Raw genomic sequence first — 51,047 nt, 5'->3', positions numbered from 1 at the left:
TGTGGGAGAGTAGGACGCCGCCGAACAATCATTGTGGGAAAGCCCCGTGCCGCTGGCACGGGGCTTTTCTGCGTTTCAGCCCGGGGAGACCAGGTGGGTGTCGTAGGCGAGGATCACTGCTTGGACTCGGTCCCTGGTGCCCGTCTTGGCGAGAATGCGGGAGACATGTGTCTTTACCGTTGATTCCGCGAGGTGAAGCCGTTCGGAGATTTCGGAATTGGTCCAGCCCTGGCCGATGACGGTGAGGATCTCCAGTTCCCGGCCGGTAAGACCGGCGATGCGCGGATCCTGGGTGGCCGGTTCGCCCGGGGCGGCCGGCAAGTGCTGTACGTACGCGTCGAGGAGACGGCGGGTGAGGCTCGGGGCGACCACCGCGTCGCCGAGGGCCACGGCCCGGATGCCGGACAGCAGCTCCTCCGGCAACGCGTCCTTGATCAGGAAGCCGCTGGCGCCGGCGCGGAGACCGTCGTACGCGTACCGGTCCAGGTCGAACGTCGTGACGATCAGGACGCGGGTCGGGGAGCCGGCCCTGACGATGCGGCGGGTCGCCTCGATGCCGTCCAGGAGCGGCATGCGGATGTCCATCAGGGCCACGTCCGGCTGGTGCCGGGCGATGAGCTGGAGCGCTTCGTGGCCGTTGGCGGCCTCGCCGACGACCGTCATGTCGTCCTGGCTCTCCAGCAGCATGCGGAAGCCGAAGCGTTGCATCGGCTGGTCGTCCGCGATGAGCACGGTCGTCACGAGGGGGAGTCCTCCAGGGGGAGCCGGAGCCGGACCTGCCAGCCGCCTTCGGCGGAGGGGCCGGCTTCGAGTGTGCCGTCGTACAGGGAAGCGCGTGCGCGCATCCCCGTGATGCCCTGCCCTGTGCCGGCGGATGTCCACCGGCCCTGGGGCGGGGTGCCATTGTCCGTGACGAGGGTCTCCAGTGCACCAGGCCGGTAGGTCAACGTGACCTCGGCCGCGAGTGACGGTGAAGTGCCCGCGTGCTTCAGCGAGTTCGTCAGGGATTCCTGCACCACCCGGTAGACCGTCAGTTGGCGTCCGGGGGTGAGCGGACGGGGCGGCGGTGTTCCCCGTACGAGCAGCTGAACCGGCAGGCCGGCCCGGCGTACCCCCTCCAGAAGCCGGTCGACGTCGTCGAGAGTCGGTTGCGGGGTGCGGTCGGCGTCTTCCGGCTGGTCCCGCAGCACCCCCAGGAGGCGGCGGAGCTCGGCGAGGGCCTGGCGACTGGTGGTGCCGATGGCCTCCAGGGCCTGGGCCGCGCGCTCGGGGCTGCGGGCCGCCGCGTACGAACCGCCGTCGGCCAGGCCCGTGATGACGGAGAGGTTGTGGCCGATGATGTCGTGCATTTCCCGGGCGATCCGGGTCCGTTCGGCGGCGGCGGCCAGACGGGCCTGCTGGTCGCGTTCGCGTTCCAGCCGGTCCGCCCGGTCGAGAAGGGCCTCGGTGTACTCCTTGCGTGTACGCACCAGGATCCCCGCCAGGGCGGCGATGGCGAACATCCACACGTGCGGGAGCAAAAGTCGGCTCCAGACCTCCGGAAACCGGACCGAGGCGATCACCAGGGGTGCCGCGACCAGCGCTCCCGACCAGGCGAGGGTGCGCAGCGGGAGGCGTACCGCGATGTTGAAGACCACGATCTCCTGGAGCAGGGAGGCCTGGATGACCGCCCCTGTCCACACGTTGGCCAGGGAGAACGGGGCCATGAAGGCGAGCACGGCCAGGGGATGGGAGCGGCGCCAGAGCAGTGGGGCGGAGAACGCCGCGCTCATGGTGAACACCAGCGCCTCCGGCACGTGCCGGTCGACGGCGACCGTGCGCCAGCCGCCGGTGGAGACGTCGAGGACGGCGAACAGCACCCAGAACGTGGTGAGGAGGCCGTTCCAGACCGACGGCCGGCGACGGTCGAAGGCGCGGATGCGCTGGAACAGGCGCTGTATGTGCCCGGTCAGCGGGGACGGCGCGGACAGCGGGGCCGGTTCCCGGCCTTCGGCGGTGTCCGCCATCAGTGGCTCCCCTGTACCCGGCCGCGTCGTACGGCTCATGCGGCCCGGCGCCGCAGGAGTACGGCGGCCGAGACCAGTGTGGCCGAGGCCCACAGGACCAGGGCGAGCAGGGCCGGGCCCGGGGACGCGGCGTCCGGGAGCGGGGTGGCGGAGCCGAGGACTCCGGCTGCCTGGGTGGGGAAGTAGCGGACGGCGGTCTCCACCGCGTCGTACGGGAGCGTGGTGAGCACCTCGGGGAGGATCATCACACCGCCGATGAAAGCGCCGATCGCTCCGGGCACCGAGCGCAGGAGTGCGCCGAGGCCCAGGGCGATGAGGCCGAGGAAGGTGGTTCCGGCTGCGTTCCCCGCTACGGCACGCAGTACACCCGGGTCGGTGAGAGAAGCGGCCTGGTCCGTGTCGTGGAGGAAGAGCTGGGCGATGACGAAGGTGACCAGCGAGGTCGCGAACATGACGGTGAATACGGTGACCGTGAAGACCGCGGCCTTGGCCCACAGCACCGGGAGCCGGCGCGGGACGGCGGTCAGCGAGGCGCGGATCATCCCCGTGGAGTATTCGCCCGCCGTGACGAGAATGCCGAGGACGACCGTGCAGAGCGAGGCGAGGAGCGAGCCGTAGAGGACGAGGATGACGGTGTCCATGTCCGAGTCGCCGCCGTCGGAGGTGTAGGTCGTGCCCATGAGGATGCCCACGCCGAGGACGAAGACGACGGCCAGGCCCAGGGTGGTCCAGCTGGAGCGCAGGGTGTGCAGCTTGTGCCATTCGGAGCGCAGCACCCGGGCAGGTGTGACGCGGTAGGAGTGGGGAAGGGCCGTGGTGGTCATGCGAGGGCTCCGGTCGGTGCGGCGGTGGTCGTCCGGTAGTCGACGGACTCCTGGGTGAGGTCCATGAACGCCTGTTCCAGGGATGCGGTGTGCGGGGTGAGTTCGTAGAGGGGGATGGCGTGGGCGGCGGCGGTGCGGCCGATGTGTTCGGCGTCCGTGCCGCGTACGACCAGGTGGTCGGAGCCCGGCGTGGTGGTGATTTCGACGCCGGGTCCGCGCAGCAGGTCGCGCAGGGCGGCGGCCTGGGGGGTGAGGACGGTGACGGAGCCGCCGCCGGCCGTGGCGGTGAACTCGGTGACGGTGGTGTCGGCGAGGAGGCGGCCGCGGCCGATCACGACCAGGTGGTCGGCGGTGAGGGCCATCTCGCTCATCAGGTGCGAGGAGACCAGGACCGTGCGGCCCTGCGCGGCGAGATCGCGGAGCAGGGTGCGGATCCAGAGGACGCCCTCCGGGTCCAGGCCGTTGACGGGTTCGTCCAGGATGACGACGGCCGGGTCGCCGAGGAGGGCGGCGGCGATGCCCAGGCGCTGGCCCATGCCGAGGGAGAAGCCCTTGACGCGTTTCCCGGCTACGGCGGTGAGACCGGCGAGGTCCAGGACGTGTTCGACGCGGGTGCGCGGGATGCCGTGGGTGTGGGCGAGCGCCATCAGGTGGTGGAAGGCGGTGCGGCCGGGGTGGACGGAGCGCGCTTCCAGCAGGGCGCCGACCTCGGTGAGGGGGGCGTTGTGGGAGGTGTACGCGCGGCCGCCGATCGTGGCGCGGCCCCGGGTGGGCGCGTCCAGGCCGAGCAGCATGCGCATGGTGGTGGACTTGCCGGCGCCGTTGGGGCCGAGGAATCCGGTGACCGTGCCCGGGCGGACGGTGAAGTCGAGGTCTTGGACGACGGTGTTGTCCCCGTACCGTTTGGTGAGTGCGTGTGCCCTGATCATGCGGTCGACGTTACGGAGCCGGCACGGGCCGGTCGTCGGACCGGGGGCGGGACGTTCGGGGGCGCGTAGTACCGGGGTACGACTCCGGGCGGCCGGGTCGAATGCGTTTGCGTGGTCGCGGGGGCGCAGGTCAGGATCGGTGCATGGACTACGCGATACGGCCTGTGCGCGCCGACGAGTGGCGGTCGGTGAAGGAGCTGCGGCTGGCCGCCTTGCAGGACCCGGCCGCTCCGGTCGCGTTCCTGGAGACGTACGAGCAGGGGCTGAAGCGGTCCGACGAGGCGTGGCGGGAACGGACGGCCGATGCCTCCGAGGACGGTGCGGGCGAGGTGCGGCAGTTCGTCGCGGAGGGCCCGGACGGTGCCTGGGCGGGCTCGGTGACGGTGCTCGTGGAGGGGCCGGATGCCGAGGCGCGGTTCGGTGAGGCGGCGTCGGTGAACCAGGGGCACCTGGTCGGTGTGTTCGTACGGCCGGAGGCGCGGGGTGCGGGGGTGGCGGACGCGCTGTTCCGGGCGGCCGTGGACTGGGCCTGGTCGTTGGGGGCGCCGCGGCTGGAGCGCGTACGGCTGTATGTGCACGAGAACAATCCGCGCGCCGCGGCGTTCTACCGACGGTTCGGTTTCGTGCCGACCGGGGAGACGGTGCGGATGCCGGGCGACCCGACGGCGCGTGAGCTGGAGTACTCGATGCCGCGGCCCTGAGCGCTGCCTCTCACAGGGTGCTGGGTGTCCGGAGCTGTTGCGTCCAGTGTGAGCGGGCCTGTTCCGGGGAACGGAGCAGGGCGATGGTGGCCAGGCCCTGGGTCTGGCCGGATCGCAGCAGTTCCGGCAGCCGGGGCAGGGGGGCGACGGCCGCGATGTCGTCGAGGACCAGCGTCATTGGTGGGTCGAGCCGGCCGTCGGATGACCGTGCGGCCATGCGGCGGCCGTGCTCGACCACGTCTGAGGCGAGCGCGGTGAGCAGGGGCATCGTCCCTGGACCGGATCGTGGTGTCTCGATGGCTTCACCCACCACATAGAGGCTGCCCCCTTCGTTCGCAAAGGAATCCAGTGCGAGCGCATCTGCTCGATTTGGTGTGCAGGTGTCCCGGACGTGGACGGAGGAGAGGGCACCGAAGGCGCGCACCGTCAGTTCCTGGGCGGCCTCCCGGCGTTCGGGGTAGCCGGTGAGTGCGGACTCCAGCAGTCCGGCGAGACCGGGGGCCGCTTTGGGGTGGGTGCGCAGGAGGCGGACCGGTTCGTGGGCGTTGCCGCCGATGGCCCAGCGGTGGACCTGGCGGAAGGGGCGGCCGTCGATGGCGGCGGCGTGCAGCCAGCAGCGCAGGAGGGTTTCGGCGATGTCGGCCGTCGCCGCGTCGATGCGGGCCTGGGGGCGGACGGGGGCGAGCAGCGCGCCGGCGCGGGCCGCGGCCCGGTCGGCCTGTTCGCAGCCGGTGGTGGGTGTCCAGTGCAGCCGGGCCGGGGTGTCGCAGAGGTGGCCGGGGTCGTAGACGAGGACGGGGCCGAGCTTGGCTCGGGCGTCCTTGGTCTCGGCCCAGAGAGTGGGGTCGGCGGTCACGACGAGAACGGGGCCGTCGGCCTCACGGACGGCCTGGACGGCGGTGGCCCGGCGGGTGGGGGCGGGGCCGTAGAGGAGGAGGGGGGTGCGTGGGGAGGGGACGGTCGCGGGGAGCGGGCCGGTGGGGGCCGGCTCCGTGAGTGGCGCTTCCGTGAGTGGCGTTTCGGTCGGTGCGGGGTGGGCTCTTCCGCCGGTGAGTGCTTGGGGGGCGGCTTCGGTGGGAAGGGCCGCCGTCCGCGGTGCCGTTTCGGTGAGGTGTTCGGCGGGAACGGGGGTGGCCGACGCGGGCACGGAGGGCGTCTCGCGGAGGGCGCCGGGGGTGGGATCCGGGGTCGGTCCGGGGGCGGGGAGCGCCGCCTCGTGCGCGTACGTCTGCCGGTTGGTCCGTCGGCCGGTGCGGCCCTTGCCGTGTGCCAGTCGGCGGCGGGCGCGCTCCTCGCGGTGCGCCTGTTCGAGGAGGGCCAGTCGCTCCGTGCGTTCCGCGCGGCGGTGGGCCAGCACGGCGCGCCAGCGGGCGATGACGCCCATCACGAACACCGTCAGCACCACGAGTACCATCAGTTCGCCGATGAGCAGGCCCCAGAACAGGCCGTAGCCGGAGAGCTCCCGCGGGGGTGTGTGGGGCCAGGCGGCGGGCAGGTCGTGCGGGGCCTCCAGCAGGCGCCGGAGGGCCAGTGGTGTTTCGGTCGGCGTGACGCCGTCGGGCCAGGCGCCGTGGGCCAGGAGGCCGGCGAATCCGGTGGCCGTCCAGGCCAGCAGCGTCAGCCCGAGGAGGAAGGCCAGCAGTCCGACGAGCAGGCCGTCGGGGATGCCACCCCCCTTGCCTTCGCCGGACCGTCCCCCGTTGCTGCCTGCCATGTCACGCCACCGTTGACTCGGACGACTCGTTCAGTCGCTGCTGGTTCTCGATCCTGGCCGCGCGTTCCTCCGCTTCGAGGTCGGCGGCCCTTACGTCGTCCGGGAGGAGGTCGCTCACGGACGATTCGGTCATGGCGCGGTCGGTGAAGACGAGGGGCCGTTCGGCCTCGGTGATCAGGTGTTTGACGACCTGTACGTTGCCGTTCACGTCCCAGACCGCGATGCCTGGGGTGAGGGTGGGGATGATTTCGACGGCCCAGCGGGGCAGGCCGAGGACGCGGCCGGTGGCTCTGGCCTCGTCGGCCTTCTGGGCGTAGATCGTGCGGGTGGAGGCCATTTTGAGGATGGCGGCGGCTTCGCGTGCGGCGGCGCCGTCGACCACGTCGCTGAGGTGGTGGACGACGGCGACGAAGGAGAGGCCGAGGCGGCGGCCGAACTTGAGCAGGCGCTGGAAGAGCTGGGCGACGAAAGGCGAGTTGATGATGTGCCAGGCCTCTTCGACCAGGAAGATGCGCTTCTTGCGGTCGGGCCTGATCCAGGTGTGTTCCAGCCAGACGCCGACGATCGCCATCAGGATGGGCATGGCGATGGAGTTGCGGTCGATGTGCGAGAGGTCGAAGACGATCAGGGGGGCGTCCAGGTCGATTCCGAAGGACGTCGGGCCGTCGAACATGCCGCGCAGGTCGCCGTCCACGAGCCGGTCGAGGACGAGGGCGACGTCCAGCCCCCAGGCGCGTACGTCGTCTATGTCGACGTTCATCGCCTGGGCGGATTCCGGTTCCGGGTGGCGCAGTTGCTCGACGATGTCGGTGAGGACGGGCTGCCGGTCGGTGGTGGTGGCGTTGACGTAGGCGTGGGCGACCTTGAGGGCGAAGCCGGAGCGTTCGTCCAGGCCGTGGCCCATGGCGACTTCGATGATGGTGCGCAGCAGGGCGAGCTGGCCGGTGGTGGTGATGGCCGGGTCGAGCGGGTTGAGCCGGATCCCGCCGTTGAGTGCGGAGGTCGGGTCGAGGCGGATGGGGGTGAGCCCCAGCTCCTGGGCGATGAGGTTCCACTCGCCGACGCCGTCCTCGCCCTGGGCGTCCAGGACGACGACCTGGCGGTCGCGGAAGCGGAGCTGGCGGAGCACGTAGGTCTTCTCCAGCGCGGACTTGCCGTTGCCGGACTCGCCGAGGACCAGCCAGTGCGGGGCGGGGAGCTGCTGTCCGTAGAGCTGGAAGGGGTCGTAGATGTAGCCCTTGCCGGAGTACACCTCGCGGCCGATGATCACACCGGAGTCGCCGAGGCCTGGGGCGGCGGTGGGCAGGTAGACGGCCTGGGCCTGGCCCGTCGAGGTGCGGACGGGCAGCCGGGTCGTCTCCACCTTCCCGAAGAGGAAGGCGGTAAAGGCGTCCGACAACGCGGACAGCGGATCTCGCATGGCGTGACTGACCTCCCTCTCGGTGTCGCGGACTGGCGGTTAGCGGCGGATGCCGGTGGCGAACGGCAGAGTGTTGACGAAGGCGCGGTGGTGCTCGCGGTCGCACCATTCGAGCTTCAGGTACGACTTGCCGGCCGAGGCGCGGATGGTCCGCTTGTCGCGGGCGAGGGCTTCGGGGGAGCGGGACGACACGGTGATGTACCCGACGAGGTTGACGCCGGCGGCGCCGCTGGCGAGGTCTTCGCCCCGTTGGTCGAGACGGCCGTGGGCGGCGATGTCGCGGGGGTCGACGGTGCGGTTCATCTTGGCCTGGCGGCTGGCCTCGGCGTCGTCGTTGGTCTTCTCGGTGAGCATGCGCTCGATGGCGATCTCGGTGGGTTCCAGGTCCATGCAGACGGCGACCGTGCGGATGACGTCGGGGGTGTGGACGAGGAGGGGTGCCAGGAAGTTGACGCCGACGGGGGTCATCGGCCACTCCTTCACCCAGGCCGTGGAGTGGCACCAGGGGGCGCGGGTGGACGACTCGCGGGTCTTGGCCTGGAGGTAGGTCGGTTCGACGGCGTCGAGCTCGGCGGGCCAGGCGTTGCGCTTCGTCATGGCCTGGATGTGGTCGATGGGGTGGTCGGGGTCGTACATGGAGTGGACGAGGGAGGCGAGCCGGCTCTGGCCGAGGGGCTGGCGGACCCGGATGTCGGCCTCGGCGAGGCGGGCGCAGATGTCGGTGAGCTCGCGGGCCATGACGACGGCGAGTCCGGCGTCGCGGTCGAGCTTGCGGCCGGTGTGCGGGCGGGCGGCGCGGGCCATGGCGTTGGCCTCGGCGGCGAGCTCGCGGTTGAAGTGCATGCAGGCGACGAGGTAGGCGCGGTGCTGCTCGCTGGAGGTGGACACCATGGACTGGAGCTGGTCGTAGGAGTCCTGGAGCCAGCGGGGGGAGGACGGGGCGCCGCGCTGGGCGACGTCCTTGGCGTGGGCGTCGGGGTCGGCGGGGAGGGTGCGGGCGAGCATCTGGAGGCGGGTGACGAAGCCGTCTCCGTTGGCGACGTGCTTGAGGAGGGTGCCGAAGCGGTCGACGAGGGCTTCCTGGTCCTCGCTGTCGCGGAGCCCGACGCCGGGGCCCTCGATCTCGATGGCGGCGGTGACGGTGCGCCGGTCGGCGTGGAGGAGGACGGCGATCTCGTCGGGGCCGAAGGGGGCGGAGAGCCAGTTGATGCGGCCGATGCCGGGGGGCGGGCCGATCTCGACCTCGCGACCGTCGGCGCCGGTGCCGGCTTCCATGGCCGTGGAGCGGTAGGTGGTGCCGCGGCGCAGGGAGCGCTTGTAGCTGCGGTTGATCTCGAACCACTTGTAGAAGGTCCGGTGCCGGTACGGGACGTAGACCATGGCGATGGCGAGCAGCGGGAAGCCGGTGAGCAGCACGATGCGCAGGGAGAGGACGGGGACGAGCAGGCCGCTCATCATGCCGAGGAACGCGCCGGCGATGATCAGGGCGATCTCGCCCGTCTCACGGTTCTTGCCGACGATCGCGTTCGGCCGGGCACGGCCGATGAGATACGTACGGCGGGGCGCGATCGGATGGGACTGTGTGCTCAACGCCCGCCACCTCCTGTGCGGTTGTTACCTGTGCTGCCTGGTCCGCCGCGGGTGCCGCGGCTGCTGTGAGGGGTGCCGGCGGTCGGGCCGGAGCCGCTGCGGGGCGGTGGCGCGGCGGAAGGACCGGATCCGCCGCCCGTGTTGCGGGAGCTGTGGGCGGCGACTCCGCCGCTGACCGGGTTCGCGGGGCGGCCGCCGCCGCTGCCGGTGTCGCCGCTGCTCTGGCCGCCGCGGCTGCTGTGGGTCTTGATGCCCTGGGAGACGAGGGCGGCGGGGGAGCTGATCATGGCGGCGGCCTGGGAGCCGTCGGTGGCCTGTTTGCGGTTGGTGCGGGCGCCTTGGATCTCGTCGCCGAAGCCGGGGACGAAGCGGTAGATCATGGCGGAGGCGAAGATGGCCAGCAGGATGATGGCGAGGCCGGAGACGACGGCGGAGAAGGCGTCGGGGCCGTCGTCGGAGGACAGGGCGCCGGCGAGGCCGAGTACGACGACGATGACGGGCTTGACCATGATCACGGCGATCATGATGCCTGCCCAGCGGCGTACGTGGCCCCACATGTTCTTGTCGACGAGTCCGGCGTAGACGGCTGTGCCCAGGAGGGCGCCGACGTAGAGCAGGGCGGCGCGGATGACGAGTTCGAGCCAGAGGATGCCGGCGGCGAGGATGGAGACGAGGGAGACGACGATCAGCATGATCGGGCCGCCGCCGATGTCGGAGTCCTTCTTGAGGGCTTGGGCGAAGGACCCGAAGAAGACGTCGGTCTGGCCGCCGGAGGAGGAGGCGATGACTTCGGTGACGCCGTCGGTGGCGGAGACGATGGTGTAGAGGATGAGGGGGGTGAAGGCGGAGGCGAGGACGGTGAGCCAGAGGAAGCCGATGGCTTCGGAGATCGCCGTGGTGAGGGGGACGCCGCGGATTGCGCGCTTGGCTACGGCGAGGAGCCAGAGGACAAGGGTGAGGACGGTGGAGGCGGCGAAGACGATGGCGTACTGCTGGAGGAAGCGGGTGTTCGTGAAGTCGACGTTGGCGGTGCTTTTGACTGCGTCGCTGAGCTTGCCCACGATCCACGCGGCGGCGTCGGCACAGCCCCGCCCGAGCGAGGTGAGCGGATCGAGCGCGGGGTCGGTGCTCGCGGGTGGCGTGGACTTGGGAGAGCTGGCGCTTCCGCCTTCGCAGTAGTCCTTGGCGGGGCCGACGATGAGCGAGCACTTGCCGTCGTCGGACGGCGAGGGGCTGGGAGCAGCTGCAACGTGCGTTGCAAGGACTACCAGCGTGCTCTGGATACTCGCCAGGGTCGCACCCAGTCGAACAACGTGCTTTGCGCTAGCGGGCATAGGTGAACCCCCCGTACTCCTCGACAGCCTTCGCGATTTCGTCGGCGCCGGAAGCAGTCCGGTCGGCGTTGACGGGTGCAGGGCCGTCCTTCTGAGAGAAGCTGTCGACCTTCCAGTCGTTGTTCTGCCAGTGGAGTTTGAGCGTCATCGTGAACCAGTCGTTGCTCACGGGGCTGGTGGAGCCGATGCCGGCTGTGCCGAAGACGCCGGTGCACCAGACCTCCACGGTGGCGGAGGTGTCGGTGAACTGCGTGACCCTTGTTCCCACGGGCGCTGTTCTCGAGACGTAGGTCATGCCGTCTGCGGCGTCGCCGTTCTCGTCGAGGCCGACTTTGTCGAGGAAGTCCTTGCTGTACGCCTGGTCGAACTTGCTCTCGAGCTCTCCGACTCTGTTGGCGACGAAGACCTGGCGCACGATCTGTCCACGTTGCGTCGGCTTGAGGATGTCCGCAGACACGAGCACCACCGAGTAGTTGGCCGCCGCGCTCTCCGCGCCCTGTTGGTTGTGGGCGAAGCCCGAAGGGATCGTGCCGTTCTTGCCCGTCACGGGCTTCGTGCCCGTGGGCGATGTCGGAGCGGCGTCCGCCTTGCTGCCGGAGGTCGTGCCCGACTTGGCGCCCGAGTCGTTGTCGTCACCGCCCATGTTGGCGAAGGCGATGGCGCCCAGCAGGAGGACCACCACGCCGGCGAACGTGATGAGGGAACGGGAGCTGCGGGCCGGGCGGCGAGGGCCGTAGGGGTCGCCGGTGGGGCCGTCGGGCAGGCGGGTGCGGGTCTGGCGGGTGCCGCCGATCGTGCTGTAGGCGTCGCTCGTGCGTCCCGCGTCGTTGCCGTAGCCGTCCTCGTCGCCGAGACTCATGCCGCGTACGCCCCCTCAACCGTTGCTTGAACCACGTCGTAGTACGACGGTAGCCGTGCTGCTCTCCGCGTGGACGCGGTGTGGTGACTCGACATCAGGGGTACGCAACCTCTGCCGGTGGGCACGACGGACGGATGGGAGGGGTGGGGCGGGCGAGCCCCGGCGGCGGGACCGACGCCCGGTCAGACGGCCATCCCGTACACAATGGTGAACAGGGTGCCGAGTGATCCGATGATGAACACCCCGGTCAGGCCGGCCACGATCAGTCCCTTGCCCTGTTCCGCGCTGAACGTGTCGCGCAGAGCCGTCGCGCCGATCCGCTGCTTGGCCGCTCCCCAGATCGCGATGCCGAGGCACAGCAGGATGGCGATCGCCATCACCACCTCGATCATCACGCGGGCCTCGTTGCCGAGGGTCCCGAACGGCCCCCAGTTCGGGGCGATTCCGCCGATGATGGTGGTGATATCGCCCTTTTCAGCTGCCAGGATCATGTAAGTCACCGCCCCAGTTGGGTAGTTCGGCGCCCGTACCGCATGGCACGGGTCACTCTCTATCTTCGCTGATGAAACTGCTTTCGTATGACGGCTTCACGGCTCTCTTTACCCGGATCTCGCACATTTGACCGGTCTGACCGCCCTGACCTGCGGATCGAATCGGTGTGTGGGCGAAATGCGTATGGTTACTCTGTGTATCACGCAGAGTGACGCCGGGCAATGATCGTCATCGCGCCAGATTGGCCGGGATGTTCCCCGGCGGCCGAATCGTGCACCTCAGGGCGGGGGAGGCGAGGTCGGGGCGCCCAGTGGGCGCAGCAGCGGGTGGCGCGGAGTCGGCGGGCGGGAGGGGGTCTTCCAGTACGACGGTGGCCGGAAGTCGCACCAGGAGCCGTCGAAGGGAAAGGTTCCGGCCTCGGCGAGCTGTGCGACGGTCGCTCCTTCGGTCCGGATCGCGCGTGCTTCCTCGGCCGTCCAGTACGCGGGGTGTCCGGTCTTCTCGGCGAAGGACCGCTCGTCCTTCCAGCTCCACGTGCGGTCCGGGGCGACGTTGATGTCCAGCTCGTGGTCGGTGATGTCGATGTCCGTGCCGTGGTGCACGCGTCGTTCGAGGTTGACGTACCAGCCGCGGAACTTGTGTCTGCGGCCGAAGAGCCAGAGCACCGAGTGGGCCGCCCCCGTCGGCTGGTAGAAGAGGGCGTCGCCCATCGGCCAGCGGCCCGCCACGACGGGGAAGCCCTCGGCCGGGCGCTCGTGGGGGTCGATGTCGCGCAGGTGGGTGACGCCGCGCGGGAGGGCGGTGTGCCACATCGGGGTGCCCGATTTCATCCACACCAGTTGTCCCGCGTCCGTTCGTTCGACCAGGCGTACGGGTACGGAGGCGCTGAGGTGGCCGCCTATGAACAGGTTCCAGTGCAGGATTTCGCCCGGTGTGCCGCTTGCGGTGTCCCTGTTGTCCTCTTTCATGCGTTTGATCATTCCCGCCGCGCGTGCGCCGGACACGTACGGGCGGAGCGAGGAGCGTCTCTGACGGGCAGTCGGTCCGTCAGTCGGTGGCGATGCCCCGGCGCGCGAGGACGTCGGTGTCGAACGACATGCCGATTCCGCAGTCGTCCACGCCGCTGATCAGCCGGAGGTTGGGCAGCAGGTCCAGGTCCTCGAGCGATCCCACGTCGAAGAGGTCGTCCTCTCCGTCCCAGACCGGGGCGCACTCCTGGTACACCTCGAGGCCGCCGTCGAGGAGCAGCGTCTCCACGGTGGCCAGCAGCTCCGTGCTGATCTCCAGCGCTGCGAAGTGGGCGCGGGCCTCGTCGAGGACGGTGAAGGCGAGGTCGTTCTCATAGGCGTAGGTCTGCGGGTCCTCGTCGATGCCTTTGGCCTTGAGGCAGTCGGCTATGCGGAACACCGGGGTGAGCGTCTCGTCGTTGTACATGAGCTGTTCGATGACGAGCAGCTTGAAGTTGAAATCGCGGAAGGCGGGCATGCCGGGGATCGTAGCGGTGCCCTCGGACAGACCGGCGTGGTCCGCCCGAGGGCACCGTCAGTGCCTGCCTGTCCGGGGTCAGGGCTTCGAGTTCGCCTGCTTCATGGAGGCCACCGCGTCGGCGACCGTGCGCTCGTACAGGCCCAGCTTCGGGGTGCCGACCTTCACGTCGGGGCCGAGCGGGAAGTTGAGCTGCTCGGCGTTGGGCATGTGGTCGCCGTCGGCGAGTACGTTCAGCTCGTTCACCCAGGTCACACCGTTGCCGCCGCCCGGGTTGAGGTCGATCACCGCGATTGCCGCGGTCTTCGGCTTCACCGGGTAGGCCGGTGCGCCGCCGAGGCCGCCCGGGACCAGCGGGAGGATGTCGCCGCTGTGGTCCGTGGCGTTCGCGGCGCCCAGGCTGACGCGCGGGAAGTAGCTCAGGCCGCAGGAGTTCTTGCCGGTGTTGTTGACCTCGATCACGTGCTGGGTGGCCGAACCCTCGCGGGCGTACACGCGCACCGACAGGTCGCCGCTCCTGCAGGGGTGCTTGTACGCGTAGCCGTCACTGGTGTCACCGCCGGCGGCCGTGGTCGTGGAACCGCCCGTCTTCGCGGCGCCGCCCTTGGACTTGCCGGTGCTGGAGGTGACCGCGTCCGTGGCGCCGCCGCCCGTCTTCGCGCCGTCGCCGGCCGTGCTGCCCTGGTCCTGGGCGGCGTCGACGGCAGTGTCCTTCGCTGCCACGGTGGCGTCGGCCGAGGCGGGGTTGTCGGCCGGGCCGGCCGCCTTCGTCCCGCTGCCGTCCCCGCCGCAGGCGGTGAGGGCGAGGGCGAGCACGGCGGTGGCGGCGGCGCCGAGGACGGCGGTGCGCTTGCGGAGCGTATGCATGGGATTCCCCGAAGTGTGTGGCGGTCGTTGGATCGGTCGGTGCAGACAGGGTCCGGATCCGCGGCGAACCGCTCCCCCTCCGGACCGTCTGACATGGGAAGCCTCCCGCGCGCCGCTCATGTTCTGCTAACGCCTGCCTGACGTCCCGCTGTCGTCCCTCGAAGGAGGACGTCGGCCCGGGCATGGCCCGGTGTCCGTGCGGGATGGACGCGTCCGTGCGGGAAAGGCGCGTTGGCGCGTGACTTCGGCGGTCCGATCACCGTTAGATGTGATGTGCCCAAGCCTGTCGTGTCCGCCGCGCCGCCCGTGACAACCGCTTCCGCCGGAGCCGGTGCCGCCGCCTCGCTGCCGCCCTTCCTGCTCACACCGCGCCAGGGGGAGGGCGCCCGTGCGCTTCTCTCGTACGTGGCCGGCCTGCCGGTGGACTCCGTCGACGCGCGGCTCCTCGCGGTCGTCGTGGGCATCCGGGCCGCGCGTACGGGGGCGGGCAACCTCACGGGGACGGATCTGCGGTCGTTGCGGCTGGAGGACCCGGAGGGGGCCCTGGCCGAGCTGACAGCGGCGGGGTGGGAGGTGCCCGGGCAGCTCATCGGCGGGGAACCGGATGTGCCGTACGGCATCGTGGTCCCGGACATGTCCCCGGGATCCGGCCGGGCACTGACCCTCGGCAAGGACGCGCGGTCGCGGGTGTCGGGCTGGTCCATGCGTACGAGGCTGGCCAAGCCGGTTCGCAAGGGTGCGCCGGCGGTCCGGCTCGCCGCGCTGTTCCTGGCGGCCCACTGCTCCGACGAGCTGGTCGGCCAGGCGCCGGCCGAGCTGCCCGCCGCCTGCTACGGGGCGGTGCCCGTGCTTCTGGAGAAGGGGTTCCTCGCGGAGGTGTCCGGGAAGACCTACCGGCTCGGTGAGTCGGTACGGCACCTCGCGGGCCGGTTCCGTACCCCGGAGGAGCTCGCGGCGATCGCGCGGGACGAGGAGGAACGCCGGGCGGACCGGGAGGCGGCGGCCGCCGCCGAGCCCACTCCGGAGAGCTGGGCCGCCTGGAAGTCCGGCGTCAGCCCCGCACTGCTGCGGCACGCGGAGGCGGTCGAGTCGTGCGGGCTCTGCCGTCTTCCCTTCGAGCGGGTCGCCCCGGCGTTCATGTCCGGGCCGTCCCCGCTGCCCGCGCCCCGGGCCGCTCTCGACGCGTACGAGTCATGGCGGGGCGCCCACCCGGACTGCGGGCGCGAGGCGGCCCTGTTCACCGTCGAGTTCCGGGCGGAGCACGGCCACGGGCCGTCGTACAGCCAGCTGTGCAAGGGCCTGAGGTGGAAGAAGCTCGGACGGGAGCTGCGCGGGGTCATCGTGCACACCCTCATCGCCGAGGGCTGGCTGACTTCCACGCCGCCGGTGCCGTGGACCCTGCGGCCGGGGAAGACCGCCCACGCGCAGGGGATCGTCCTGCCCGGGCAGGCGGTGCGGGCAGGGCGCTGAGGTCAGTGCGCCTGCTCGGTACGGCTGTCCGTGCCCCCGGCGGCGAGCAGCAGGGTCCCCGTGATGAGCAGTGCGGTGATGACGCCCGTGGTCAGGATGGGGGACGGGGCGTACGTGGCCCCCAGGATCGCGAGCACCGCCACCGGGTGTAGTACGTCGGCCGCGCGGCGAAGCCCCGAGGTGCGGTGGTGCAGGAGCCAGACGAGGGTGATGAACACGGCGACCGGGATGGTGTAGACGGCCGCCGCCGTGCGGTCGGAGAGGTGGCCGTGGCCCGCGGTGTGCGCGACGTTGAGGGCGAGCCCGGCGCCGACCGCCGCCGCCGACGCGAAGACGAGGTAGTGGCCGTACCCCCACAGCAGCGCCGTACGCAGGCTGGTCAGCAGCCGGGGTGCGCTCTGCGCGAAGTACAGCCACCACAGGGCGAACACCGTCAGGAGTCCGCCCGCGACCAGTGCGGCGAGGTCGCCGAGCGCCGCGTGTGTGTCCAGGGCGGTGCGTACGGCACCGGTGGCCGCGGTGATGGACTCGCCGAGCACGATCAGCGTGAACAGGCCGTAGCGTTCGGCGATGTGGTGCGGGTGCCAGGTGGTGGTGGTTTTACGTTCCGCCAAGGCGGGAACGGCGATTTCCCCGACGACGAGGACCGCGAACGTCACCAGGCCGGTGTCCTCGGGCAGGGCCAGCCGTACGACCCAGCCGATCTGCACCAGGAAGATCCCCGCGGCGTACCCCAGGCAGGTGCGGCGACGCTCCGGATCCGAGCGGGCGGCGCGCAGCCACTGCGTGACCATGGCGAGCCGCATGATCACGTAGCCCCAGGTGATGACGGTGAAGTCCTCGTGCTCCAGCGCCTCGGCCGCGCCCGCGGCGAGGACGAGCGCGCCGGTGATCTGTACGAGCGTCAGCAGCCGGTACGGGACGTCGTCGGTGTCGTACGCGGAGGCGAACCAGGTGAAGTTCATCCAGGCCCACCCGTGAACCAACGGTCCAACACCGCTCCCACCTGGGGAAACGGGCCGTGAGGTCACCGACACCCTTCAGGCGAGCGGAACACCGGCCTGAAGGGGAACGATGGAACGCAACGACCTTCCGACGCTGCGCACACTGGGCATCGAAGACGTGGAGCTTCGCACGCTGGGACTGTGGGACGTACCGACGGGCGACCCGACAGACCTTGCTGACGCGTACATCCGGCGCAGCAAGCGCAGCGACGACCTTGCATCGCTGCGTGCGCACGTACGGGATATCTGCCGAACGGCGCTCAGCGAAGGCAAGCGCATTCGGCATGTGTGGTTTGAGCAGAAGAGCGCTTCGAAGGCGTATGTGAAGCGCGAGGAATTCGACAACGCCGTTTCCGCTGTGAAGGCTGGGCTTTCGAAAACTCTGTATATCTGGAAGACGGACCGTCTCAGCCGTCGCGGTATGGGCCACGTTGGCTTGTTGCTCGATGAGTTCGACAAGCGTACGGCGCGAATCGTCAGCGTCACGGAAGGGCTCGACTCCAGCAAAGGCAGTCGCATGGTGTTCGCTATTCTCAGCGAACGGGCGCGCGACGAAGCAAAAGACATTGCGCTGCGTACCAAAAATGGCGTAGACGCACACAAAGCTGAAGGCAAGTGGCTGGGCGGCGTAACGCCGTTCGGGCTTGAGTGCCCGAAGGAAACTGGGAAGCTCCAGCACAAGGCATCGGAATACCCGAAGGCGCGCGCAATCGCCCTAGCATTGCTCGACGGCAAGACGCCGGCAGAGATTGCGAACGATCTGAACTCGCGGAAGGTGCCGACACGCAAGGGAAAGCATTGGCGCGCTCAGACAATCATCCACCTTGCACACTCGCCGTCCTGGGCTGGTCTCATCCCGAACCGAGAACGCGCCAAAGACGAATTCGGTCAGCCGCTTGGTAAGTGGCATCGTGGCGGTGAGCCCTTGCTGAACGCGCAGGGGCACCCGATCAACTGCGGCAAGGGTGTCGTGTCCTACGCGGAATGGGTCCGCATCAATGAACTGATCAGCGGTCGCAGCAAGCCGGGAAGTGCAATCGGCGACAGAACGCGCGGGATTCGAAAGGCTGCAACCCTGATGACCGGGACGCTGCGCTGCCCGCACTGCAAAGGACCCATGGGGAACGGTGGGCGGAACTACCGTTGCCAGGCTCGCATCAATCAGGGCCCGGCTGTCTGCCAGGGTGTCGCCAGTGTGCGGGATCGCATTGATGACGCAATGGGGATGCTGTGGGTAAATCATGTGCTGAGGCTGAGTCCTGAAAGCCCCACCATTCACAACATCGCGCGCCGCTTTCTGAACTATCAGGACCCGGCGACGGAAGCGCGTAAGCAGGCAGTTTCGGCGGCACTGGACAGCGCAGCAAGTCGAGAGCTTCGTCTGAACAAGGAGTTCTTCGTTGGTGGCATGGATGAGACGCAGTACGAAGCACTTCGCGTCGAACTGGGTGCCCTAATCGAGTCGCTGAAGGCGGAGTTGTCGGAGCTGGGAAGGGGAGCGGACCTTACGCCCCTCATGAGCGCTGAGGCGTTGGCGGTGCTGTGGGAGTCCGAAGGCATGGACGGCAAGCGCACGTTGATGAAGGCAGCGTTGAAACGCGTCACGCTCCTGCCCGCAAAATACAAGGGTGACCGGACACCGATCACTGAGCGCCTCGTGCCGGAATGGCGAGACACGGAAGGTATGCCGGACGACGTATGCGAAGGGGCGCAGAAGACCATCCAGCGACGCAGGGAGCGCAAGTTGGCGGAGGGCGCCGCATGAGCGACGAAGAGCGCGGATTCCTTGCCGCTGAAGTCCGTTACGTGTCGCTCAGGCTCGATGAGTTGTATCGGCGTCAGCAGAAGAGCGACCGAACCACGTTGACCGCACAGAAGGTTGGCAAGGCTGGAAGGGCTTCTGAGCGCCTTGCAGGGTCACCCCGAAGGCCTGGGCATCTAGCAGCCTGTACGCCCCGCAGAACGGCACACCGTCCCCAGTTCCCCGTAACGGAACTGGGGGCGCCTCCATGCCCGCGCCCGGTGCTGTGAGAGGCGCGGTGTACCCGGCGGACCTTGGAGCGCTCAGCGGGGCAGAGAAGGGCGCTCAGGGGCTTCGCTGGGCTGCGTGGTGGTCAAGGTGGCTACTCACGTGAGTAGCCACCTTCAGCGGAGAGAGCGCGCCCTGTTCCAGCTACGGCCACCTCAATGCCTAAGCGTCACAGCGGGAAGGGCTGAAACAGTGTCTGACCTGGGGCGTTACTAAACTGCCGTGATGAAACATGCTTTATCTAATGAACAAATATTAGATATAAGGCTGCAAGGGGAAGGCCATTGTCTCGCCATGCACTTTAGTAACACCACAGGTGGGACCGGCTTTCCCGCCCTTCTCGCTGTGATGCCGACTCGATAAGTTACCGACCGGTAGGAAACAGGTCACCGACTCCCTTCAGTCTAAGTAGAGGGACGAACGGCATCACACATTACCGGTTCGTCGCCATGAGACCCCGCCGCACGGGCGGTAGCTAAAGGCTAAATTCCGTGCAGTCAAAACGGCCCTAGGCCCGGTTGATTCCTTCAGCGGTAGTGATGCCCCGCTGAGGTGAGTCCCGGACCTAGGGCCGTTTTGTGTTATCCGGCATCACACCAAAGGATTAACACCATGGGCTTTTACCCAGCCATTGACCACGAAGACCGCTGTATCCAGTGCTTCAGCAAGATACAGCACCCCCAAGAACGTTACTGCTCCGCGTCGTGCCAACAGAAGGCGTACCGTCAGCGCAAGTTTGATGAGCTGCGCAAGAGGGCCGGCATTCCCGCGACGAAGCTTTGCCGGTTCTGCGGTGCGGTGTTCATGGTCACATCATTGAAGCAGGACGCGTGCTCCGACGTTGAGGACGAAGACGGCGAGACTGAGGCGTCATACGAATGCATTGAGGCGCGCGAAGCCTATGAGGATGCGCGCGATGACGCATTGGCGGCAGTGGCGAAAGCCCGAAGGAACGCCGTATGCGCTGGGCCGGATTGTGACAAGCCTGCCGGCTGGTCGGGCAACGGTCGTCCGCGCAAGTTCTGCACTAACCGTTGCAAGACGCGCGAAATGCGTGCGCGGAAGGCGGGTGCCTGATGATTACCCACACTGGCTACACGGACGCACTAGGTGCCGCTGAAGCCCATTACGGCCCCGTCGCGAACTTCGTGTGTTCCCACTGCAATGACAAGGCATCCCGCTGGGTGGTTGACAATTCTGTGTCCGCCATAGTTGATCCCCAGTTTCGCCGCTACAGCGATAAGCCAACGGACTATTGGCCGTTCTGCGCTCGCCATGCTCACGATTACGAAACGTACGCGGGTGACTGGCCTCCCGTCGTGTTCCGACGCGTGAGCGTTTTTGAAGAACGACATTGGTTCGCTGAGTGCTTCACCCATGAAGCCGGATCTTCCGTGCTGCTGCGCGACGCGTACGCAATCTACCTCGACTACTGCCGAGAAACGCGCGTGCCAGATTTCGAAATCATGACCCGGAACACCTTCAAGGCGGCGTTGCTCCGTCGTGGCGGAAAGCATAAGCGTGCCCAAAACGGCGTGGCAATCGGCGGAATGCAGCTCCGCTCGAACTAGCAGGCCACCCGCACGCCGGCTCGGCCTCACCAACTCTCCCTCGAAGGCGCACAGCAAATCAATGCTGTGCGCCTTCGTCGTCCCCACTCACTAAAGGCAAAGCCTTGATACCCACCATTAACGAATTCCTCAACCGGCGCACTGTTCCCGGTAGGTGCGCGCCCCTGTATGTGCTGCGCGGAGTGTGCTTTCAGTGGTCCCAGGACAACGGCGGCCCGTTCATTGAGGCCGGGGCGCTTGAAGACGTTCTGCGGCGGCGTGGCGCGCGTATTGCCCTTCGGCGCTCCGACGGCAAGCCCCAGGTTCTCGGAATCAGTCTTCTGCCCGCTGAGGCACCGGACAACGCGGAGCCGAATACGGCAAGCGCCGCTGAGGCAATGCGCCGGATTGCGGGTGCGCGATGACTGAGGCGCCCAGCTTTACGGCTGATGAGTGGTCGACTTTTTGCGACGGGATGCGCGCCGTAACAGTTGATGATGGGTCGTCAGACATCCTTCCGGCGGGATTGCTCCGCTACGTGCTCCACTCCTGGGCTGCAACAAACCAGCTGGATTGGAAGCCGTCGGCCGCTGTGATTCGCGCCATGACTCGGCAGGCTGGCTACGAAATTTACATCCGGCCGGTTGTTTCGCGTTCCGGGGTGCGTCGGAATCGACCGTACGTGCGCGGGCTTCAGCTCAGGCGACCTTCTTCCTGATTACCGCGCTTCTCGCCGAGCCGCTAGCACACCAATTCACATTACTTCTGCTTGCCCGCCAGGTGACACCTCCAACCTACTCACGTGAGTAGGTAACCGACCCAATAGAGGAGTTGGCCGCATGGCCCATATCCAGATTCGCAGCGCCCAGCACGCTGTCAGTTACAGCACTTCCGGGGGCGCGCGTACGCTCACCGGTTACGCGATTCGCTTCAATGAGCTTTCCCACGACCTGGGCGGATTCCGGGAACGGATTCTTCCCGACGCATGGGACCCGGGTAGCGCGAACGGCGACGTTATCGCGACCTTCGGGCACAACACAGATCAGCTACTAGGGCGCGTTTCCTCCGGCACGCTGAAGCTGAGCCGAGACGCATACGGAGTCCGATACAGCATCGACCTTCCGAACACTTCAGTTGGCCACGATGTGGCGGAGCTTGCCGCGCGTGGTGACCTTGCCGGTAGCTCTTTCACCTTTCGCGTAAGTGACGGCGGTCAGCGCGTAGCCGGCGAGAAATCCCCGGATGGTCTGCCTATCCGTGAAATCACTTCAATGACCGTCTTTGAGCTAGGCCCGGTCGTGAATCCCGCTTACCCGACAACCGGCGCCCCGTCTCCCCGTGCGCTGTCTCTCTACTCGAAGGAGCTTCGTTCCATGTCCGCAAATTCTCCCATCAACACGGGTGCCGGTTTCCTTCCAGTCAACCGCCGCAGCATTGACGACGTTTCCACGTGGACGGCGACCAACATTGATGCGCTGTGGCGTGAGCTGATTGGGCCGCGAAGCACTTTCCTTAGCGCGCTGCCAGACGGCAACAAGCTTCCTTTCGACGGGTACAAGTTCCTGATGCCCGCTGCCGATTCCGGCGAAGGCGCGTTCGTCGTTCCCGGCATGGAGCTTCCCCAGCCTGAGACGTCCATCACCGGACGCACTCAGCTTGCGGGTAAGTTTGGTGCGCTCCGCTATGCATCACTCGAATTCCTTCAGGACGTTCAGCCGGAGCTCGCTGCCGGAATTAACAAGTCCCTGGGTACGTCCATTGCCCGCGCTATCGACCGTGCGATGTTCAACGGGGCGAGTAACCCGAACGATGTCACCGATCAGCGGAAGATTACGGGCGTGCTCGAACAGTCCGTCATCACCGCGCTTGCTGGTACTTCTGTTGCCGTTGCCGATATCAGCGACGCAATCGGACGGATTGAGGACCTGGGCGGACAGGCTAACGTTCTGTGGGTTGACCCGCTTGCCGCGAAGAGCCTTCGTGACGAGATTGGCGCCGCTGACTGGCCGAACGGCGTTTACAAGCTTCAGCCGATCGTGTCGAACTATCTGCCCGCCAATACGGCAATTGTTGCGGACGCTTCGCACATCTTCGTTGCGCTGAATCGTAAGGTGAACGTTGCCGTTTCTGAGACCCTGCCCCAGGGCTTCAAGACGGCCCAGGCAGCATTCCGCGCGACCGCGTACGCCGTGGGTACCTTCGTCCAGTCTGAGGGCGCTGTGCAGACCGTTTCTGGCACCCTTACGTCGGCTGCCCCAAATCTCCTGAGCTTCGGCGACGTCGATACTCCGGACGTGTCGGTTATGAACGCGACCTTTGAGGCTCAGCAGGAAGCGGCCTACGCCGATGGAACCCTTTCTAAGGCCACGTTCGGTGTCCGGCCGCTGAGCGACGTCGAGGCCCAGGCCCAGGCGTACAACACCGGTCCGCTGAGTCGTCCGGCGGGTGCGTAGTGGCGAAGTGCGAAACGGCGATTGCGTGTAACGGTGGCGAGATTGCTGAGGGGTTCGCCCGTACCTTCAGCGTCTCCCACCTACGCCGCTGGTTTCCGAAGGCTCCGGTTATCGCTGACGGCTACTGGTGCGCACGTTGCAAAAGTTGGGCGAACACTCGTGCGGAAAGATTGGCGACAGACATTGCACCCCCTTCGGACAGTTGGCGCGCATATTACGAGCTTCCGCGAAAGAGTGGCTGACGCGCGAATGCGCAGCGATGCTGAACTAATCGAGTTCGGCGCACGGCTTGCCCTACAGAACCCGATTCGCTGCGCACTCTGCGACACCTGGGGAAACCCGAAGGCCGCAGGAGTGGCGCGAAGCGACGGCGGTATGACCGTTGCGTGCGACGACTGCGCGAACCGAAACAGCGTGCGCACACTTTCGTTCTCTGAGACTGTCGCGATTACACACGCGAGTCAGCCGATAGTACGCAGCGCGGTAATGTCGCTCGACACCTACGAACGAAGGTAGGGGGGTACTCGCCGACAGGGGGGTGCTTCACAAGGTAGGGGGTGCCTGGGAAACCGGGTGCCCCCCTTTCCTCGTTACTGGGCAGGAGCATTGACGGATTACCCGAACGATGAAGGCATGGCCGCTGCCGTCTCGGCGTACCTTGCACAGCAAAGAGCGGCAGTGCTGACCATGCTTGCCGTATACCTGCCTACACCTGGGCACCCAATGTTCCGCCCAGCGATATGCAGCACGCTGAAAATGCTGAGCTGCGATCCTTCAACCTACTCGCGTGAGTAGGTTGAGCCGACTCCCCCTTGCCCGCCAGGAAGGTGATGAGGCGTCAGATATTCAACCGTCGAGCACTCGACGCGCGTTCATGTGATGTGGTCGCGCTCTTCAGTCTCCACGTAGGGGGAAGGCGCCCCGAAAGTTCAAACCGTTGCCTCTCAGCGATCCCGGCCCCAGCTCGCAATTTGCACGCTAGGTGTGACGCCAGACCCCGGCCCCCCCCCAATGCCGCTGAGGCCAGTAACCACAAGGATTATCGTCACTTTGACGCTAAAGAATGTGATTGTTAGTGGGGTGCTAACAGGTCCCCAATGGGGGCTAATCGCACCTCAGCGCCTGCCAGGCACCCGGCGCCACAGCAAGGCCCGTTGACACCTGGGAATGATCCTGGGCCGTCTACGGGCCTTCTGTGCGTTCCGGCCTGCCCTCTTGCGCTGATCACGCGTAGGGGTGACGCTCGTGCACGGACGTGCAACCGACTCGGCGAAGGAGTGCCCAATGGCCCTAAAGTTCCTGGGGATTTGGCCCAACACCCCGGACGACGGATCGCCCACGATTTGGCTGGACGACACGACCGGCGACCTGATCATTCAGTCATGGACGGCGGACGCGGACACGGTCCGGCAGGCTCAGGAAGTTGGTTCGGTGCCCGGCCACTCAACCGATGTTCCGGATCACGAAAGCGTGATCCGGCTTCCCGCAAACATGCTCCAGTTCATCCCCCGCCCGGACAGTGAGGCCAACGGTGGCAACAGCGGTACGTGAAGCACTCGCAAAGGCGCAGCGCTCAGCAATGCACCTTGAGATGCGGGACAGCTACATGCGGGATGACCCGGAGTTCATCCGTTGGCAGGAAGGGCACCGGTACGACCCGGACAACCGCGAGTCGTGGTGGCGGTCGTGGCTGGACGTCGTGGCTGAGACGACCGGTCGAGGGGTCCACATGCGCCGCCTACGCGTCGTCTCGGAGCCGCTGAGCGACTACGTGCGTTACGAGTACGACGGCACCTTTACGAACGTCGCAGCGGGCGAAGATGTGCGGTGGCTTCCCCGCTCGAACGCCCGTGGCCTGTTGCTCCCCGCGCTGGACGGCTGGGTCATGGACGAGGAAACCGTGATCCTGCACCACTTCAGCGGCGAAGGTCAGTGGACCGGCGCACGCATGGAGGTCCACCACGACTCGGAGCTAGGCGCGCAGTATGCGGCGGCGTACGAGACAGCGTGGGACCGCGCGATTCCGCACGCGGAGTACCGGCCGGTCTGACGAATACGCACCATGGCTCTTTCTGCTTCTTCCAGCGCCCAGCAGGCCCGGCAGGCTCTCGCGGATCGTCTCGCGGAACTCTGCCGGGATGCTGGCCTGTCCGGGCTCGACCTAGCGGAGCGCTGCGAGTGGAGCCGTTCCAAGTCGTCCCGGATCATGAATGCCCGTACTCCCCCGTCCGCTGACGACATCCGGGCATGGTGCACGGCATGCGGGGCTGAAGAGCACACCGAAGACCTGATTGCCATGCTGCGGACCGCTGAAGGAATGTGGGTCGGTTGGCGGCGCATGGAGCGTGCCGGGCTCAAACAGGCTCAGGAAGCCCGCTTGCCGCTGTATGAGCGCACCCGGCGGTTCCGGTCCTACTCGTCATGGCTTGTGCCCGGCATGATCCAGACACGGCCGTACACGACGGCAGCGCTTCAAGCGATCCAGCGACGGCGCGGCTTGGTGGACGACGTGGCCGACGCGGTTGCCGCACGCATGGAGCGTCAGCGGGTTCTGTACGAGGGTGACCGTCGCTTCGCATTCCTCGTTGAGGAGTCGGTGTTGCGGTGCGGGATCGGGGGCGCTGAGGTCATGTCCGGACAGCTTGACCACCTCATCTCGATTGCCTCACTTCCCAATGTCAGCCTGGGAGTTGTGCCCATGCGACCGGATCGGGAGCGTTGGCCGGCTGAGGGCTTCTGGGTCTATGACGCGGCTCAAGTCAACGTCGAGTTGATCTCTGGGTACCTCACTCTCACGCAGCCCAGCGAGGTAGCCATGTACGCCGAGACCTTCGCGGAACTGTCGGCGCTTGCCCTCTACGGCGCCCCCGCTCGTGCGCTGATCACATCGGTCATGGACACCCTGGAGTGATTGGCGTGCAACCTCGTGCAATCGGCTGTGAGTGGGGCTCACGCGCTCCTTAGCGTTGTCGTCACACGGACGACTTCGAAGGGGCCGGGCATGACCGAGCCAACGAGGTACAGCACAGCGGCCGTTGAACTCCCTTTAAGAATCGGTGAGTTGGAGCCGGTTCCGGTCGAGGGGTGCGCGGGTTGCGTGGAACTAGCGAACGTGCGGGATCGGGCACGCAGCGGCGGCGACATGACGACGGTCACGGATTGCAACGTGTTCTTGCGGCGGCATCCCGAGGGGCACTAGGTGACGACGGCCCCGGAGCGGCCCCGTACCAAAGCCCCGGCCAAACGACAGCGGATGCGGCTTGCGAAGCCTGCCCCGCCTGCCCCTGCCCCGATCACGTCCTACTGCGGTACGTGCGCCGGACACCGCGCTATTTGGTGTGACGGGTGCTGTGGGTTCGCGGGGTGCGCACTCTGCCGGTGGACGTTCAAGCGCCCGTGCCCAACGTGCGTCGGCGGAGATGCTGGACGCATCCGCTGGTGAGACTCCGACCCGCTGAGCGACGGCGAGAAGTGCAGTTCAGCGCGTCGGTCCGGCCCCGTTCGTGTGCTGCCCCCGTGGCACATGGGCGGGGCTTCACGCGTTCATCTGCCCAGGTCAGCGCGCCCGCGATAAGGTGTTGCTCTGTTGGTTCATGGGCACCAGATGGCGAAGAACACCATCGCGTAGCCGAGGACGGCGTGGCCGATGCGGTCCGCCGCCAGTTCGTGCTCGAAGGCGGAGGCCGCCTGGGCGACGGCGGCGACGAAGCAGAGGTCGAAGAAGAGTTCCAGCATCGTCGAGGCGCGGTGCCGCTCGTCGGCGCGGCGCGCCACCATGGGCCGGTGCCAGAAGCTGGGGGAGGGGGACGATGAGCTCATGGGGGCGCATTCTTCCGGCACGACGGGCTGCGGACGCGTGAACCGCGCCCGAGGGAAAAGTGCTGGCGTGCGGCGGCGCGGCTCTGCCGCTCTCTTCGCTCGGACCAGGGGTGAGCTGGCCCGTCTCCTCGGTTCGTTGACGGCCGCCCCCGACCCCGTGGCGGCGGCGGAGGAGGTGCACCGGCGCCTCGACGCCCTGGACCCGCCCGTCAGGGACCGAACCCTGCGCCTCCTTCTCGCCGGGCTGCGCGGCCGGCCGGACCTGCTCGCTCGTTGGAGCGTCCGGTTCGACTGGGCCGGGACGGCCTTCCGCGACCCGGACCAGACGCTGGTCAGCCTCTTGTACGACGCGGAGGAGGGCCACGTACGGCAGCTTCTCTGGCACATCCCCGAGGACGGCACCCCGCCGGAGGACCGGGCGGCGGCGGCATTGCGCCGGCTGGACGAGGAGGACCCGAGGACGTACGGGAGTGAGCGCCGGTCCACCGTTCGGGTGATTCCTGGGCGGGGGTGAGGCGTTGGCAGGGCCGGGGAGCGGGGGTGCGCCCGCTCACCGGCCGCCTGGTGTCCGGCGTGTCGCGGTTGCCGCGTTTGACACAGTGCCGCTCCACGATCTTCGTGATCAAGAACGGGGTGGACGATGAGTGGAACGCGGTTGAGGCTGGTCGATCTGGCCGGTGGGGCCGGGGGCGGCTCCGCCGGTGGCGGCTCCGGCACCGGGGACGAACTGCGGCACAGCGGTGGTGCGTGGCTGCGGGCGGCCGGGGGCGCGGAGGGGATGGGGGCCCATCTGGGGCCCGTACGCATGGAGCTGGCGGCGGCGCATGAGGGGGTGCTCGCCGGGACCGCCGGTCTGAACGCGCTGGCGGAGCTGGGTGCCGTGCGGGAGTCCTGGGTACGGCGCGTCGAGTCCGCCCGCCATGAGTGCGGGGCGCTCGCGGGCAGCCTGCGCGCTGTCGCGCGGGCGCAGGGCGAGACGAATGAGTCCGTGCGGTCATCCTTCTCGCCCGTCGCGCGCCGGACCCACGGGGTGGAGCGGTGACCGCGCTCTCCTCCACGCTGACGTGGGCTCAGTTACGCGACCTCAAGTGCGCCGAGCTGGAGAGCGCGGCGGACGGCTGGGGCAAGGCGAGCAACCGCGCGGATGCCGGGCGGGACCGGATCGAGAAGCAGTTGCTCGTCGGCCTGCGCGAGTCCCAGCACGGCGCGGCGGCCGATGCGGCGGTCGGGCGGCTGCGGCGGATGAGCCGGAATCTGCAGTACGTGTACACCGAGTGCGGGCTGATCCGCACCGCGTTGAACAGCCTCGCGTACGAGATGCGGGTGCAGCAGGGTGTGCTGCGGCGCGCGCTGGAGGAGGCGGAGTCGCTGAAGTTCACCGTGCACGCGGATGGGTCGGTGTCGTACCCGTCCGGGCCCGGGGGGCTGTTCGACGGCGATACGGTGCCCGGTGGCACGGCCCGGGTGACCGGCATGCCGGGGTTGCTGCCCTCCTCGGGGCTGGTCGCCCCGGACACCCATGCCGCGAAGGCGCGGGACATCTCGGACCGGATCACGGGGGCGGTCCGTACGGCCGCCCGGGTCGACTGGCGCTTCACCCGGATCCTGCGCCGGCTCCGTGCGGAGGAGGGCCTGAAGGTCCCGGACCGCACGTGGACGGACGCGGCGGGCGACGCGGCGGCGGTCCGGGAGGCGGCACGCGGCTACCTCAAGTCCCGCATCCCCCATGACGCGACGCCTGCGGAGCGGCGCGAGTGGTGGGCCCACCTGACGGACGAACAGCGCGAGGAGTACCTCGCGGTGTACCCGGACCAGATCGGCAATCTGGACGGCATCCCGTCCCTGATCCGCGACACGGCGAACCGCGACAACCTCCAGCTTCTGATCGGCAAGCTGGAGGGGCGGGATGACGAGGTGTCGCGGGTGCGGTTGGCGGGGCTGCGGGAGATCGACCGGCAACTCAAGGAGGGCGGCCAGCCGCCGATGTACCTCCTCGGCATCGGGGACGAGGGGAACGGGCGCGCGATTGTGTCGTACGGGAACCCGGATACGGCGCGGAATGTGGCGGCTTATGTGCCGGGGTTGAACACTTCGTTGGATGAGGATTTCGCAAAATCGGATCTTAAGCGAGCCAGAGATACTGCCATCGGAATGCACCAGCACGACCCTTCGAGTGCCGCAATTACTTGGCTTGGATACGATGCGCCGCAGATTCCAGACGGCTTTGACAGCCTCGACGTGGCTGGGGATGAACGGGCAGTTAAGGGCGGCGATGCCTTCAATGGGTTCATGGGCGGTCTGGCGGCCACCAATGAGAACGGGAACCCACACATGACGGCCATCGGGCACTCATACGGCTCGCGAACGGTCGGGGCGGCGACGCAACAGGATGGAGGTATCCCCGGAGTTGATGACATCGTGCTGGTTGGCAGCCCTGGGGTCGGCGTGGACCGCGCAGAGGACCTCGGAGTGGGTGAAAGCCACGTGTTCGTGGGCGCAGCGCGGAATGACATCGTGACTAAGGTGCCATCGAAGCCGCAAGCGGTTCTGGGATTCATCGGCTTGACTAGCCTAGGCCCGTCAGGTGCACAGATTCTCGGCGACGCAGCAGATCCGGGGGATGACGACTTGTGGTTCGGAAGGGATCCGGCCAGCAAGGCATTCGGGGCACGGAGGTTTCCGGTGGACGAGGGGCCCGGAATTTTGAGTGGCGGAAAGTTGAATACCGACGCTCATGGGCAGTACTTCGATCCGGTCCGGGATAATTCATCCGCTAACAGTATCGCGCTAGTCGCGGCAGGGAAGGCGCGCGACCTCAAGGCCGAGGAGTATCGATGAGGGTTCGTCGTTCGGCATGCGCGTTGGCGCTGTCTCTGGGCGTGTCGATCGCTGCATGTGCCGGGAATGGAGAAGGTGCTGACATGGATATGCAGGAAGCGGCTGAGCACGCGGACAAAATTATGGAAGCAACGCTCTCCGGCATCGAACCGGTTGTTCATTGGGCGCATGGACCCACGACCACAGGAAGCTGTGACGTTACGCGCCGTCGCTCAGTAATGACGATCATCTCATCGGAACGCCGGGGGAACTTTTTGGGCGTAGTCGAGCGAGGCTGGAAAGACCGGGGGTACCGCATCAAGGGGATCAACAACGATCTGGACTCACCGGCTATCTACGCCCAGACAAGAGATGGGTTCGGGGTAAGCCTCGTTTTCGGGGGCGGCCAAGCCTTCTTCGAGGTGGATAGTCCCTGTGTCGAGGAGTCGGAGGTGGCGGAGTCGACGGCTTCGCCCAATGGGCCTTCCTACGACGGGGTGTACCCGCTTCCCCGGCCCAACGTCCGCTCCGACTTCTGGTCCGTCGGCGCTCCCTGAGCGCCCCCCGTGCTCCCCGTCATGACTCGTACACACCGTCGAAAACGCTCCCGGACCGGGCGCCGATAGGCCATGGTTGACGGGTGCGTAGATTCTGGGTGGCCGTCGGGGTCGGGGTCGGGGGGGCCGCGTGTTTTGTGGCGTTGCTCGTCGTGGGGACCTACTCCGCCGCTGCCGGGCTCGTCGGGGGGGCCGGTGGGGGGGCCGTCGCGTTGGCCAAGGGGGCCGTGCCGGCCAAGTATCAGGGGCTCGTCCAGAAGTGGGGGAACCTCTGCTCGGCCATCAACCCGGCTCTGCTCGCCGCACAGCTCTACCAGGAGAGCGGCTGGAATCCCCGCGCCGAGAGCTCCGCCGCCGCGCAGGGCATCGCGCAGTTCATCCCCGGGACCTGGGCGGGGCACGGGATCGACGGGGACGGGGACGGGGACCGGGACGTGTGGGACCCGGCCGACGCGATCCCCTCCGCCGCGTCGTACGACTGCGAGATCGCCGGGTACGTGAAGAAGGTTCCCGGTGACCCCACCGACAACATGCTCGCCGCCTACAACGCGGGGGCGTACCGGGTGATCAAGTCGGGCGGGGTGCCCGACATCGCCGAGACCGAGAACTACGTCAAGATCATCCGGTCGCTGGAGAAGAGCTTCGCCCGGCCCGTCGGCCGTGTGCAGCCCTCCCAGCAGGCGGCCGGGGCCATCTACTTCGCTCAGAAGAAGCTCGGCACCAAGTACCTGTGGGGCGGCAACGGTACGCCCGAGCAGGGTGGGCGGTTCGACTGTTCCGGGCTGACCCAGGCCGCGTACCGGTCCGTGGACATCGAGCTGCCCCGCGTCGCGAACGACCAGTACAACGCCGGGCCGCACCCCTCGCGCGACGAACTTCTCCCCGGAGATCTGGTGTTCTTCTCCGACGATCTGACCAATTCGCGTGCCATTCACCACGTCGGCCTGTACGTCGGGGGCGGGTACATGATCAATGCTCCGTACACTGGGGCGGTCATTCGGTTCGACAAGATCGACACTCCGGACTACTTCGGTGCCACGCGTGTGACCAAGGACGGGGCCGCGGCGCTGCCGACCGCGCGGCCCGCCGGCTGACGTCCGCGTCGGTGGCCGGAACCCTCCGTGAAGCCGAGGCCCTGAGCTGCGACGATGTGTCACTCTTCGATAACGTCATGGTGATCATTCGGTGGAGAGTGGAACGCACGCGCGGGGCGCGTCGTTGTCTGGCTGGGCGCGTGAATGATTGACGTGGACGAACCGAATACGGGGGTTCGTGAATCGCGGCGCACAGGGACGTGCGCCGCAGCAGCAGACAAGGCAAGGGGCCGCAGCAGATGGCTGGACTCGCACTGGATGGGTCGAACCCCGACGTCAGCCTGCTCTACGACATCAATGGGCTCGCCAAGTCCGCTCCCACCTGGTTCGACCGGGTCATGGAGTTCGTCGGAGAGTACGGGATCATGTTCGGCATGGTCCTCGTGGTCCTGTGGTGCTGGTGGAGCGTCCGCCGGCGCGGCACGGCCGAGGACTCCGTCTCGGCGGTGGCCGGGATCGTCTGGGCTCCGCTCGCGGCCGGTATCGCCCTGCTCATCAACATTCCGATCCGGGGATTCGTGGAACGGCCCCGGCCGTTCAAGGACCATTCCGGGCTCGACGTCCTGGTCGACGGGAAGAACGACTTCTCGTTCGTCAGCGACCACGCGACGATGGCGATGGCCCTCGGTGTCGGGCTCTTCGTCGCCCACCGGAAGTTCGGTCTCGCGGCCATCGGGCTCGCCCTGCTGGAAGGCTTCTGCCGGGTCTACATGGGCGTCCACTACCCGACCGACGTCGTCGGCGGCTTCGCCCTCGGTACGGCCGTCGCGCTGCTCCTCGCGCCGCTGGCCATGATGATGTTGACGCCTCTCGTCGCGGCGGTCTCCCGGTCCGCCCGCCTCGGCCCCCTCGTCCGCTCGCGCCGCCCCCGGGCGGCGGACTTCGGCCGGGGCGACGCGCTCGGCATCCCCGAGCCGCGCCCCGGTTCGCGCGGCGGCGGCTCCGACGGCGAGAAGGGCCTCGCGGCCTGAGCCCCGTACACCTCCCTGTGTGCCCCGGAGCCCGTCGGGCGGACCGGGGCACACGTGTATCCGGGGGCACGTGCAGGGGGAGGCGAGCCCCTCACACCCCCTGCGCGTACGTGAACAGCCCTTCCGGGTCGTACCGCTTCTTCACCTCGGCCAGGCGCGCCGTCGACGAGCCGTAGTACGCGGTGCGCCAGTTGGTCAGGGACGGGTCCGTGTAGTTCTGGTACGCCGCCCCGGACGCGTACGGGCGCATCGCCGCATGGGTGTCTTTCAGCCAGTTCTGCTGGGCCGTTCCCGGGGCCCCGGGGCGCCAGGCCCCGATGTACTGGGCGAGCATCCGGGAGCGGCGGTGGACGAACGCCGTGGCGCTCGGGTCCACCCGGTTCACCGCCCCGCCCAGCGCGGTCAGCGCGACCGAGCCGCCACCGCCCCGGCCCGGGGCGAGGCGGGTGAACGCCTGGACCGCTTCGAGCAGGGCCGACACGCCAGCCGGGGGCAGTGAGCGGTCGTAGAAGTCGGAGGCGGCGGCGTACGTCTCGCGCCGGAGGGCGCCCTGCGGGGTGCGGCCCGGAGTGGTCCCCGGGAGGTGGCACTGCGCGTCCGTGAGGCCCGAGCAGCCCGCGTACACCAGCATGGCCTCCCGGTAGTCGCGGCGGCGCAGCGAGACCGAGGCGGCGGAGGCGCCGATGCGGTCCGCGAGGCGGTCGACGGCGTTCTGCAGGTCCCCGTACGTGCCGAGGCTGAACGCCGAGACGGAGACCGTCGGGTCGCTGCCGCCCGGCCCGGCGTCCAGGTGCGCGGCCGACCAGATCTCGTCGGGCTGGTCCGGGCCCCACTCCTGCCAGGCGGTGACGACGTCCCGGGCGCGCGACCAGGGCCAGGACATGTACGCGGTGACCGTCCGAGGGGCGGGGTGGGTACGGAAGCGGAGGCTCGTGACGACGCCGAAGTTGCCGTTGCCCGCGCCGCGCAGCGCCCAGAAGAGGTCGGGGTCGCGTTTCGCGTCGACGGTCAGCGTCCTGCCGTCGGCCGTGACGAGGGTGGCGGCCGTGAGGCTGTCGCAGGTCAGACCGTAGGCGCGGGCGGCGACGCCGTGGCCGCCGCCGAGGGTGAGGCCGGAGATGCCGACGGTGGGGCAGGAGCCGCCGGGGATCGTCACGCCGTGCGCGGCCAGGCCCTCGTAGACGCCGAGGAGCTTGGCGCCGGCGCCGATCGTGCCGTCTCCCTCGACGCGGTCGAGTGACGCGACGTCGATCACCAGGCGGCCGTCGCCGCTCGACCAGCCGGCGTAGGAGTGGCCGCCGCTGCGGATCGCGACCGGCACGGAGGTGCGGCGGGCGAAGGCGAGGCACTCGCGGACGTCGTCCTCGTGCCGGACGTAGGCGATTCCCGCCGGCTTCCGGTCGTCGAAGCGGGTGTTGTAGAGCTGACGGGCCGTCGGGTAGGCGGTGTCGCCGGGGCGGATCAGCGGCCCGTCGAGGCTCTTGGCCAGCGCGGACCAGTCCGCCGGGCCGGAGGGCTTGGAGGGTTTGGACGCCGAGGGGGCGGGGGACGACGCGGGCCCGTTGGGGGGCCTGGTGTCGCCGGGGGCCGGGTCCGTCGTGTCGGTGCCCTCGCACGCGGTGGCGGTGGTGGCGGTGAGGACGGCGGCGCCCGCCGCGAGGAGTGTGCGCCGGTTCGGCAGGGTCATCGGACCTCCGGTGTGGGGGAGAGGGGGAGGGCCTTTCCTCCGGATCAGGCCGTGGTGCGGTGTTCCTCGGCGTCCGCGCGGGCCCGGTCGCGGGACCGGCGGGCGGGCCCGGACCAGCCGCAGGCGCAGCGGGCGGTGCAGAACGAGCCGCGTTCGACGGTGGTGGGTTCATGGGCGGGGCGGGCCGGCGGGACGTCGGCGGCGTGTTGGTCGTACACGCGAACAAGGTACTGGGCGGGGTGCCCCGGCAGGGAGGGGTCCGTCAACCGCGAGGGGGCGCTCGGATCGCGGGGACGGCGCCAATCGGGGGCGTGGACGTTACAAGGGGGCACGGGCCGTCGTTATGCGAGGCGGACACGACCTCGGGCAAGCGGTTCGGCGTTGGGGATGGGCAGGCGATGGTGGTGCAGCAGCACAGGTCCGGAGGCGGGGCGCGCGTCGTGCGCGCCCTCGTCGCGGTGGGCGTGACGGCGGCGGCCGCCGGGTGTGCCGGCGGTGGCGGAGCCGACCGTGCCGCGGCGGCCGCGGACGCCCGGGACGGCGGCGCCGAGGTGGTGCGGCGGGCGGCGGCGGTGCTCGCCGGGGACGGCGTCGCGAGCGCCGAGGTGAGTACGTCGATGGAGACGGCCGCCGGGGGCACCCGGGTCACGATCAGGGGCTCGGGGGCGTACGACTTCCGGGCCGGTTCGGGCCGGCTGAAGGTGGTGCTGCCGCCCGACGCGGCGGGCGAGGAGGAGCACCGGCCGATCACGGAGCTGCTGGCGCCGGGTGCGCTGTACATGATGAACCGGGGCGCGGGGGTGCCCGCCGGCAAGTGGGTGCGCATCGACACGACGGCCCTGGAGGACGGCAACCTGGTCACCGGCGGGGTGACCGATCCGCTGGCCGCCGCCGAACTGCTGCGGGGCACGGGGGCGGTGACGTACGTCGGTGAGACGGATGTGGCCGGGGTGGCCGTGCGGCACTACCGGGGCACCGCGGACATCGGCCGGGCGGCGCGGCTGGCGGCGCCGGGGGCGCGGGCGGCCCTGGCGGCGGCGGCGAAAGGGTTCCGCACGCGGGCCGTGCGGTTCGACGCGTATCTGGACGAGCAGGGGAGACTGCGCAAGGTGCGCCACCGGTTCAGCTTCGCCAACGGGGGCCGGGCGGCGGAGGTCGTCTCCACGACGCTCCTGTACGGGTTCGGCGTGCCCGTCACCGTACGGCTGCCGCACGACCGGGACATCTACACCGGCGAGATCGAGCAGGGGCGGGCGTGAGACGAGTCGCGCGGAACCCGCGTGGGTGGGGGCGAAATGGTCCGTCCGTGCCATGCGCGGTGCGTGTCGGGATCTCTACCCTGGGAAGCCGGTAACGGCAGTGAGAGGTGAGTGACGTGGTGACGCTCAGCGCCCCGACCGTATCGGACCATGTGGCGCTCGCCGAGATCGAGCTGTGCGGGGAGCTGATGATCGCCGCGTCGGCGGCGATCGGGGAACGGCTCAGTGCGGACCGTATCGACGAAGTGCTCGACGTGAAGGTGAGCACCGACTGCACCACCGTCCCCCGGCAGGGCGACCACCGGGATTGAGGCGTCAGGTGCGCAGCAGGCGGGCGATGGCTTTGGTGGCCTCCTCGACCTTCGCGTCGACCTCGTCGCCGCCCTTGAGGGCCGCGTCGGCGACGCAGTGGCGCAGGTGCTCCTCCAGGAGCTGGAGCGCGAAGGACTGGAGGGCCTTGGTGGACGCCGAGACCTGGGTGAGTATGTCGATGCAGTAGACGTCCTCGTCGACCATGCGCTGGAGGCCTCGGATCTGGCCCTCGATGCGGCGCAGGCGCTTGAGGTGTTCGGTCTTCTGGTGGTGGTAGCCGTGTATGCCGCGGTCGTGGTCGGTGACGATCGCTTCCACGGGGGGCGCGACGGGTGCCGCGTCCGGTGAGGGACCGGTCCCCGTGGCCTCGGTGGTGGTCATTGCTGCCTCCCGTTTTCCCTTTACCCTGCCGTTTGAATACCCCTGGTGGGTATATCCTAACGAATTCAGCTGAAACGTGACCGGGGTCCCGTGCTGATCACTGTGCCTGATGCGCGACACTGAAGAATGCCGGTTAGCCGTGGCCGGATGATGCGCCTAGCATCAGCCTGACCGAATCCAAAGCACCCCGAGGACCCCACGTGCGCTTTCGTCTGACCCCCAGGGAGACGAGCTTCTACGACATGTTCTCCGCGTCCGCGGACAACATCGTCACGGGCTCGAAACTCCTGATGGAACTGCTCGGGGCGGATTCGTCCTCCCGGGCCGAGATCGCGGAGCGCATGCGGGCAGCGGAGCACGCGGGGGACGATGCCACCCACGCGATCTTCCACCAGCTGAACTCCTCCTTCATTACGCCGTTCGACCGTGAGGACATTTACAACCTCGCGTCGTCGCTCGACGACATCATGGACTTCATGGAGGAGGCCGTCGATCTGGTCGTGCTGTACCAGATCGACCAGCTTCCCAAGGGTGTGGAGCAGCAGGTCGAGGTGCTGGCGCGGGCGGCCGAACTGACCGCCGAGGCGATGCCGGGCCTGCGCACGATGGACAACCTCACCGAGTACTGGATCGAGGTCAACCGTCTGGAGAACCAGGCCGACCAGATCCACCGCAAGCTGCTCGCCCACCTCTTCAACGGCAAGTACGACGCCATAGAGGTGCTGAAGCTGAAGCAGATCGTGGATGTGCTGGAAGAGGCTGCCGACGCGTTCGAGCACGTCGCGAACACGGTGGAGACCATCGCGGTCAAGGAGTCCTGAACCACGTGGACACCTTCGTACTGATCGTGACCATCGGCGTCGCGCTCGGCTTCACCTATACCAACGGCTTCCACGACTCGGCGAACGCGATCGCCACGTCGGTCTCGACCCGTGCGCTGACGCCGCGTGCGGCGCTGGCGATGGCGGCCGTGATGAATCTCGCGGGCGCGTTCCTCGGCAGCGGGGTCGCCAAGACCGTCAGTGAGGGCCTGATCGCGACACCCGAGGGCAACAAGGGGATGGGCATCCTCTTCGCCGCGCTCGTCGGTGCCGTCATCTGGAACCTGATCACCTGGTACTTCGGTCTGCCCTCGTCGTCCTCGCACGCGCTGTTCGGCGGGATGGTCGGCGCGGCGCTGGCCGGCGGGACGATGGTGCACTGGGACGGGGTGCTCGACAAGGTCGTCATCCCGATGTTCGTGTCGCCGGTGATCGGCCTGGTGGTCGGTTATCTGGTGATGGTCGCCATCATGTGGATGTTCCGGAAGGCCAACCCGCACAAGGCCAAGCGCGGATTCCGTATCGCGCAGACGGTCTCGGCCGCGGGCATGGCGCTCGGGCACGGTCTCCAGGACGCGCAGAAGACGATGGGCATCGTGGTGATGGCCCTGGTCATCGCGGACGTCGAGTCCCCGAGCGATCCGATTCCGGTCTGGGTGAAGCTGGTCTGTGCGCTGATGCTGTCGCTCGGCACGTACGCGGGTGGCTGGCGCATCATGCGTACGCTCGGCCGGAAGATCATCGAGCTGGACCCGCCGCAGGGGTTCGCCGCCGAGACGACCGGTGCGTCGATCATGTTCGGTTCGGCGTTCCTCTTCCACGCGCCGATCTCGACCACCCATGTGATCACCTCGGCGATCATGGGTGTGGGCGCCACGAAGCGGGTGAACGCGGTGCGGTGGGGTGTCGCGAAGAACATCATCCTGGGGTGGTTCATCACGATGCCGGCCGCGGCGCTGGTCGCCGCCGCGAGTTACGGCGTCGTCTATCTGATGTTCGGCTGACGCCGGCTGCTGTACGTGGGTCCGCCCCGCACTCCCTCGGGAGTGCGGGGCGGACCCCTTTCGCCTTGTGGTGGCACCGCCATGCAGCACCCCAAGGCCGTACGGGAGGGCCGGGCGGATCAGCCGAAGCGGCCGGAGATGTAGTCCTCGGTGGCCTGGACCGACGGGTTGGAGAAGATGCGTTCCGTCTCGTCGATCTCGATGAGCTTGCCGGGCTTGCCGACCGCCGCGAGGTTGAAGAACGCGGTGCGGTCCGAGACGCGGGCCGCCTGCTGCATGTTGTGCGTGACGATGACGATCGTGAACCGCTCCTTGAGCTCGCCCACCAGGTCCTCGATGGCGAGGGTGGAGATCGGGTCGAGGGCGGAGCACGGCTCGTCCATCAGCAGCACGTCCGGCTCGACGGCGATCGCGCGGGCGATGCACAGGCGCTGCTGCTGACCGCCGGAGAGGCCGGAGCCGGGCTTGTTCAGCCGGTCCTTGACCTCGTTCCACAGGTTCGCGCCGCGCAGGGACTTCTCGACGATGTCGTTGAGGGCGTTCTTGCGGTACGAGCCGTTGAGGCGCAGGCCGGCCGCCACGTTGTCGAAGATCGACATGGTGGGGAAGGGGTTCGGGCGCTGGAAGACCATGCCGACCGTACGGCGTACGGTCACCGGGTCGACATGCGTCCCGTACAGGTTCTCGTCGTCCAGGAGCACCTTGCCCTCGACGCGGCCGCCGGGGGTGACCTCGTGCATACGGTTCAGGGTGCGCAGGAAGGTGGACTTGCCGCAGCCGGAGGGGCCGATGAAGGCGGTCACCGAGCGGGGCTCGATGGTCATGGAGATGTCGTCTATCGCCTTGTGACTGCCGTAGTAGGCCGACAGTCCGCTGACGTCGATGCGCTTGGCCATCTGAATCACTGCTGCTTTCCGCCGGGCCTAGCGGCCGGTCTTGGGGGCCTTCCAGCGGGCGATGCCGCGGGCCACCAGGTTGAGGATCATGACGAAGGCGATCAGGACCAGGGCCGCTGCCCAGGCGCGGTCGTAGGACGCGGCCTCCCCGATCTTGTACTGCTCGTAGATGTAGAAGGGCAGTGACGACTGGGCGCCTTCGAAGGGGTTGGTGTTGATCAGCTGGCTGCCGAAGACCAGCAGGATGATCGGTGCGGTCTCGCCGGCGATGCGGGCGACGGCGAGCATGACGCCGGTCGCGATGCCGCCGATCGCGGTCGGCAGGACCACCTTCAGGATCGTGCGCCACTTCGGGATGCCGAGGGCGAGGGACGCCTCGCGGAGCTCGTTCGGGACGAGCTTGAGCATCTCCTCGGTGGAGCGGACGACGACCGGCATCATCAGGATCGTCAGGGCGAGCGCGCCCATCAGGCCGGACGGTTCGAGGCCCGCGATGAGCATGATCGAGAGGATGAAGAGACCGGCCACGATCGACGGGATGCCGGTCATGACGTCCACGAAGAAGGTGACGGCCTTGGCCAGCGCGCCCTTGCCGTACTCCACCAGGTAGACGGCGGTGAGCAGGCCGAGCGGGGCGGAGATCAGGGTGGCGATGCCGACCTGCTCCAGGGTGCCGATCAGCGCGTGGTAGACGCCGCCGCTGGCCTCGGCCCCGAGGACGCCGGCCATCGAGTGGGTCAGGAAGTAGCCGTCCAGGCGTTCGGAGCCGCGGCTGACGGTCGTCCAGAGCAGCGAGGCCAGCGGGACGACGGCGAGCAGGAAGCACACCCAGACCAGGCTGGTGGCGAGGCGGTCCCGGGCCTGGCGCTGGTTCTCGACCACGCTGGTGGTGACGTACGAGATGGCCAGGAAGAGGAGCGCGGAGACCAGGCCCCACTGCACACGGCTCTGCCAGCCGGCGGCGAGGCCGATGCCGATGCCGAGGACGACGGCGACGACGGCGAAGCCGAGCGGGGCGAGGCGCGGCAGGGAGCGGCTGCTGAGGCTGCTCCGCGGGGCGGCCGGGGCGGGCGTCGGGAGCTCCTGGACGCCGGGGGTGGTGGTGGCGTGGCTCATGCGTTGGCCCCCGAGTACTCCTTGCGGCGGGCGATGATGAGCCGGGCCGCGCCGTTGACCAGCAGGGTGAGGACGAAGAGGACCAGGCCGGAGGCGATCAGGGCGTCCCGCCCGAACGCGTCGGCCTCGCCGAACTTCGCCGCGATGTTCTGGGCGAACGTCCCGCCGCCCGGGTTGAGCACGTGCAGCGAGATCAGGAAGTTCGGCGACAGCACGGTGGCGACGGCCATCGTCTCGCCGAGCGCGCGGCCGAGGCCCAGCATCGACGCGGAGATGACGCCGGAGCGGCCGAACGGCAGGACCGAGAGGCGGATGACCTCCCAGCGTGTGGCGCCGAGGGCGAGCGCGGCCTCCTCGTTCATCCGGGGGACCTGGAGGAAGACCTCGCGGCTGACGCTCGTCACGATCGGAAGGATCATGACCGCGAGGAGGATGCCGACGGTGAAGAGGGAGCGGGCGACGCCGATCTCGGTCTTCTCGAAGACGTACGTCCAGCCGAAGAACTGGTCGAGCCAGAGGTTGAGCCCCTCCAGGTACGGCACGAGGACGAGGGCGCCCCAGATGCCGTAGACGATGCTGGGGACCGCGGCGAGCAGGTCGATGACGTACGCGATGACGCCGGCCAGTTTGCGCGGGGCGTAGTGCGAGATGAACAGGGCGATGCCGACGGCGACGGGGACCGCGATGACCATCGCGATGACGGAGCTGACGACGGTCCCGAAGAGCAGGACGGCGATGCCGAAGACGGGCGGGTCGCCGGCCGGGTTCCAGTCGAAGGTGGTGAGGAAGTTGCCCTCGTCCTTCGAGATGGCGATCGCGGCGCGGTAGCTCAGGAACACGGCGATCGACGCCATGATCACCAGGAGCAGGATGCCGGAGCCGCGCGAGAGGCCGAGGAAGACCCGGTCGCCGGTGCGGCCCGTGGACCGGGGGCCGGATCGCCTGCCCGGTGGGGTTTGTATCTGCGGTGTGGTGGAAGCCATGGTCTTTCCGGTCTGTGTGGGGGAGCCGGGGCTCCCCTGGCGGCGGTGCACCGGAGGGGTGGCGGCCGGTCCGGAGGGGTGTTCCGGACCGGCCGCCGGATGTGCTGGGTGTCGTACGGCTGGTTACGAGAGGCCGGCGACGGTCTCGCGGACCTTGGCGTTGATCTCCTCGGGGATCGGGGCGTAGCCCGCCTCGGTGAGGAGCTTCTGGCCGTCCGCCGAGGCGGTGTAGGTCAGGAAGGACTTGACGGTGCCGAGGGTGTCGGCCTTGTTGCCGGTGTCGCAGACGACCTCGTAGGTGACGAGGACCAGCGGGTAGGCGCCGTCGGCCTTGGTGGTGTAGTCGAGGTCGAGCGCCAGGTCCTTGCCGGTGCCCTTGACCTTGGCGGCGGCGATGGCCTTGGAGGCGTTCTCGGAGGACGCCTTGACCGGGGCGGAGCCGCCGGTGTCGATGTCGACCGTGGAGATCTGCTGCGAGGTGGCGTAGGACAGCTCGAAGTAGCCGATGGAGCCGTCGACCTGCTTCACCGTGGAGGCGACACCGGAGGAGCCGGACGCGGCCTGGCCGCCGGGGGCGGGCCACTTCTTCTCGGCCTCGTACTTCCAGTCCTGCGGAGCCGCGGCGCCCAGGTACTTGCCGAGGTTCTGCGTGGTGCCGGAGTCCTCGGAGCGGTGGAAGGGCTGGATCGCCTTGTCCGGCAGCTTGGCGTCGGGGTTGAGCTTGGCGATCGCCGCGTCGTTCCACTTCTTGATCTTCGTGTCGAAGATCTTGGCGAGGGTCGGGGCGTCCAGGGTCAGGCTGTCGACGCCTTCCAGGTGGAAGCCGATGGCGATCGGGCCGCCGACCATCGGGAGGTTGATGCCCTGGCCGGACTTGCAGATCTTCTTGGACTCGGCGACCTCCTCGGGCTTCAGCGCCGAGTCGGAGCCGGCGAAGCCGACGGTGCCCTGGTTGAAGGCGACGATGCCCTCGCCGGACGAGGAGGAGTTGTAGTTGATCTCCACACCGGAGCAGGCGGCCATGTACTCCTTGACCCAGAGGTCCATGGCGTTCTTCTGCGCGCTGGAGCCGGAGGCGCGCAGCTGGCCCTTGGCACCGTCGCACTTGACGTTGGACGCGGCCTTCGTCTTCGCCCCGCCGGTGGCGGAGGTCTCGCCGCTGTTGTCGTCCGAACCGCACGCCGTGAGGACCAGGGCGCCGGAGACGGCGAGGGCACCGAGCGCGGTGGCACGAAGCCGGTTCTTGCGCTGAAGCTTCACTTTCGGGTGTTCCTTCCAGAAACCGCCGCGGCTGCTGTTGCGGGCGGCGTGCGACGCGGGCGGTGCAGTGGCTGACCGCTGCACCCGGTAGGTCTGAAATTAGGCAGAACAGGTGACGTGGTTTACGGGGGTGAGTGAACGGAGAGTGAACCGTGGCGGGCGGCCCGGTTCCGACCCGGAACGGCCACCACGCGCGGGCGGCCCGCTCCCGGGCGTCGGTTCCGTCCTCAGACGCCGGACGGGCTGAAGGCGCCCGGCAGCGTCCGCAGGGCCGCGTCCAGCACCTCGCGGTCGCGCGGCTGGGTCAGGCGCTCCCGGGCGGCCGCGGGCGGCAGCCACACCACCGCGTCCACCTCGTCGTTCGGGGTGAAGGAGCCCCTCGTGGCCTCGGCGGACCAGTACGTGACCTCCTTCGGGCGGCCCTTCGCGGCATACCGGACCATGGGCAGTACGACCCCCGGCACACAGTGGTGGCCCGTCTCCTCCAGGACCTCGCGGACCGCCGCCTCCCGCGGGGACTCGCCGCGCTTCAGCTTGCCCTTGGGGAACGACCAGTCGTCGTAACGCGGCCGGTGCACGAGGCACAGCTCCACGCCCCCGGCGGGCGCGGGCGGCCGGCGCCACAGGACGCAGCCCGCCGCCCGCACCGTGCCGCTCACGACCGCGCCGCCCCCGTCGTCGCGTAGGGCCAGCTCTCGCGGAAGACCGCGCGCGCCGCCTCCACCTCGTGGCGCTGGGCGGCGTGGAGCACGCCCAGGGCGTACGCGGTCGCCGGGGCGATCCTGGGCGTGCGGGCGGCCGTGGCCGCCGCGCCGGCCGCCTCCGCCGCGTCCCGGTGCAGGTCGAGGGCGTGGCCCGGGGCGGCCAGGACCGGGTCGGGGGCGCCGTGCACGACCTCGTGGGCGTAGCGGTGCAGCCGGAGCAGCAGGCGGGTCTGGTGCCAGGGCGCGTCGTGCGCCTCGTTGTACGGCTCCGCCGACTCGTCGCAGGGCAGCGCGGCGACCGCCCCGAGCAGCCGCTGCTCCGCCCGGTCCGCGGGTTCGGCGAGGAGTTCGCCGGCGGGGCCGGCCGCGGCGGGGGAGAGCGGGACCTCGGAGGCGAGCAGGGCGACCGCGTCGGCCACCGCGTGGAAGCGGGAGGAGCCGAGGGCCTGGAGGGCGGTGGAGTGGGCGCGGGTCCGGGCGAGGGTGAGCTGGCGTTCCAGCAGCGCGCCGGCCCGGGCGGCGCCGACGCCGAGGACGGGGCGGCCCTGGCCCGTGGATTCGCCGGGTGTGCGGGCGGCCGGGAGGGCGGGATCGCCGGCCAGGCCGTGCAGTGCGTCCAGGAGCCGGGTGAGCCGGTCCGCGTACGCGTGTTCGCGGGCGAGGGTGCCGGAGAGCCAGGAGAGTTCGGTGCGCAGCTGCTCCGCCCAGAGCGGGTCGAGCGTGGTGCGGAAGGTGCGCAGGGCGGCGCCGATCCGGCGGGAGGAGCGGCGCAGTGCGGTGGCGGCCTGTTCGGCGGCGCGCGTTCCGGCGTCCGTGGGGGCGGTGTTCTCGCGGTGCAGGCGCAGGCTGCGCAGGAAGTCGGCGGCCTGGGTGCGCAGATAGGGGCCGAGGACCGCCCCGGCGTTCACGCCGGTGATGCCGGGGGCGTGGGCCGGGGCGGCGGCCTGGGTGTGGTGGTCAGGGCGTCGCACGCCGGCGCCTCCGGGCGTCAATGAGCATTTCCTGTACGTGCCGCAGGGGTTTGCCGTCCGCGTCCACGGAGTGCCGGGTCCAGTTGCCGTCGGGGCCCAGGTGCCAGGAGGAGGTGGTGTCGGCCATGCCGGTCTCCAGGAGGCGGCTGAGCGCGGCGCGGTGGGCGGGGTCGGTGACGCGGACCAGGGCCTCGATGCGGCGGTCGAGGTTGCGGTGCATCATGTCGGCGCTGCCGAACCAGACTTCGGGTTCGCCGCCGTTGCCGAAGGCGAAGACCCGGGAGTGTTCGAGGAAGCGGCCGAGGACCGAGCGGACCCGGATGTTCTCGGAGAGGCCGGTGACGCCGGGGCGGATCGCGCAGATGCCGCGCACCCAGATGTCGACGGGGACGCCGGCCTGGGCGGCCCGGTAGCAGGCGTCGATGATCGCCTCGTCCACCATCGAGTTGACCTTGATGCGTACGTAGGCGGGGCGGCCCGCGCGGTGGTGCGTGACTTCCTTGGTGATGCGGGCGACGAGGCCGTCGCGCAGCGACTTGGGGGCGACGAGGAGGCGGCGGTAGGTCTCGCGGCGGGAGTAGCCGGAGAGCCGGTTGAAGAGGTCGGAGAGGTCGGCGCCGACCTGCGGGTCGGCGGTGAGCAGCCCCAGGTCCTCGTAGAGCCTGGCCGTCTTCGGGTGGTAGTTGCCGGTGCCGACGTGCGAGTAGCGGCGCAGGGTGTCGCCCTCCTGGCGGACGACGAGGGAGAGCTTGCAGTGGGTCTTCAGGCCGACGAGCCCGTAGACGACGTGGCAGCCCGCCTCTTCGAGCTTGCGCGCCCATTTGATGTTGGCCTGCTCGTCGAAGCGGGCCTTGATCTCGACCAGGACGAGGACCTGTTTGCCGGATTCGGCGGCGTCGATGAGGGCGTCCACTATCGGCGAGTCGCCGGAGGTCCGGTACAGCGTCTGCTTGATCGCGAGGACGTCCGGGTCGCCCGCCGCCTGTTCCAGGAACGCCTGGACGGAGGTGGAGAAGGAGTCGTACGGGTGGTGCAGCAGCACGTCGCGCTCGCGTACGGCGGCGAAGATGTCCGGCGCGGACGCGGACTCCACCTCGGCGAGGTCGCGGTGGGTGCCCGCGATGAACTTGGGGTACTTCAGCTCGGGGCGGTCCAGCGACGCTATGCCGAAGAGGCCGGTGAGGTCGAGGGGCCCCGGCAGCGGGTAGACCTCGGCGTCGGACACCTTCAGCTCGCGGACCAGCAGGTCCAGCACGTAGGGGTCGATGGACTCCTCGACCTCCAGGCGGACCGGCGGGCCGAAGCGGCGGCGCATGAGCTCCTTCTCCAGGGCCTGGAGCAGGTTCTCCGCGTCGTCCTCTTCGACCTCCAGGTCCTCGTTCCTGGTGACCCGGAACATGTGGTGGGCCAGCACCTCCATCCCCGGGAACAGCTCCTCCAGGTGGGCCGCGATGACGTCCTCTATGGGGACGTAGCGCTCCGGCGACGCCTCCAGGAAGCGGGTCAGCAGCGGCGGCACCTTGACGCGGGCGAAGTGGCGGTGGCCGCTGACCGGATTGCGTACGACGACGGCGAGGTTCAGCGAGAGGCCGGAGATGTACGGGAAGGGGTGGGCCGGGTCCACGGCGAGGGGGGTGAGGACGGGGAAGACGCGCTGCCGGAAGAAGGTGAAGAGGCGGGCCTGCTCCTTGTCGGTCAGCTCCGGCCAGCGGATCAGCTGGATGCCCTCGTCGGACAGGGCGGGTGCGACGTCCTGCTGGTAGCAGGCGGCGTGCCGGGCCATGAGTTCGCGCGAGCGGGTCCAGATCAGGTCCAGCACCTCGCGGGGCTGGAGGCCGGACGCGGACCGGGTGGCGACCCCGGTCGCGATGCGGCGCTTCAGGCCGGCGACCCGGACCATGAAGAACTCGTCCAGGTTCGACGCGAAGATCGCGAGGAAGTTGGCCCGCTCCAGAAGGGGCGTGGTCGGGTCCTCGGCCAGTTCGAGGACGCGTTCGTTGAACGCGAGCCAGCTGCGTTCCCGGTCCAGGAAGCGCCCCTGGGGCAGCTCGTCCCCGTCGACCTCGGGCTCGTACGCGTCGGCGTCGGCGTCGATCTCGGGGTCGAAGTCGGCGGCGGTGGACAGGGCTGCGCCTCTCCCGGAGGGGGCGACGGCGTGCGGCCGGTGCGCGGCGAGGGCGCCGACGGACGGCTGGGGGGCGGGCTGGGCCGGGACCTCGGAGCTGGGCTGCTGGCTCATGGATCCATTGTTCCGCCCGGAGCGCTCCGCAAGCGCGTCGGAGGGGGGCGAGATCGCGTGGACGCCGCGGTCGGGGCGCGTTCTGCCGGTATTTCGCCCGTTGCGGGGGGACGGCACAGCTGGCTGCATCCTGCGAGGGTCGCAAGGCCGTCTGAATGCGTGGTTACGACGACATGACGTGCGGGAAGCGGTGGGTGGCCGTGTGTGGGGGTCCCGTCCGGGGCCGGGGCCCCGGACGGGTTTGGAAACGCCTCAGGCGTGGTACCGGCGCAGCACCCGGAAGGCGAGGGCGGTGGCGAGGGCGGCGAGGGCGAGGAGGACGGCGGTTTCGGTGAGCTGGAGGGGCCAGAAGTATCCGCCGGGGCGGACGGCTTCCCTGGCCACGGTCAGCGCGAGGGAGACGGCCACTGTGAGGGCCATCGATGCCATGGTGCGCCGGACCAGCAGGGCGATGAGGGCGCCGAGGGCGAGGCCGAGCAGGGCGTGGGCGACGGGTACGGGGCCCATCGCGCCGTACACCAGGGGCTCGGACGACTGGGCGGGGTAGTCCGTCTCGTACGTACGGGACCAGCCCCACGCGTACACGGCGGACAGGACGGCGACCCCGGCCGCGGTGAGGGCACCGGGCACGGCCAGCTTGGCAGCCAGCCAGCGGGCGGGGCTCACGGACTGGCTCCAGGAGATCCGGTAGGTGCCGTCCTCCAGTTCACGGCCGATGAGCGGACCCGCGACGAAGAGGCCGATGAGTGCGGGGAGGGCCGCCATGACCAGCCCGGCGTAGTCGAGGAGCCGGCTGTAGTGCCACTCGATGCTGAGGAAGTGGCGGACCTGGATGCCGCAGCCCCGGACGGTGTGATCGACCGAGCAGCCGGTCCCGGCGAAGTCGTCGGCCGCGGAGGACGTGAACCACCAGGCCCCGGCCACCAGGGCGATCCCGGCGAGGGCGAGGGCGCCGCTCACCCACAGGACGAGGCGGTGCTGCCGTACGACGAGCCGTTCCGGCCCCCGCAGGGTGATCGCGCTCATGCCGCCACCGCCTCGCGGCCCGTCGCGCTCGGGGTGAGCAGCGCAGGCGCCTCGGGGGAGCGGAGGTGGGACAGCAACAGCTCCTCCAGGGTGGGTTCGGAGCGGTCCCAGGCCGGGTCGACCGGGCCCTCCGGGCGGACCAGGGCGGTCAGGGAGCGGCCCGTCGTGCGGGATTCGATCACCGTGTGCGGGGACAGGTCCCGGACGGGGCCCGAGAGTACGGCGTGGGCGGCGATGAGGTCGTCCGTCTCGCCGCCGAGGCGGACGCGGCCGCCGTCGACCAGGAGGAGGTGGTCGCAGGCGCCCTCCAGTTCGCTGAGGATGTGCGAGGACATCACGATGGTCGTCCGGTGCTCGGCGGCCTCGGCCATGAGGAGGCCCATCAGCTGGTGGCGGGCGAGGGGGTCGAGGTCGGCCATCGGCTCGTCCAGGAGCAGCAGTTCGGTCCGCTTGCCCAGCGCGAGGGCGAGGGCGAGCCGGGTGCGCTGACCGCCCGACAGTTCGCGGACCCTCATGTCCGACGGCAGCGGTTCGGCGATGCGCGCCGCCGCTTCCCGGTCCCAGCCCTCCGGGTTCAGCTCCGCACCCGCCCACAGCGTTTCGGAGACCGTCAACTGCGGGAAGAGCGGCTTGTCCTGGGCCACGTACGCCATCCGGGCACGCGTCTCGCCGGGCGACGAGCCCAGCACCCGCAGCGTTCCCTCGGCGGGCCGCAGGAAACCCGCCGCCAGGGCGAGCAGGGTGGACTTGCCGGCGCCGTTGGGCCCGACGAGCGCGCAGACGGCGCCGGCGGGCAGCCGGAACGTGCAGTCCCGCAGCGCCCATCCGCCCCTGCGGCCCCGGTATCTCATGCCGAGCCCTTCGGCCTCCAGCGCGGTGCCTGTCATCGGTTCTGGTCCCCCTCGAATGTGCTGTCCAGTACGGCGGTGAAGAGCGCGCTCACGTCGTCCCGGTCGAGACCGGCCGCCCGTGCCCTGCCCGCCCAGGCGGCGAGTTCGGCGCGCAGCGGGGAGTCGTCGGCGGCCGCCGCGCCGCCGAGTGAGCGGGTGACGAAGGTGCCGAGGCCGCGGCGGCCCTCGACCAGCCCTTCGCGTTCCAGCTCGCGGTACGCCTTGAGCACGGTGTTCGGGTTGATCGCGGTGGCCTCGACCACCTCGCGGGCGGTGGGCAGCCGGTCGCCGGGCTCCAGCAGGCCGAGGCGCAGGGCCTGTTTGGTCTGCTGGACGATCTGGAGGTACGTGGCGACGCCGCTGCGCCGGTCGATGCGGAACTCGACTGCCGCGGACTCTGCCATCTTCACCCTTTCACTAATTGAGTAGTGAAAGGGTGACGTAAGGAGGGGGCGGCGTCAAGCGGCGCCGCCCCCGGGGGAGCTGAGGGGAGGTCAGGACTCCGTGCGGTACATCAGGTCGACCTCGTGCGTCACGAAGCCCATGCGCTCGTAGACGGCGAGCGCCGCCGGGTTGTCCGCGTCGACGTAGAGCATGGCGGTCGGCAGTCCCTGCGCCGCCAGGTGGCGCAGCCCGATCGCGGTGAGCGCCTTGCCGAGGCCGCCGCCCTGCGCGTCGGGCCGGATGCCGACCACGTACACCTCGCCGAGCTGCTCCTCGGCGTGCACCTTCGTCCAGTGGAAGCCGATCAGCTCCGTGGAGCCCGCGCCGTCCTCGCGCTCGGCCAGGAAGAAGCCTTTCGGGTCGAACCAGGGTTCGGCCTTGCGGTCGTCCAGGTCGCGCTGGGTCAGGGAGCCCTGCTCGGGGTGGTGGGCGAAGGCCGCGCGGTTCACCGCGAGCCAGGCGGCGTCGTCCTCGCCGGGGACGAAGGTGCGCACGGTGACGCCCGGGGGGAGGGCCGGCTCGGTGAGATTCAGGGGACTCAACGGGCGGCGCAGCTGGCGCAGTTCCCGGAACAGGGCGAGGCCGAGGACCTGGGCGAGATGGCGGGCCGCGGCCTTCCCGCCGTGCGCCCAGACCCGCAGCCGCTTGCCGGTGGCGGCGAGCAGGGCGGCACCGAGCGCGCGGCCGTGGCCGTGGCCCCGGTGCGAGGGGTGCACGACCAGCTCGGCGGCCGGTGCCTCCACGGGGTCGGTGTCCTCCAGTTGCGCGTATCCGGCGAGCACGCCCCCGGCGGACAGCAGGAAGTGCCGTACGCCTTCCCGCTGTCCGCCCCGCAGTTGCAGACGTCCCTGCTCCGAGACGGCCTGCCGGCCGTCGGACCGCGCGGCCTCGGCGAGCAGGTCGAGCACGGCCGCGGCCTGCTCGGGGGAGAGGGTGTCGAGCGTCTGGATCTCGCGTCCGGGGGCGGGGAGGGGTGCGTCTGTCGTCATGTGTCCGAGCGTAAGCGTCTGTGGCCCGCACCGGTTGGCAACCAGTTCGTAACCCCTTACATCTGTCGCGCTACGCGCGTTGACTCTAGGCTGCGGCTCGTACTTCACCCGCTGAACTCACAAGGGGACCGATGTCAGCGACACCGCAGAAGAACCGGGCGTCACGGCGGGTGCTCGCCGCCGCGGCCGGTCTCGCCACCGTGGGCGCGCTCGTCGCCGCCATGCCGGCCGGCGCCCATGGCCACGGCGGCGGCCACGGCCACCACACGCCGGCCCGGACCGTCGACGTGCAGCTGCTGTCCTTCAACGACCTGCACGGCAACCTGGAGCCGCCGGCCGGCTCGGCCGGTACGGTCACCGAGACGCAGGCCGACGGTACGACGAAGGCGATCCCGGCCGGTGGCGTCGAGTACCTCGCCTCCTCGCTGCGCACCGCCCGCAAGGGCCACCCGTACTCGATCACCGCGGCCGGCGGCGACATGGTCGGCGCGAGCCCGCTGCTGTCGGGGCTCTTCCACGACGAGCCGACCATCGAGGCGCTGAACAAGATCGACCTCGACGTGACGAGCGTCGGCAACCACGAGTTCGACGAGGGCGCGACCGAGCTGGCGCGCCTGCAGAACGGCGGCTGCCACCCGGTCGAGGGGTGCTACGAGAAGGGCAAGAAGTTCCCGGGTGCCGACTTCCCGTACCTCGCGGCCAATGTGACGGACGAGAAGACCGGGAAGCCCATCCTCAAGCCGTACACCGTATGGAAGAAGAACGGCGTCAAGATCGGCTTCATCGGGGTGACCCTGGAGGGCACGCCGAACATCGTGACGGCCAACGGCGTCAAGGGGCTGAAGTTCCACGACGAGGTCGAGACGATCAACAAGTACGCCAAGGAGCTCGACCGCCAGGGCGTGAAGTCGATCGTCGCGCTCATCCACGAGGGCGGCCTGCCCGCCTCCTCCTCGTACACCTACGACTGCGACAGCCCGGGCGCCGGTGACGGGATCTCGGGGCCGATCACGGACATCGCCAAGGGCATCACGCCGAAGGTGGACGCCCTGGTCACCGGCCACACCCACCAGGCGTACGTCTGCACCATCCCGGACCCCGCCGGCAACCCGCGCCTGGTCACGTCGGCGGCCTCCTTCGGCCGGCTGTACACGGACACGACGCTGACGTACGACCGCCGCACCGGCGACATCGTGCGCACGGCGGTGAAGGGCAGCGGCAAGCAGGGCGCGAAGCACCCGGCCCCGTCGAACCCGGTCTCCGCGAACCACCTCGTCAGCCGCGACCAGGCGCCCGCCAAGGACATGACCGACCTGATCGCCCGCTGGAACACGCTCGCGGCCCCGATCTCGAACCGGCCGCAGGGCTATATCTCCGCCGACATCAACGGGCGCGGCTCCACCGCCCTGGAGAAGCCGCTCGGCGACCTGATCGCCGACGCGCAGCTGGAGGGCCTGGCCCCGGCGGACAAGGGCGGGGCGGTCGTCGCCTTCATGAACCCGGGCGGCATCCGCGCGGACCTGGTGTACAAGGCGTCCGGCAGCGAGGGCGACGGCGTCGTCACGTACGGCGAGGCGTTCACCGTGCAGCCGTTCACCAACATGATGAACGTCGTGAACCTGACCGGCGCCCAGCTCGTCTCCGCCCTTCAGCAGCAGGTCAGCGGCTCGAACGAGGCCAGCCCGAAGATCCTCCAGATCTCGAAGGGCCTCACCTACACGCTGGACATGACGAAGTCCGGCGCGGACCGCGTCGTCACGGACACGATTTCGCTGAACGGCGAGCCGATCGACCCGGCCAAGACGTACCGCGTCGCGATGAACGAGTTCCTGGCGGGCGGCGGCGACGGCTTCGCGGCGCTGGGACAGGGCACCGACAAGCTGGTCGGCGCTTCCGACCTGGACCTCTTCAACGCCTACCTGGCCGCGCACTCCACGGCCTCGTCCCCGCTGGCCCCGCCGGCGACGGACCGGATCACGGTCGTGCGGTAACGGAGCGGAAAGGGGGGAAGGGGGGCGGGGGGGCGGCGGGGGGCGCCGGCGCCCCCCCCCCCCGGGGCCCCCGCGCACCCGCCCCCGCG

General features: G+C 69.1%; 48 protein-coding genes and 2 pseudogenes. 21 read left to right on the top strand and 29 right to left on the bottom strand.

Going from position 1 to position 51,047, the window contains the following annotated elements; genetic code table 11:
• Positions 1-75 precede the first annotated feature (75 nt).
• The 4 genes from ACLQ2N_RS34775 to ACLQ2N_RS34760 are packed head-to-tail and all read right to left on the bottom strand — an operon-like array spanning position 76 to position 3,759.
• A complete protein-coding gene (locus ACLQ2N_RS34775) occupies positions 76-741 on the bottom strand; it encodes a response regulator (protein WP_425819567.1) in 666 nt (221 codons plus the stop codon).
• Positions 738-2,006 (bottom strand): sensor histidine kinase, encoded by a 1,269-nt coding sequence (locus ACLQ2N_RS34770; protein ID WP_425819565.1) that lies wholly within the window; start codon positions 2,004-2,006, stop codon positions 738-740. The genes ACLQ2N_RS34775 and ACLQ2N_RS34770 overlap by 4 nt, the downstream gene beginning before the upstream one ends.
• Positions 2,007-2,041: 35 nt before the next feature.
• Entirely contained in the window at positions 2,042-2,830 is a 789-nt protein-coding gene (locus ACLQ2N_RS34765; RefSeq protein ID WP_425819563.1) for an ABC transporter permease, read from the bottom strand.
• Positions 2,827-3,759 carry an ABC transporter ATP-binding protein gene (locus ACLQ2N_RS34760; protein ID WP_425819561.1) on the bottom strand — a complete coding sequence of 311 codons (933 nt, stop codon included), beginning with the start codon at positions 3,757-3,759 and terminating at the stop codon, positions 2,827-2,829. Before ACLQ2N_RS34760 ends, ACLQ2N_RS34765 begins: the two co-directional genes overlap by 4 nt.
• Before the next feature lie 143 nt (positions 3,760-3,902).
• On the opposite strand from ACLQ2N_RS34760, the gene ACLQ2N_RS34755 reads away from it, so the two are divergent.
• Positions 3,903-4,460: a GNAT family N-acetyltransferase gene (locus tag ACLQ2N_RS34755; RefSeq protein ID WP_425819559.1), complete on the top strand. Its 558-nt coding sequence runs from the start codon at positions 3,903-3,905 to the stop codon at positions 4,458-4,460.
• 10 nt (positions 4,461-4,470) lie between these two features.
• On the opposite strand, the gene ACLQ2N_RS34750 is transcribed toward ACLQ2N_RS34755, so the two are convergent.
• The 9 genes from ACLQ2N_RS34750 to ACLQ2N_RS34710 form a co-directional block, all read right to left on the bottom strand.
• Positions 4,471-6,174, bottom strand: coding sequence for a type VI secretion protein (locus ACLQ2N_RS34750; RefSeq protein ID WP_425819557.1), 1,704 nt, complete (start codon positions 6,172-6,174; stop codon positions 4,471-4,473).
• A 1-nt stretch (position 6,175) separates the two neighbouring features.
• Positions 6,176-7,594 (bottom strand): ATP-binding protein, encoded by a 1,419-nt coding sequence (locus ACLQ2N_RS34745; protein ID WP_026171334.1) that lies wholly within the window; start codon positions 7,592-7,594, stop codon positions 6,176-6,178.
• Between the two features lie 39 nt (positions 7,595-7,633).
• On the bottom strand, positions 7,634-9,184 hold the full coding sequence (locus tag ACLQ2N_RS34740) for an SCO6880 family protein (RefSeq protein ID WP_425819555.1): 1,551 nt from the start codon (positions 9,182-9,184) through the stop codon (positions 7,634-7,636).
• Positions 9,181-10,518 carry a hypothetical protein gene (locus ACLQ2N_RS34735; RefSeq protein WP_425819553.1) on the bottom strand — a complete coding sequence of 446 codons (1,338 nt, stop codon included), beginning with the start codon at positions 10,516-10,518 and terminating at the stop codon, positions 9,181-9,183. Before ACLQ2N_RS34735 ends, ACLQ2N_RS34740 begins: the two co-directional genes overlap by 4 nt.
• On the bottom strand, positions 10,508-11,377 hold the full coding sequence (locus ACLQ2N_RS34730; RefSeq protein WP_425819551.1) for a hypothetical protein: 870 nt from the start codon (positions 11,375-11,377) through the stop codon (positions 10,508-10,510). The genes ACLQ2N_RS34735 and ACLQ2N_RS34730 overlap by 11 nt, the downstream gene beginning before the upstream one ends.
• Positions 11,378-11,559: 182 nt before the next feature.
• Positions 11,560-11,868: a hypothetical protein gene (locus ACLQ2N_RS34725; RefSeq protein WP_024493027.1), complete on the bottom strand. Its 309-nt coding sequence runs from the start codon at positions 11,866-11,868 to the stop codon at positions 11,560-11,562.
• Positions 11,869-12,147: 279 nt separating this feature from the next.
• On the bottom strand, positions 12,148-12,837 hold the full coding sequence (locus ACLQ2N_RS34720) for a DUF402 domain-containing protein (protein WP_425819549.1): 690 nt from the start codon (positions 12,835-12,837) through the stop codon (positions 12,148-12,150).
• A gap of 79 nt (positions 12,838-12,916) precedes the next feature.
• Positions 12,917-13,354, bottom strand: a complete 438-nt coding sequence (locus tag ACLQ2N_RS34715; RefSeq protein ID WP_425819547.1) for a DUF6892 domain-containing protein — start codon at positions 13,352-13,354, stop codon at positions 12,917-12,919.
• A gap of 78 nt (positions 13,355-13,432) precedes the next feature.
• Positions 13,433-14,221, bottom strand: coding sequence for a DUF4232 domain-containing protein (locus ACLQ2N_RS34710; RefSeq protein ID WP_425819545.1), 789 nt, complete (start codon positions 14,219-14,221; stop codon positions 13,433-13,435).
• Positions 14,222-14,527: 306 nt separating this feature from the next.
• Between ACLQ2N_RS34710 and ACLQ2N_RS34705 the strand changes: the two genes are divergently transcribed.
• Positions 14,528-15,691 (top strand): hypothetical protein, encoded by a 1,164-nt coding sequence (locus ACLQ2N_RS34705; protein WP_425819543.1) that lies wholly within the window; start codon positions 14,528-14,530, stop codon positions 15,689-15,691.
• A gap of 2 nt (positions 15,692-15,693) precedes the next feature.
• Here ACLQ2N_RS34705 and ACLQ2N_RS34700 read toward each other — a convergent pair.
• A pseudogene (locus ACLQ2N_RS34700) lies at positions 15,694-16,665 on the bottom strand (low temperature requirement protein A); the annotation flags it as partial.
• A 100-nt stretch (positions 16,666-16,765) separates the two neighbouring features.
• On the opposite strand from ACLQ2N_RS34700, the gene ACLQ2N_RS34695 reads away from it, so the two are divergent.
• The 8 genes from ACLQ2N_RS34695 to ACLQ2N_RS34660 all read left to right on the top strand — a co-directional run bounded on the left by ACLQ2N_RS34695 (position 16,766) and on the right by ACLQ2N_RS34660 (position 25,926).
• Positions 16,766-18,460 carry a recombinase family protein gene (locus ACLQ2N_RS34695; protein WP_425819541.1) on the top strand — a complete coding sequence of 565 codons (1,695 nt, stop codon included), beginning with the start codon at positions 16,766-16,768 and terminating at the stop codon, positions 18,458-18,460.
• Positions 18,461-19,336: 876 nt separating this feature from the next.
• Positions 19,337-19,801: a hypothetical protein gene (locus tag ACLQ2N_RS34690; protein WP_425819539.1), complete on the top strand. Its 465-nt coding sequence runs from the start codon at positions 19,337-19,339 to the stop codon at positions 19,799-19,801.
• Positions 19,801-20,295, top strand: coding sequence for a hypothetical protein (locus tag ACLQ2N_RS34685; protein ID WP_425819537.1), 495 nt, complete (start codon positions 19,801-19,803; stop codon positions 20,293-20,295). Before ACLQ2N_RS34690 ends, ACLQ2N_RS34685 begins: the two co-directional genes overlap by 1 nt.
• 818 nt (positions 20,296-21,113) lie before the next feature.
• Positions 21,114-22,727, top strand: a complete 1,614-nt coding sequence (locus tag ACLQ2N_RS34680; protein WP_425819535.1) for an HK97 family phage prohead protease — start codon at positions 21,114-21,116, stop codon at positions 22,725-22,727.
• A 1,284-nt stretch (positions 22,728-24,011) separates the two neighbouring features.
• The gene (locus ACLQ2N_RS34675) at positions 24,012-24,278 is read left to right on the top strand and encodes a hypothetical protein (protein WP_326660491.1); all 267 of its coding nucleotides are present in this window, start codon (positions 24,012-24,014) and stop codon (positions 24,276-24,278) included.
• Positions 24,259-24,777, top strand: coding sequence for a DUF6879 family protein (locus ACLQ2N_RS34670; RefSeq protein WP_425819533.1), 519 nt, complete (start codon positions 24,259-24,261; stop codon positions 24,775-24,777). Before ACLQ2N_RS34675 ends, ACLQ2N_RS34670 begins: the two co-directional genes overlap by 20 nt.
• A gap of 12 nt (positions 24,778-24,789) precedes the next feature.
• A complete protein-coding gene (locus ACLQ2N_RS34665; protein WP_425819531.1) occupies positions 24,790-25,638 on the top strand; it encodes a helix-turn-helix domain-containing protein in 849 nt (282 codons plus the stop codon).
• A 90-nt stretch (positions 25,639-25,728) separates the two neighbouring features.
• Complete coding sequence (locus ACLQ2N_RS34660; RefSeq protein ID WP_363114800.1) at positions 25,729-25,926, top strand: hypothetical protein; 198 nt, start codon at positions 25,729-25,731, stop codon at positions 25,924-25,926.
• A 401-nt stretch (positions 25,927-26,327) separates the two neighbouring features.
• Here the strand turns inward: ACLQ2N_RS34660 and ACLQ2N_RS34655 are convergent.
• A pseudogene (locus ACLQ2N_RS34655) lies at positions 26,328-26,546 on the bottom strand (low temperature requirement protein A); the annotation flags it as partial.
• Positions 26,547-26,682: 136 nt separating this feature from the next.
• Here ACLQ2N_RS34655 and ACLQ2N_RS34650 point away from each other — a divergent pair.
• The 6 genes from ACLQ2N_RS34650 (at position 26,683) to ACLQ2N_RS34625 (ending at position 31,985) form a co-directional block, all read left to right on the top strand.
• Entirely contained in the window at positions 26,683-27,060 is a 378-nt protein-coding gene (locus ACLQ2N_RS34650) for a hypothetical protein (RefSeq protein WP_425819529.1), read from the top strand.
• 126 nt (positions 27,061-27,186) lie between these two features.
• Entirely contained in the window at positions 27,187-27,588 is a 402-nt protein-coding gene (locus ACLQ2N_RS34645) for a hypothetical protein (RefSeq protein WP_425819527.1), read from the top strand.
• Positions 27,585-29,384 (top strand): alpha/beta hydrolase, encoded by a 1,800-nt coding sequence (locus ACLQ2N_RS34640; protein WP_425819525.1) that lies wholly within the window; start codon positions 27,585-27,587, stop codon positions 29,382-29,384. Before ACLQ2N_RS34645 ends, ACLQ2N_RS34640 begins: the two co-directional genes overlap by 4 nt.
• The gene (locus tag ACLQ2N_RS34635) at positions 29,381-29,920 is read left to right on the top strand and encodes a hypothetical protein (protein WP_425819523.1); all 540 of its coding nucleotides are present in this window, start codon (positions 29,381-29,383) and stop codon (positions 29,918-29,920) included. Before ACLQ2N_RS34640 ends, ACLQ2N_RS34635 begins: the two co-directional genes overlap by 4 nt.
• Before the next feature lie 83 nt (positions 29,921-30,003).
• On the top strand, positions 30,004-31,014 hold the full coding sequence (locus ACLQ2N_RS34630; RefSeq protein WP_425819521.1) for an NlpC/P60 family protein: 1,011 nt from the start codon (positions 30,004-30,006) through the stop codon (positions 31,012-31,014).
• A gap of 239 nt (positions 31,015-31,253) precedes the next feature.
• Positions 31,254-31,985, top strand: coding sequence for a phosphatase PAP2 family protein (locus ACLQ2N_RS34625; RefSeq protein WP_425819519.1), 732 nt, complete (start codon positions 31,254-31,256; stop codon positions 31,983-31,985).
• A gap of 91 nt (positions 31,986-32,076) precedes the next feature.
• Here ACLQ2N_RS34625 and ACLQ2N_RS34620 read toward each other — a convergent pair whose 3' ends face one another.
• Together ACLQ2N_RS34620 and ACLQ2N_RS34615 are read right to left on the bottom strand one after the other, a co-directional pair.
• A complete protein-coding gene (locus ACLQ2N_RS34620; protein ID WP_425819517.1) occupies positions 32,077-33,672 on the bottom strand; it encodes an FAD-binding oxidoreductase in 1,596 nt (531 codons plus the stop codon).
• 44 nt (positions 33,673-33,716) lie between these two features.
• Positions 33,717-33,890, bottom strand: coding sequence for a hypothetical protein (locus ACLQ2N_RS34615; RefSeq protein WP_425819515.1), 174 nt, complete (start codon positions 33,888-33,890; stop codon positions 33,717-33,719).
• Between the two features lie 180 nt (positions 33,891-34,070).
• Between ACLQ2N_RS34615 and ACLQ2N_RS34610 the strand changes: the two genes are divergently transcribed.
• Both ACLQ2N_RS34610 and ACLQ2N_RS34605 read left to right on the top strand, forming a co-directional pair.
• Positions 34,071-34,931: a hypothetical protein gene (locus ACLQ2N_RS34610; protein ID WP_425819513.1), complete on the top strand. Its 861-nt coding sequence runs from the start codon at positions 34,071-34,073 to the stop codon at positions 34,929-34,931.
• 116 nt (positions 34,932-35,047) lie between these two features.
• Entirely contained in the window at positions 35,048-35,242 is a 195-nt protein-coding gene (locus tag ACLQ2N_RS34605; protein ID WP_425819511.1) for a hypothetical protein, read from the top strand.
• A 4-nt stretch (positions 35,243-35,246) separates the two neighbouring features.
• Here the strand turns inward: ACLQ2N_RS34605 and ACLQ2N_RS34600 are convergent, their stop codons facing one another.
• Positions 35,247-35,624, bottom strand: a complete 378-nt coding sequence (locus tag ACLQ2N_RS34600) for a metal-sensitive transcriptional regulator (RefSeq protein ID WP_425819509.1) — start codon at positions 35,622-35,624, stop codon at positions 35,247-35,249.
• A gap of 200 nt (positions 35,625-35,824) precedes the next feature.
• On the opposite strand from ACLQ2N_RS34600, the gene ACLQ2N_RS34595 reads away from it, so the two are divergent.
• Positions 35,825-36,445, top strand: coding sequence for a DUF47 domain-containing protein (locus ACLQ2N_RS34595; RefSeq protein WP_164401152.1), 621 nt, complete (start codon positions 35,825-35,827; stop codon positions 36,443-36,445).
• 5 nt (positions 36,446-36,450) lie between these two features.
• Complete coding sequence (locus tag ACLQ2N_RS34590; protein ID WP_405899004.1) at positions 36,451-37,449, top strand: inorganic phosphate transporter; 999 nt, start codon at positions 36,451-36,453, stop codon at positions 37,447-37,449.
• A 119-nt stretch (positions 37,450-37,568) separates the two neighbouring features.
• On the opposite strand, the gene pstB is transcribed toward ACLQ2N_RS34590, so the two are convergent.
• The 11 genes from pstB to mshD all read right to left on the bottom strand — a co-directional run bounded on the left by pstB (position 37,569) and on the right by mshD (position 48,967).
• On the bottom strand, positions 37,569-38,345 hold the full coding sequence (gene pstB / locus ACLQ2N_RS34585) for a phosphate ABC transporter ATP-binding protein PstB (RefSeq protein ID WP_164401153.1): 777 nt from the start codon (positions 38,343-38,345) through the stop codon (positions 37,569-37,571).
• 27 nt (positions 38,346-38,372) lie between these two features.
• Positions 38,373-39,461, bottom strand: a complete 1,089-nt coding sequence (gene pstA / locus ACLQ2N_RS34580) for a phosphate ABC transporter permease PstA (RefSeq protein ID WP_425819506.1) — start codon at positions 39,459-39,461, stop codon at positions 38,373-38,375.
• Complete coding sequence (gene pstC, locus ACLQ2N_RS34575) at positions 39,458-40,444, bottom strand: phosphate ABC transporter permease subunit PstC (RefSeq protein WP_425819502.1); 987 nt, start codon at positions 40,442-40,444, stop codon at positions 39,458-39,460. The genes pstA and pstC overlap by 4 nt, the downstream gene beginning before the upstream one ends.
• Positions 40,445-40,567: 123 nt before the next feature.
• Positions 40,568-41,704 carry a phosphate ABC transporter substrate-binding protein PstS gene (gene pstS / locus ACLQ2N_RS34570; RefSeq protein ID WP_425819500.1) on the bottom strand — a complete coding sequence of 379 codons (1,137 nt, stop codon included), beginning with the start codon at positions 41,702-41,704 and terminating at the stop codon, positions 40,568-40,570.
• Positions 41,705-41,931: 227 nt separating this feature from the next.
• Positions 41,932-42,363: an NUDIX hydrolase gene (locus ACLQ2N_RS34565; RefSeq protein WP_425819498.1), complete on the bottom strand. Its 432-nt coding sequence runs from the start codon at positions 42,361-42,363 to the stop codon at positions 41,932-41,934.
• Positions 42,360-43,400 (bottom strand): CHAD domain-containing protein, encoded by a 1,041-nt coding sequence (locus ACLQ2N_RS34560; protein WP_425819496.1) that lies wholly within the window; start codon positions 43,398-43,400, stop codon positions 42,360-42,362. Before ACLQ2N_RS34560 ends, ACLQ2N_RS34565 begins: the two co-directional genes overlap by 4 nt.
• Positions 43,366-45,618 (bottom strand): RNA degradosome polyphosphate kinase, encoded by a 2,253-nt coding sequence (locus ACLQ2N_RS34555; RefSeq protein WP_425819494.1) that lies wholly within the window; start codon positions 45,616-45,618, stop codon positions 43,366-43,368. The genes ACLQ2N_RS34560 and ACLQ2N_RS34555 overlap by 35 nt, the downstream gene beginning before the upstream one ends.
• Before the next feature lie 252 nt (positions 45,619-45,870).
• The gene (locus ACLQ2N_RS34550; protein ID WP_425819492.1) at positions 45,871-46,644 is read right to left on the bottom strand and encodes a hypothetical protein; all 774 of its coding nucleotides are present in this window, start codon (positions 46,642-46,644) and stop codon (positions 45,871-45,873) included.
• Positions 46,641-47,531, bottom strand: a complete 891-nt coding sequence (locus tag ACLQ2N_RS34545; RefSeq protein WP_425819490.1) for an ABC transporter ATP-binding protein — start codon at positions 47,529-47,531, stop codon at positions 46,641-46,643. The genes ACLQ2N_RS34550 and ACLQ2N_RS34545 overlap by 4 nt, the downstream gene beginning before the upstream one ends.
• Positions 47,528-47,938, bottom strand: a complete 411-nt coding sequence (locus tag ACLQ2N_RS34540; protein WP_425819488.1) for a GntR family transcriptional regulator — start codon at positions 47,936-47,938, stop codon at positions 47,528-47,530. Before ACLQ2N_RS34540 ends, ACLQ2N_RS34545 begins: the two co-directional genes overlap by 4 nt.
• Before the next feature lie 90 nt (positions 47,939-48,028).
• On the bottom strand, positions 48,029-48,967 hold the full coding sequence (mshD, locus tag ACLQ2N_RS34535; protein WP_425819486.1) for a mycothiol synthase: 939 nt from the start codon (positions 48,965-48,967) through the stop codon (positions 48,029-48,031).
• A 131-nt stretch (positions 48,968-49,098) separates the two neighbouring features.
• Between mshD and ACLQ2N_RS34530 the strand changes: the two genes are divergently transcribed.
• Positions 49,099-50,958 carry a bifunctional metallophosphatase/5'-nucleotidase gene (locus ACLQ2N_RS34530; RefSeq protein WP_425819484.1) on the top strand — a complete coding sequence of 620 codons (1,860 nt, stop codon included), beginning with the start codon at positions 49,099-49,101 and terminating at the stop codon, positions 50,956-50,958.
• Positions 50,959-51,047: the final 89 nt, after the last annotated feature.

Source organism: Streptomyces sp. DT224, from assembly GCF_049844595.1.
Classification (GTDB): Bacteria; Actinomycetota; Actinomycetes; order Streptomycetales; family Streptomycetaceae; genus Streptomyces.
This window is presented reverse-complemented; position numbering and strand designations above follow the sequence as displayed.

Excerpts from the sequence above, each read along its gene's own strand:
- ACLQ2N_RS34770 (WP_425819565.1), bottom strand. The coding sequence starts at position 2,006 with ATGGCGGACACCGCCGAAGGCCGGGAACCGGCCCCGCTGTCCGCGCCG.
- ACLQ2N_RS34755 (WP_425819559.1), top strand. The coding sequence starts at position 3,903 with ATGGACTACGCGATACGGCCTGTGCGCGCCGACGAGTGGCGGTCGGTG.
- ACLQ2N_RS34530 (WP_425819484.1), top strand. The coding sequence starts at position 49,099 with ATGTCAGCGACACCGCAGAAGAACCGGGCGTCACGGCGGGTGCTCGCC.
- pstC (WP_425819502.1), bottom strand. The coding sequence starts at position 40,444 with ATGGCTTCCACCACACCGCAGATACAAACCCCACCGGGCAGGCGATCC.
- ACLQ2N_RS34765 (WP_425819563.1), bottom strand. The coding sequence starts at position 2,830 with ATGACCACCACGGCCCTTCCCCACTCCTACCGCGTCACACCTGCCCGG.
- ACLQ2N_RS34540 (WP_425819488.1), bottom strand. The coding sequence starts at position 47,938 with ATGGCAGAGTCCGCGGCAGTCGAGTTCCGCATCGACCGGCGCAGCGGC.
- ACLQ2N_RS34660 (WP_363114800.1), top strand. The coding sequence starts at position 25,729 with ATGACCGAGCCAACGAGGTACAGCACAGCGGCCGTTGAACTCCCTTTA.
- ACLQ2N_RS34690 (WP_425819539.1), top strand. The coding sequence starts at position 19,337 with ATGGGCTTTTACCCAGCCATTGACCACGAAGACCGCTGTATCCAGTGC.
- ACLQ2N_RS34555 (WP_425819494.1), bottom strand. The coding sequence starts at position 45,618 with ATGAGCCAGCAGCCCAGCTCCGAGGTCCCGGCCCAGCCCGCCCCCCAG.
- ACLQ2N_RS34600 (WP_425819509.1), bottom strand. The coding sequence starts at position 35,624 with ATGACCACCACCGAGGCCACGGGGACCGGTCCCTCACCGGACGCGGCA.
- ACLQ2N_RS34685 (WP_425819537.1), top strand. The coding sequence starts at position 19,801 with ATGATTACCCACACTGGCTACACGGACGCACTAGGTGCCGCTGAAGCC.
- ACLQ2N_RS34695 (WP_425819541.1), top strand. The coding sequence starts at position 16,766 with ATGGAACGCAACGACCTTCCGACGCTGCGCACACTGGGCATCGAAGAC.
- mshD (WP_425819486.1), bottom strand. The coding sequence starts at position 48,967 with ATGACGACAGACGCACCCCTCCCCGCCCCCGGACGCGAGATCCAGACG.
- ACLQ2N_RS34620 (WP_425819517.1), bottom strand. The coding sequence starts at position 33,672 with ATGACCCTGCCGAACCGGCGCACACTCCTCGCGGCGGGCGCCGCCGTC.
- ACLQ2N_RS34680 (WP_425819535.1), top strand. The coding sequence starts at position 21,114 with ATGGCCCATATCCAGATTCGCAGCGCCCAGCACGCTGTCAGTTACAGC.
- ACLQ2N_RS34635 (WP_425819523.1), top strand. The coding sequence starts at position 29,381 with ATGAGGGTTCGTCGTTCGGCATGCGCGTTGGCGCTGTCTCTGGGCGTG.
- ACLQ2N_RS34720 (WP_425819549.1), bottom strand. The coding sequence starts at position 12,837 with ATGAAAGAGGACAACAGGGACACCGCAAGCGGCACACCGGGCGAAATC.
- ACLQ2N_RS34550 (WP_425819492.1), bottom strand. The coding sequence starts at position 46,644 with ATGAGCGCGATCACCCTGCGGGGGCCGGAACGGCTCGTCGTACGGCAG.
- ACLQ2N_RS34610 (WP_425819513.1), top strand. The coding sequence starts at position 34,071 with ATGGTGGTGCAGCAGCACAGGTCCGGAGGCGGGGCGCGCGTCGTGCGC.
- pstB (WP_164401153.1), bottom strand. The coding sequence starts at position 38,345 with ATGGCCAAGCGCATCGACGTCAGCGGACTGTCGGCCTACTACGGCAGT.
- ACLQ2N_RS34675 (WP_326660491.1), top strand. The coding sequence starts at position 24,012 with ATGGCCCTAAAGTTCCTGGGGATTTGGCCCAACACCCCGGACGACGGA.
- ACLQ2N_RS34745 (WP_026171334.1), bottom strand. The coding sequence starts at position 7,594 with ATGCGAGATCCGCTGTCCGCGTTGTCGGACGCCTTTACCGCCTTCCTC.
- ACLQ2N_RS34735 (WP_425819553.1), bottom strand. The coding sequence starts at position 10,518 with ATGCCCGCTAGCGCAAAGCACGTTGTTCGACTGGGTGCGACCCTGGCG.
- ACLQ2N_RS34710 (WP_425819545.1), bottom strand. The coding sequence starts at position 14,221 with ATGCATACGCTCCGCAAGCGCACCGCCGTCCTCGGCGCCGCCGCCACC.
- ACLQ2N_RS34715 (WP_425819547.1), bottom strand. The coding sequence starts at position 13,354 with ATGCCCGCCTTCCGCGATTTCAACTTCAAGCTGCTCGTCATCGAACAG.
- ACLQ2N_RS34750 (WP_425819557.1), bottom strand. The coding sequence starts at position 6,174 with ATGGCAGGCAGCAACGGGGGACGGTCCGGCGAAGGCAAGGGGGGTGGC.
- pstA (WP_425819506.1), bottom strand. The coding sequence starts at position 39,461 with ATGAGCCACGCCACCACCACCCCCGGCGTCCAGGAGCTCCCGACGCCC.
- ACLQ2N_RS34665 (WP_425819531.1), top strand. The coding sequence starts at position 24,790 with ATGGCTCTTTCTGCTTCTTCCAGCGCCCAGCAGGCCCGGCAGGCTCTC.
- ACLQ2N_RS34730 (WP_425819551.1), bottom strand. The coding sequence starts at position 11,377 with ATGAGTCTCGGCGACGAGGACGGCTACGGCAACGACGCGGGACGCACG.
- ACLQ2N_RS34545 (WP_425819490.1), bottom strand. The coding sequence starts at position 47,531 with ATGACAGGCACCGCGCTGGAGGCCGAAGGGCTCGGCATGAGATACCGG.
- ACLQ2N_RS34725 (WP_024493027.1), bottom strand. The coding sequence starts at position 11,868 with ATGATCCTGGCAGCTGAAAAGGGCGATATCACCACCATCATCGGCGGA.
- ACLQ2N_RS34625 (WP_425819519.1), top strand. The coding sequence starts at position 31,254 with ATGGCTGGACTCGCACTGGATGGGTCGAACCCCGACGTCAGCCTGCTC.
- ACLQ2N_RS34760 (WP_425819561.1), bottom strand. The coding sequence starts at position 3,759 with ATGATCAGGGCACACGCACTCACCAAACGGTACGGGGACAACACCGTC.
- ACLQ2N_RS34645 (WP_425819527.1), top strand. The coding sequence starts at position 27,187 with ATGAGTGGAACGCGGTTGAGGCTGGTCGATCTGGCCGGTGGGGCCGGG.